Source organism: Bradyrhizobium sp. UBA2491, from assembly GCF_002341725.1.
Lineage (GTDB): Bacteria > Pseudomonadota > Alphaproteobacteria > Rhizobiales > Xanthobacteraceae > Bradyrhizobium.
Genome location: NZ_DDOP01000035.1, coordinates 55,635 through 106,103 on the forward strand (window position 1 = coordinate 55,635; position 50,469 = coordinate 106,103).

Here is a 50,469-nt window from a genome sequence, read left to right on the forward strand (position 1 = left end):
ATCGCCGGCTGGATGCGGGAAAACGTGCCGGCGGCGCGGATCGCCTGCCGGGTCGATGCGCTTCCGGCGCTGCGCGACGCGGCAACCGCCGGGCTCGGCCTTGCCGTGCTCCCCTGTTATGTCGGCGACACGGCGCCGGAGTTGCGCCGGGTGACGCCGAAGACGCTGGCGGATTTGCGATCAGCGCTCTGGCTGTTGACGCATGACGATCTCAAGCGCACCGCGCGCATCCGCGCCACGCTTGATTTCCTTGCCAAGGCGCTCGCGTCGGAGCGCGCGCTGTTCGAGGGACGGCGCGTCGACCGCGCGCGGCGATAGCACAGGCGCGGGCGGTCGATGATGCTCGCGAAACGCGCCGGCCAGCGTCTTCAACGCCGCGCGCGACCTCGTGTCCGACAGCGTCGACAGCAGCACGATCTGCGCCGGCGGCAGCGCGGGGAGGCCGAATTTCTCCGACACTTCGATGGTGCCGGGCGGTGCGACCCGGCGCGAGAACACCGAGATCGCAAGCCCGGCCGAAACCGCTTCCGCAACGGCAAATGCGCCGCAACCGAGGAAGGATTCGGTCCACCGCAATCCCGCCGCGTCGAGCGCGCGGGTGGCGGTGTTCAGGATGCCGCAGGCAGGCGAGGACGCCGCCAATCGGAACGGCTCGCCGGCGTGGTGCACGAAGTCCGGCGTGGCAAACCATCCGAAATGATCGGGGCCGAGAACTTCGCCGTCGCGCCGGTCGTCGTCGCGAAAGATGATCGCGGCATCGATCGTCCCGCGATCGAACGCATCCATCAGGTCACGTGCATCGGCAAGCCGTACCTCGATCGTGAGGGTCGGATCATGGGCATTGAGCCGCGTCAGCAGGGTCGGTAGCTCGGGGGCGCCGACATGGCTGGCGATCCCCAGCGCAAAGCGGCGGCGCGCTGACGACAGTCCGGCGACGGCACGGTCATGCGCGGCGAGCAGTTCGCGTGCCGGGGCGAGAAACTCGGCGCCTTGCGCGGAGAGGCGGACCAGCCGCGGCGTCCGTTCGATCAGCCTGTGGCCGACCTGGCGCTCCAGCCGCTTCAGCTTGACGCTGATCGCGCCCTGCGTGGTGCCGAGCGCATCTGCGGCGCGGGTAAAGCTGCTGAGCTCGGCAATGGTCACGAAGGTCTTCACGGCGTCGATGTCGAGCGTGGTCATGTCAGTCATCCGGAATTGTTGTCTCTGAAATATCTAGTCATCCAATTCACCAATGCTCAAGCCGCAACTAGCTTGTGTTGTGAAGCACCGTGGCCACCCGATTCCCGTCGCCGCGGCCTCAATAGATTGTGAGTCGCGCCGTCCGACGCTGCTGCCAGCACCCTGGCAACAGCGTGCGGTATGCCGTTGGCTTGCCACAACAAAGGGCCTGATCATGTCGACTGAACTGAGCCGGCGCGGCGCTATCGTGCTGTCCGCCGTGTGCCTTGCCTGCCTGATGTTCGGATTGGAGATTTCCAGCATCCCCGCGATCCTGCCGACGCTGGAACGGGTGCTGCATGCCGACTTCAAGTCGCTGCAATGGATCATGAATGCCTACACCATCGCGGTCACCACGGTGCTGATGGCGGTCGGCACGGTGGCGGACCGCTATGGACGCAAGCGCATCTTCCTGGTCGCGATCGCGGCGTTCGGCGTCACGTCGCTGATCTGTGGCGTGGCCTCGAGCGTCGAGATGCTGATCGCCGCGCGATTCCTCCAGGGCCTGAGCGGCGGTGCGTTGTTGATCTGCCAGATCGCCGTGCTGTCGCACGAATTCCAGGGCGGCCGCCTGCGCGCCGTCGCCTGGGGCTGGTGGGGCGTCATCTTCGGCATCGGCCTCGGCTTCGGGCCGATCATCGGCGGTGCCATGGTCGCGGTGCTGAGCTGGGAGTGGGTGTTCCTGGTCCACGTGCTGTTCGCGGCGGTTGCCTTCGTGCTGACGATCGGCGGCGTACATGAATCCAGCGATCCGAAGGCGAGCACCCTCGACGTCGCCGGCATCGTGACGATGTCGGTCGCGGTGTTCTGTCTCGCCTTCTACATCACACAGGGGCCTGATCTCGGTTTCATGAGCCCGAAGGGACTCGCGATTCTCGGTGTCTCCGCCGTGAGCTTCGTAGCATTCCTGATTGCCGAGAAAGTCAGCCGGCGTCCGATGTTCGACTTCTCCGTGTTCCGGATTCCGGCGTTCTCCGGTTCGATCGTCGGCTCCGCCGCGATGAACCTCAGCTATTGGCCCTTCATGATCTATCTGCCGATCTGGTTTCACGCCGGGCTCGGCTATGACAGCGTGTCCGCAGGACTTGCCTTGCTCGCCTACACGCTGCCGACGCTGGTGATGCCGCCCTTCGCCGAGCGCCTCGCGCTGCGCTATCAGCCGGGCCTGATCATCCCGGCAGGGCTGTTCACCATCGGCACCGGCTTCATGCTGATGAAGTTCGGCAGCGCCGCGGCGCAGCCCAACTGGCTGACCATGCTGCCGGGCTGCCTGCTGGCCGGAATTGGCCTCGGCATCACCAACACACCGGTCACCAACACGACGACCGGCTCGGTCTCGAGCGACCGCGCCGGCATGGCATCCGGCATCGACATGAGCGCGCGGATGGTCTCGCTGTCCGTCAACATCGCGCTGATGGGGTTCATTCTGGCGAGCGGCGTGCTCGCGCATCTCAGAGCGGTGCTGCCGGCTCTGGATGGCGGGCAGCTGCGCGTCATTGCCGAACGGATCGCGTCCGGCGACGCTGCATCTGCGCCGGAGCTCTCCGGTCCGGTGGTGCATCAGGCACTCGCAAGCGGCTTTGGCTGGGTGATGCTCTACGGCGGCATCGGTGTGTGGATCATGGCCGCGATCAGCTTCCTGATCTTCAACGCGCGGCAGGTCCGGCAGGCGGAGGTCCAATGCACCAAGTGACGAGACGTCGCCGCGCCCGCCCCGGAGGACATGCAGTGCGCAAGGGGCGGGCAGGCGGAGCTGATCGGTCACTTCACGAGGGTCAGCAGCGGCTTGTTCTTCTCGACGACATAGGTCGCGAGTTCGCTGGCTGTCACGTCGCCGACATTCTTGGCCGCGTGGATCGTACCGGCGGGGATGAACAGCACGTCGCCGGCCTTCAGCGTCGCCGGCGGCTTGCCCTCGACGTCGTATTCCAGCGTGCCGGCGAGCACATAGATGATTTCCTCGCCCGGATGGGTGTGCTGGCCGAACGCCTTGCCGGGCGCGATATCGACCCGCACCTGGACGGCTTCACGTCCGGGGGCGCTGAGATCGTGACGTTGCAGATCGGTTCGCGTGATGCCGTCCGGCTGCTGCGCGTGCGCGGTCGGGATCGTCAGGAAACTTCCGGCGATCAGGGCCGCCCTTGCGAGCAGGCGCGTCGCCATCATCAGCTTGCTGGTCATCTTGAACTCCTCGATGTTGATGTGTTGGGGGACCGACCGCGAACCGGCGAAGGGCCGGTCCGCGTCGGAGATCGTCATGGGATCGTCTCAGACCAGCGTGGTCGTGACGTCGATGTTGCCGTGTACCGCCTTGGAGTAGGGGCAGATGCCGTGCGCGGCTTCGATCAGCTGCTGGGCGACCTCACGCTCGACGCCGGGGACGCGGACGTTGAGGCGCGCGCTGAGGAAGAAGGCGCCGCCGGCCTGATTGAGATCGATCTCGGCGTCGACCTCGGGCTCGCTCGCAAGCTTGACCTTGCGCTGTCCGGCGGCGAGTTGGATCGCGCCGATGTAGCAAGCCGACCAGGCCGCCGCGAACAGGTTTTCGGCGGCAGGGTGCGGTTGCGGCAGCTTGACGTCGAGGAAGCCGTCGCGTGAGACGGCGGCGCCGTTCGGGCCGGCGGTGACGTGGGTCTTTCCGGTGACGAGAACCTTTGCATTGGCGGTCATGGCGAGCTCCTGTTGGGTGAAGATATATCGTATCCGATCTAATCGGATGCGATGTGAAATAAGGCGATGATCCCGAGATGTCAAGCTCTTCCGATTTAATCGGATGCGATTTATATTGCCCGAGACTTCACGAAATCCGGAGATTGCCCGTGACCCGCTCCTCCAAGGCCGAAACCAAGGGCCGAAAACTCTCGAATTTCCTGTGCTTTGCGGTCTATTCCGCCAATCTGGCGTTCGGCCGCGCCTACAAGCCGATCCTCGACGGTTTGGGCCTGACCTACACCCAGTACATCGCCATGATCGCGCTGTCGGAGACCGACGATCAGACCGTCAGCGAGCTCGGCGAGAAGCTGTTCCTGGAATCCAACACCCTGACGCCGATCCTCAAGAAGCTGGAGCAGAGCGGCTACATCAGCCGCGTCCGCGATCCAGCCGACGAGCGGCAGGTGCGGGTCAACCTGACGCCGGCCGGGCGGCGGCTGCTCGACAAGGAGATCAGCATGTCGGTGATCGAAGCCGCGGGGCTCGGAGACGAGTTTCCGATCGTGCAGAAGAGCGTGGTCAGGCTGCGTGACAATCTGCTGCAGAACACGCGCGGCGAGCCGAAGAAGGGCTGATGCCATAGCGGCGGTGCGTGCGCGCGTCACGGCGCCCCGCGCCAAATTGTAACCGGTCGTATCCGCACGCCGTCCGTCCGCATTTTCGCCACTGGACCACTCGCAACTCCGCTCCGTCTTGCGACGACGCGGGGAGAGCTCGATTTGCACGGGACGTTACGCACCAGGATGATCGCCGTGATCGGCTTGGCTTGTGCGGCCTTGCGGTTTGCAGCGGCGCAGCCGGCTGCACCGGATCAGGCTCCGCCGCCATCACGTTCCGGTGGAGAGCATTCACCGGCAACCGCGGCCGAGATCTGGGACGGCAATCACGACGGCATCTACACCTGCGACGAGTGGAAGGCTTACCTCGGACGGCTGTTCGATCGTGCCGACCGCAATCACGATGGACAGCTCACGCCTGCGGAGTTCGAGGCCGTTCGGCGTGCGGGCAGCGCGCTCGCCGACGCAGACTTCGGCTATTTCGACGAGAACCAGGACGGCAAGATCACCCGCCGAGAGTTCGTCGAGAAACCGAACGAGTTCATTCTGCAATACGACAAGAACGGCGACTGCCGCGTCACGCCGGACGAACTGAAAGCGACCGGGACTGACCAGAAGCGGCCGGGCGGCAGGGGCAAGCGATCCTGAAGCCGGTTCCGAAGTGCACGCTAGCCGGACACGAGCGCGGGACGTGCGGGGCGAGGCGGGCTTGCTGCACTTCGATCCGATCCAGGGGGCGCCGTCCCTGGCAATTTGATCCGGACAAGAAGGCCGTGCGGTGCATTGTCGTGCAGCGAGAGCTCGCCGCCATGCCCGTACACCATGGCCTGGGCGATCGAAAGACCGAGCCCGAAGCCGCTCTTCTCGTTCATGGTGCGGGCCTCGTCGCCCCGGACGAACGGCTTCAACATATCGGCACGAAGGTGCTCCGGAATCCCCGGACCGTCATCGGCCACGTCGATGATGGCCTGATCGGTGGACGCCGTCAGCCGGATATCGACCTCGCTGCCGAACCGCAAGGCGTTTTCGACCAGGTTGGTCACGGTGCGGCTGATCTCGCTCGGGCGGATCAACAGCGAGGCCCTGATCGGGCCGTGGTAGCGCACCACATGACCGCAATCGGAGAATTGCTCGCAGATCGTCTGCAACAGGGCGGCGACGTTCACGAGGGTCGGCTTCGCCGCGCTGCCGCCGCTCAGGAACGACAGCACCGATTCCAGCATCGCCTGCATCTGGTCGAGGTCATGCAGGGTCTCCGCGCGATGGGCATCGTTCTCGATGTATTCGGATCGGAGCCGCAGCCTCGTGATCGGCGTCCGCAGGTCGTGACTGATGGCGGCCAGCATCCGCGTCCGGTCGTTCATCAGCGCGGTGATGCGCTCGCGCATGTGATTGAGCGCGACCGCCGCGGCGCGGATTTCTTCCGGGCCGGTCTCCGGAAGCGGAGCGGCCGCCTGGCTGATGCTGAAGTTCTCGGCGGCGCGGGCAAATGCCGAGAGCGGAGCACTGAGCGCGCGGCCGGCCCACACGCCGAGCAGCGTGACGCTGACGAACAGGAACAGCACCGTGCTGACCCAGAATCCGCCGAAGAACGGCGGCAGCTTGGTCGAGCCGGTCGTCGCTTCGACCACGGCTCCGTCCGGTAGCCGAATCGTGGCCGGCGCCGTCCTGGCGGAAGACGCCGGATCGATGCTGCCACTCGTCGCTACCGAGACATCGCCGGTCAGGCGAGGGCCTGCTTCACGCAGCGCAATGTTGAGGCGAGGGAAGGTTTGCCGCGCAACTTGCAGCACCATCGCGCGATCGTCACCTGAGCTCTCACCGAGAAGTTTCGCGATCATCTCGAACTGGTGGATGGGCCGGTCCGGAAACGTCCGCGGCTTCTGGCCGACGATATAAAGGCCGATCAGCGCGTGGATCAGCAGCAGCGAAAGCAGGATCAGTGCGGCGATCTGGCCGCTGATGCGCCTGAAGCTGAACAGCGCGGCGGTCCTGCGGGTCCAGCTCATGCGTCCTCCACATGCGGCGTGAAGATGTAACCGCCGGTGCGCACCGTTCGGATCACCGACGGCCGCTCTCCGGTATCGAGCTTGCGGCGGAGCCGGCTGACCAGCACGTCGATGCTGCGCCCGAACGGACTGGCCGGCCGGCTGCGGGTCATGGTCAGGAGACCGTCGCGGGTCAGGATCCGGCCGGGCCGCTCGCAGAATACCTGAAGCAGGTCGAACTCCGCGCTGGTCAGCGGCACCTGGGCGCCCTCGGGATCGCGCAGCTCGCGCAGGCGGAGATCGATGGTCCAATCCTGGAAGCGCAGGCGAGCGGCGCTCTGGCCGGCGTGTCCGGCAAAGCCGGCCTGGGCCTGGCGGCGCAGCACGGCGTTGATCCGTGCCAGCAGCTCGCGCGGATTGAACGGCTTGGCGAGATAGTCGTCCGCGCCCATCTCGAGCCCGAGGATGCGGTCGAGGTCGTCGCCCTTCGCCGTGAGCATGATGATGGGGATCGTCGAGTCGCCGCGCAGGCGGCGACACAGGGTCAGTCCGTCCTCTCCTGGCAGCATCAGGTCGAGAACGACCAGATCGAGCGAGTGCCCGGCAAGGTAACGATCCATTTCTCTGCCGTTCGAGGCGGTCGCGACCAGACAGGATTGATCGCGGAGATAACGGGCAATCAGGTCCCTGGTTTGCAGGTCGTCTTCGACGATCAGGATCTTTGGCGTTTGTGCGAGCATGGTCCGCGACTGGGCCTCATCATAAGGTCATTTGCGCGCGTTGGCGCGCGCAGCCTCCCATCGACCAGCATACGCGTTGCTTGTGGGCGGCATTGCGCCTTTTCGTAAGCATAGTGTTTCTGAAGTGTGAGCGGCGTCCGCAGCCGGAAACAAATCCGGAGGCGGCGGTGTCGCGTTGCGCTCACAGTCTCAAATCACTGGAAATAATCCCGCAATCCTGCAGCCACACCATGGCCATCGCCGTCCCGTCACAACGGGCGACTTGTTTGCGAGGTGTGGAATGAAGACGTGGCGGAGCCTGGTTGCGGCGATGGTGCTCTCGGGCCTTTTGATTCCGGGGACGTCGGTGACGCGGCTGTTGTTGGCGCCGGCGGCGGCGCAGTCCGTCGATGCGATCGCAATCGAAGGCAACCGGAGAATCGAGGCCGAGACCATCCGCTCCTACTTCCGGCCCGGACCCGGCGGCCATCTCGACCAGGCCGCCATCGACGACGCCCTCAAGGAGCTGATCGGGACCGGCTTGTTCCAGGACGTCAAGATCAGTCATGCCGGAGGCCGGGTCGTCGTTTCGGTGGTCGAGAATCCGGTGATCGATCGCGTCGCGTTCGAGGGCAACAAGAAGATCAAGGACGAGCAGCTTTCGGCCGAGGTGCAGTCGAAGTCACGGGGCACGCTGTCGCGGCCGATGGTGCAGTCCGATGCGCTGCGGATCGCCGAGATCTACCGTCACTCCGGCCGTTACGATGTGCATGTCACGCCTGAGATCATCGAGCGCTCGAACAACCGCGTCGATCTGGTCTTTACCATCGACGAAGGCGCGAAGACCGGGATCAAGACCGTCGAGTTCATGGGGAACAACAGTTTCTCGACGTCGCGTCTGAAGGATGTGATCAAGACCCATGAGACGAACTTCCTGAGCTTCCTCGGCGACGCCAACATCTACGACCCCGACCGCGTCGAAGCCGACCGTGACCTGATCCGCCGCTTCTACCTGAAGCATGGCTACGCCGACGTGCAGGTCGTGGCCGCGCTCGCCGAATACGACCCGGAACACAAGGGGTTTCAAGTCACCTTCAAGATCGAGGAGGGGCAACAGTACCGGGTCGCGACGGTGAGTTTCCGGTCGAACATTGCAGGTTTCGATCCGGCGACGCTGCGTTCCCTGTCACGCGTCAGCGAGGGGGCGCTCTACAACGCCGAGGCGATCGAGAAGTCGGTCGAGGACATGCAGATCGAAGCGTCGCGGCGCGGCTACGCGTTCGCGGTGGTGCATCCATCCGGCGAGCGGAACTACGAGGCCCACACCGTGGGGATCGTCTTTCACGTCGAGGAGGGGCCGCGCACCTATATCGAGCGTATCGATATTCGCGGCAATGGCCGTACCCGCGATTACGTGATCCGGCGCGAGTTCGATCTCTCCGAGGGCGACGCCTACAACCGCGCGCTGGTCGATCGGGCCGAGCGGCGGCTCAAGAATCTGGACTACTTCAAGACGGTCAAGATCACCACCGAGCCCGGTTCATCGAGCGACCGCGTGATCCTGATCGTCGATCTGGAGGAGAAATCGACCGGCGACTTCTCGGTCTCTGGCGGCTATTCCACCACCGACGGCGCGCTCGCCGAGGTCAGCATTTCCGAACGCAATCTGCTCGGCCGAGGCCTGTTCGCCAAGGCAAGCGTCAGCTACGGCCAGTATTCGCGCGGCGTGTCGCTGTCCTTTGTCGAGCCGTATCTGCTGGATTATCGCGTGGCGCTCGGGCTCGACGCCTATTACAAGGAGCAATTGCCGAGCGACTACTCGACCTACGGCGTAAAGACCGTCGGCTTTTCACCGCGGCTCGGCCTGGCGTTGCGCGAGGATCTCACGCTCCAGCTTCGGTATTCGCTCTACCAGCAGCAAGTCACGCTCGCGAGCACCTTGGACAATTGCAACAACAATGCCTCCAACCCCACGCTCGCGTTCAATCCGACGCCGGCCTACATCAAGAGTGTGCTGGGCGGCGTCGATCCGACCAATTCGGTCTCGTCGGGGCTCTATGGGTATGGTTGCTACGGCGACGGCGAAGCGACGCTGCCGGTGCGCGAAGAGCTGGCGGGAGGTGCGACCTGGACCTCCATGGTCGGATACACGTTGAGCTACAATACCCTCGACAACAACAAGAATCCGACCGATGGCTTGCTGATCGATTTCAAGCAGGATTTTGCCGGCGTCGGCGGCGACGTCACCTATCTGAAGAGCGCGGTGGACGCCAAGTACTATACGCCGCTGGTCTCCGACCTCGTCGGACTGATCCATCTGCAAGGCGGTGTTCTGACCAAGGTCGGGGACAACAACATCCGCATGCTCGACCAATTCCAGATGGGGCCAAATCTGGTGCGGGGCTTTGCCACCAACGGAATCGGACCGCGCGACATCACCTATGCGAGCCTTGGCGCAACGGGAGATGCACTAGGCGGCACCAAATATTGGGGCGCATCGATGGAGCTGCAGATGCCGTTCTGGTTCCTGCCGTCGGAGGTCGGGCTCAAGGGGGCGGTCTACGCGGATGCCGGCTCGCTGTGGGATTACCAGGGCCCGACATCGTGGGCCGCGACCGGGGAGGTGAATACGGCTGCGTGCAAATGCGGCCTCCAATACGACGACGAGAACGTGGTGCGGACCTCGGTCGGTGTCGGCCTGATCTGGGCATCGCCGTTCGGGCCGCTGCGCTTCGACTACGCGGTGCCGATCACCAAGGGCAAATACGACGTCGTGCAAGAGTTCAGGTTCGGCGGCGGAACGTCATTCTGAGCCGGATGATCAGACCGTCGATGCGTTGTCGTCGCCAAGCATCGCCAGCACGAAATTGGCCCGCGCGGATGGCGAGCTCTTGGGCAGTACGACGGTGTCGTAGCCGAGCGCGGGGAGGGTCTCCATCAGGCGGCGGTACTCTGCCGTCGCTGCTTCGAAGCCGTGCCGTCGTTCGGAATCGGTGACGTAGATCTCGGGCCATGGCGGCGTCATGAATACGCGCCGGTGGTAGCGATGGGCGGAACAGATCGCGTGCAGCACAGGTTCGCCCGTCGACGCTTCCAGCGCCGAGGCGGCGTCGACGAGGCCGCGGTCGAAGAACACCCAGCCGGAGCGGGTTTCGGCCATCACCATATCCTCGAGCGCGAGGTCGATGGCGCGGCGCAGGAAGGCGGCCGCATCGGCCCAGGGCAGCGCGCGGCCGCCGGCCGCCAATTGGTCGGCGATGATGCGGCGGCCGGGTTCCTCGACGACCGGATAGCCGCGTCCACGCAATTCGGTGAGCAGGGTCGACTTTCCGCCGCCGGAGCAGCCGGAGATCAGGACGAAGCGATTGTTCAAGGGAAGATCCTTTCCTTGCAAGGCGTGGAGCAGGGCGCTCCGCGGTTGCGGAACGCCTGACGGCTTGTGCGTGTCTGGGGAAACTGTCCGGAGATTGTCTCGACGGATGCCAGCAGGATAGCGCTCGGATCGCGAGCGGGCAACCAGCGCTGGAGGTGCGGGCCGGAATCGAACCGGCTCATGGCGGTTTTGCAGAACGCAGCGTTCCCATTTCGCCACCGCACCCGAGCGAGGCGCGTACGCCTCGCTTTAGTCCTTGAACGGATCGAACTCGCCTTCACCCGCCATCGCCACGGCAAACGGCCGCAGCGTGTGCAGCACTTTCACCGTTCCGGCGTGCCGGGCAAGCACCTCCGGCAAGCGCCGATAGGCCATCGGGCTCTCGTCGAGATCGGCGCCGACCAACGTGACGCCGCGCTCGGTGAGCCAGCGGTCCATCTCCTCGCGCGTGAAGCGGCGCTTGGCTTCGTTGCGGCCGAACAGCCGCCCGGCGCCGTGCACCGTCGAATAGAGCGAAGCCTTGGCCTCCGGACTATCGACGCCCTCGAGAATGACGGCATCATCGCCCATCGACCCGCCGACAAACCCCCGCTGCCCGGGGAAAGCCGGCGTCGCGCCCTTGCGCACCACCCACAGATCCTTGCCGCCATGCGTCTCGCGCCAGGCGTAGTTGTGGTGGTTGTGCACGGAATCGGTGACCTTGCCGCCGATGATGCGGCGGACACGATCCACGACCCACTCGCGCCCCGCATAGGCATAGCGCCCGGCGAGCTGCATTGCGGCGATGTAGCGGCGCCCGAGTTCGGAATCCTCGTCGACGATGGCAGGCGGGACATTCATCCCGTCCTTGCCGCCGGCCGCCTTGAGGTAGCGGGTCGCGCTGATGTGCCCGAGCCCGCGGCTTCCGAAGTGAACGCCGATCCAGACGAAGCCGGCCTCGTCGCGCATCAGGTCGACATAGTGGTTGCCGGAGCCGACCGTGCCGAGCTGGCCGACGGCCTTCTGCCGGTATGCCTCCATGTCGCTTTCGCGCCAGGAGTCGCCATCGTCGAACAACGCGTGCTCGACCTGCTCGACGTTCTTCCGGCCGATGCCGAACGAGATCACCTTGGCGACGTCGCGAATGATCGTCGGGACGGTTTCGCTGATGTCGTCGAAGCGCACGTCGAGCCGCGCGGCCATGTTGCCGCAACCGATGTCGAAGCCGACGCCGGAGATCGAGATCTGCTTCTCATAGGCGATCACGCCGCCGACCGGCTGGGCATAGCCGAGATGGCCGTCCGCGCAGATCACGCCGGACACGACATTGCCGACCGCCATGCAGTTACGCATCTGCTTGATGGTCGCAGGGTCGTGCTCGCCGAACACCCGCAGCGGCGCGTTCTTGAAACGCTCTTCCTGCGGGCGCAGCATCGCGATCTCCGCCGAGGCCGCATCGGCCTCACGCGCAAGCTTCTCCTTGCGGGCGGCGTCGCGATACAGGCACCAGGCCGGCTGGCCACGGCCTTCGCCGACGCGGGAATCCGGATCGATGCCCGCGGCGAGGCAGAGTTCGCGGGCGCGCTCCTGGTGGGGATCGGGTCGTCGCATTGTATTGGCTCCTGCTGAATCTTGATCAGCCGCACGCACTCCCGCGCGGCGTTCGGGATCGTTCTTGGCCGAAGTTCGACCAGACCGCGCGCAGGCAACAAAAAACCCTCCGGAGCGGCTGGCTCGGGAGGGTCCGTGATGTACGGATTGTCGATCGCGCCTAAGCGAGACCGCCCCCATGAACCGGGCATGCATAGTTGATCGGCCGTAGACTGGCTGACGGTCGGCGGATCAGTGCGCATCCTTGCTGCGGTTTCATGTGCATCGGCTTGGCTCGCATTGGTTCGCGAACATGATGCTCGCGAGGGCCGCGGAAATACGCCTGCAACCTCTGCATGTCAAGCGACGGTCAGCGCGAGGCCGACGACGTCGATCACATAGGCTGCATCGGACCCGAAGATGGACGTCACATGACGTCAGGCTCGATCTCCTGCACGACGCTCTGATCCTGAGATTGAGGTAGCGCTGCCTGCTATCTGCTAGGCTCGCAAAAAAGTGAGCTGTCGCCGTCACAGGCTGTCGGTTCCGCTCCGGTCCGTTCGTCTTGCATCCAGAACGAACTGCATGGGAGGTCCGGAATGAGCAATTCGACCTATCGCTGGGTGATCGTCGCGGCCGGCGGCCTGCTTGGTTGCGTCGCGATCGGCGGCATGTTTTCGCTGCCGGTGTTCCTGCAACCGATGGCGCGGGAGACCGGCTGGTCGGTGACCGGCATCTCCAGCGCGATGACGATCGGCTTCCTCGCAATGGCCTTCACCAGCATGGCCTGGGGGACGCTGTCCGACCGGTTCGGTCCGCTCCCGGTGGTGCTGACCGGGTCGGTCGTCCTGGCGGCGAGCCTTGCGCTGGCGAGCCAGGCAACCTCGCTGCTGGCATTCCAGTTCGTGTTCGGCGCGCTGGTCGGCGCGGCGACGGCGGCGATCTTCGCGCCGATGATGGCCTGCGTCACCGGCTGGTTCGACACCCATCGCAGCCTTGCCGTCTCGCTGGTCTCGGCCGGCATGGGCATGGCGCCGATGACGATGTCGCCGCTTGCCGCCTGGCTGATCTCGCACCATGACTGGCGGACCGCGATGCTGATCGTCTCGGCCGTGGTCGGCGCGATCATGATCCCGATCTCGTTCCTGGTGCGCCGCCCGCCGGCGCTACAAGGCGATCATGTTGAAGCAGCCGCCACCAGCGGGGAGCCGCAGATGTCGCTGGCGCAGGCGCTGCGCTCGCCGCAATTCCTCATCCTGATCGCCACCAATTTCTTCTGCTGCGCCACCCATTCGGGCCCGATCATCCACACCGTCAGCTACGCGGTCACCTGCGGCATTCCGATGGTCGCCGCGGTGACGATCTACAGCGTGGAAGGGCTGGCAGGCATGGGCGGCCGCATCGCCTTCGGCCTGCTCGGCGACCGCTTTGGCGCCAAGCGCGTGCTGGTGCTCGGGCTGCTGGCGCAGGCCTTCGGTGCGCTCGGCTATGTGTTCGCGCACCAGCTTGCCGCGTTCTACGCGGTCGCGGCGACCTTCGGCTTCATCTATGCCGGGACCATGCCGCTCTATTCCGTTTTGATCCGCGAGAATTTTCCGCTGCGGATGATGGGCACCGTGATCGGCGGCACCGCGATGGCCGGCAGCCTCGGCATGGCGACCGGGCCGCTGGCCGGGGGCCTGATCTACGACACCTTCGCGAGCTATACGTGGCTCTATGTCGGCTCCTGGGCGGTCGGCATCGGCGCGTTCCTGATCATGATGACGTTCCGCCCGATGCAGACGGCGCGGCCGGACGCGGTGCCCGCGCCGGCGTGAGCTTGCGCTGCGCGTGGAACGAATTGCTTTCGCCTCACGCGCGGGCGCGCTTCGGGCGCCGGATCGCGCGCACTTTGTTGTTGGTCGAGCCGCTGCCGCAGAAGAACCGGTCGCTGCCGTCGGATTCGAGCCCGGAGACGTTCACGCCTTGCGGCATCTCGATCCGCTCCATCACTTCGCCGGTCTGCGGATCGATCCGCCGCACGTCGCTCTGGTCCTCTTCCCAGGTGCCGTGCCAGAGTTCGCCATCGACCCAGGACACGCCGGTGACGAACCGGTTGCTGGCGATGGTGCGCAGAACCTTGCCGGTGTCCGGATCGACCTGGATGATGCTGCGGTCGCGATACTGGCCGACCCACAGCGAGCCTTCCGCCCAGGCGAGGCCGGAGTCGCGGCCGCCGCCGGGCGAGGGGATGGTCGACACCACGCGTCCGGTGTCCGGCTCGATCTTCAGGATACGGTCCTCGGCGATCTGATAGAGATGCTTGCCGTCGAAGGCGGTGCCCGCATGGGCCGCGATGTCGAGGGTGCGGGTGGTCTTGCCGCTGTCGGGATCGAACGCAACCAGCCGGCCACCGGCCGCGAACCAGACCTGCTCGCCGTCGAAGCTGACGCCGCCCACGCTCTCGACGCCGTCGAAGGCGTATTCCCGGATGATCTCGGCTTCAAACTTCTTCATGCTGCGCTCCTGTGATTTCGGCCCTGATGCTAGCCATTCGGCAGCGGGGCAGGGAGTAACAACGTCGTCGTGAATCCCGGCACCGGCGGCGTCATCCAGCGCCGGGCGCGGGCGCGGCCAACCGGCTGCACCTTGCCGCTGGCGGCGAGCGCGTCGAGCGCGCGCTGCACGGTGCGCTGGCTCGCGCCGAGCGCGACCGACAGCGCCGAGCTCGACCAGGCCTCGCCGTCGGCGAGGAACGCCAGCACCGCTGCATGTTCTTCCTCCACCGGCAGCGCCAGCACGGCGACGTCGTGCCGGCCGTGCGGCTTCAGCACGAATCCGTCCGCGGTGGCGTTGAGATCGGCGAGCGGCCGCAGGGCGCGGCGCAGCCGACCGATCTCGACCCGCAGCCGGGCGCGGTGCGATTCATCGGCATGCTTGCCGCGAAACGCCCGGGCGATCAGCGTGCCGCGCGAGACGTCCTGCGGCCAGGCCTCGGCGAGCGCGCGTGCGAGCGTGAACAGCACCGGACGGCGCGTCAACGACACCGTGGCGCCGGCATCGCGCACGACATAGCGGCAGGCGTCGACGACCAGCGCCTTCGACGCCATCAGGGTCTCGACCTCCTCGAGCAGCAGCGGCCGCTCGCTGCCGCGCGCGATCAGGCGCGCCGCGGGTGTCGTGAGCAGCTGTGCAGTACTCTCTACTTCAGCATTGAGTTCGGCGATCCCGGCGTTGCGTGCGGCATCCTTTGCCCTTGCCAGCGCTTCGCGTGCCGGCTTCGTGCGCAGCCGCCGCATCGCGATGCCGGCGACGACCAACTCATGGCCAACCCGCAGCGCCGGCGGGAACGGTGCCGGATCGAGGTCGTCAAGCATGCGCTCGGCGGCGTCGAGGCTGCCGATCAAGAGCAGGCGGCGGATCTCGAGGTAGCCAGCATGCGCGGCGTTGAGCGCATCGCCGCGTGCCGCGAGCGTCGCGCGCGCCGCGGCGAGGCTCTTGCCGGGAAACGACAGGTCGCGCGACACCAGCGCGATCTCGGCTTCCGCCACCACGCAGCGTGCCCGGGCGATCGCCTCGCGCGGGCCGAAGGCACGGCCTGCGCGCCGCAACAGCTCCTTGGCGCGGGCGAAATCGCCGAGCCGGGCCATCGCGATGCCGCGCAGCGCCAGCGCCGGCGCGTCGTCGCGCAGGGCCACCCGTTTCAGTGCGCCGAGGGGATCACCCGCCGCGAGCGCGCGCGCCGCGGCGATAATCAACGAGTCCATTCGAATCCCGACACACTTGTCACTCTCGCCCTCCGAGGTCCGCTTCTAACCTACCACATGACGACATGGGTTATCTCCAGAGAGATCGAACGATGACTGGAATCGAGACACATCAGGATTGGTTGAAGGGCCGCTTTGGTGGCCGTGGTGCCACCGCCGAGCGCTGGCTGTCGCTGGCGGCGGCGCCGACCTTCGCAGTGATGACGCTGGCGGTCGCGCTGGCGCCGGCCGACTTGATCTGCGGCGCCATGCAGGGAGCGCTTTCATTGCAGGGGATGGTCCCGATGTACGCGCTGATGAGCGCATTTCACCTGGCGCCGTGGTTGCGCCTGTTCCGATGACCCGTTCATCCCTCCGGCAAGGTGAAGACCGCGCAGGGTCGCGCGATGCCGCGCAGCTCATGGGTGCCGAGCGCGACCAGCGGCGTCTCGGTCTCCGCGGCGACGGCACCCGAAACCAGCACGGTCTGTTGCAGCGGCTTGCACAGGCCTTCGAGCCGGCTGACCAGATTGACCGCAGCACCAATCGCGGTGAAGTCGAGGCGGTCGGCGGCGCCGATGTTGCCCCAGTGTACCTCGCCGAGATGCAGCGCCGCACCGAATGGCAGCGGCGGCAAACCCTGCCTGCGCCGCTCGGTATCAAGATGTGCCATGCCGACGCGCGCCGCCGACACCGCGCGCAAAGCCGCCTCGCACGCGCTACGCGCGCCGGTCGTGACCGGAAAGATCGCGAGCAGGCCGTCGCCGATGAATTTCAGCACCTCGCCGCCGAAGGCATGGATCGCACCGGCGATGCGGTCGAACCAGGCGTCGAGCGCGGCGATCACCTCGGCGGGCGGATGGCTTTCGGAGAGCGCGGTGAAGCCGCGGAGATCGGCAAACAGCAACGCCGCTTCGATGCTCTCGCCGGTGTTGCGCCGCAATGGCGATGTCAGGACGCGCGCCGCGCTGCGCCGTCCGAGATAGGCTTCCAACGCCGCCGTCAATGTCGCGCGCGCGGCGAGCGCCGCGAGTGGTGCGGCGGTGAAGCGCGCCGCCTCGCGCAAGCGATAGGCCTCGGCAGGCGTGAAGGCACGCGTTCCGATCCATCCGAGGGTTGGGCCATCGGGACGTGTTCCAATCGTGTCCTGGTGGATTGGGCCGGGCCCCAGCGTGCCGAGCCAGCGCCGGCCGGCATCGGCGGAGCCCACCATGTCCGGCATCGCAAACGGTTGTTCCGGTGCAAAGCCGAGCGCCTCGATGACCTCGCCATTGTCGGCACGCCACAACCAGGTGCGCCGTGCGATCAGGGGATGTGGAACCTCGAGCGTCAGCACGCCGCCGGCAAGCGGCAGGCCATCCGTGATAAGGTGGCGACCAAGCTCCGCCAGCAACCGGTTGGCGCCCGCGGTCTCGGCCGCGGCGTCGACCAGCCAGCTCAGTGTCGAGGACAGTTGCATTACGCCATCATGGGTTCTGGCGCCGTTCTTATCACGAATTATCCCTGAAGACCCGTCGCCAATAGAGGATGCATCGATGACCGAAGCCTTCATCGTCCAACGCGAGATGCAGATCGCAGCCCCGCCCGCGACCGTGTTCGCGTTCCTGACCGACCCGCAGAAGATCGTGAGCTGGATGGGGCTCGAGGCCGAGACCGAACTGCATCCGGGCGGGCTCTATCTGCTCAAGGGCGTCGCCGACGATCGCTCGAGGGCTGCGCGCGGCGCGTTCCGCGAGGTCGTGCCGGTGCATCGTCTTGCCTACAGTTTTGGCTGGGAGGGTGGCGCGGAAGTCCCGCCGGGATCGAGCCTGATCGAGATCGACCTGATGGCGCAGGACAACGGCACGCTGTTGCGGATGACCCATAGCGGCCTGCCCAATGCCGAGCAGTGCGCGAGCCACAGCAAGGGCTGGGCGCACTACCTTGCCAGGCTCGCGCTCGTGGTCGCGGGCAAAGCTCCTGGCCCCGATCACGGTCCACACGAAGGATGACCGTTCTTGCTCACGTCGGCCATTTCGAGCCGAGGATGATCGAACAGAAGTTCGTCCTCGTATAGTTCATGTCCTTCAGGGCCAGCACGTCGGCCTTGACGTTGCCGAAAGTGGACAGCGGTTTCTTGATCGTGCCGCCGGCGAAATGATCGATAATGTTCTCCTTGAAGTTCGCCTCGCGTGGATGGTGTGCGCAGACATGATCGCGGTGCTCGTGCGCGAAATCGTCATAGGCGATGCCGAGCACGTCCATCTCGACGCCGGCGGTGACCAGCGCGATGGTCGGGCGCATATGCTCGGGGACGCCGGGCGTGGTGTGCAGCGCGATCGAGGTCCAGACGTCCTCGATATCCCGCTCCGGTACGCCGTAACCCCTGAGGAAGTCGCGCGCGGCGTTGGCGCCGTCGACCTCGAAACGCAGGTCGGGACTCGCATGCGCGTCGGTGAGGCCCATGTCGTGGAACATGGCGCCGATATAGAGCAGCTCGGGATCGAATTTCAGCTTGCGGCGGTTGCCGGTCAGCGCGCCCCAGAAGAACACGCGACGGCTGTGGTTGTAGAGCAGGTCGTCCTCGGTATCGCGCACCAACTGGGTGGCGGCGCGGGCCATGGCGCTGTCGGGTACGCGGATGCCGGCGATGATCTCGGTCATTTCAAGACGCTCCTCGATGTGGCAAGACGATGCCGTGGCGTGCGAACACGCGGGCGCCGGCGCTCGTCTCTGCGATGTCTGCGGATCGCCTTGTGGCGTGTTCCGTAGCGTCCTTGTCGCCGGTCCTGGCCTGATCTTGCAACGATCGCGCGCCGCCGGATCGGGCCAAGGAGACGTCGTTTCGCGCCAGCGGGGCGGGGAGACAGTATGGCGGTTCAGAAGGTCGCGATCGCGATACACGAAGGGGTTCAGGCGCTCGACATCGCCGGACCGGTCGACGTGTTCGCGGAGACCAATGGCTTTGTCGCTGATGGCGATGGCTATGAGACCGTGCTGGTCGGCGCCAGCCGCGAACCGCTGCGCGCGTCGAACGGCATGAGGATCTCCGCCGATCTTCGTTTCGACGAGGCGGACGAGAAATTCGATATCCTGCTGGTTGCCGGCGGCCCGGCTTTGCCCGACGCCGCGCCCGATCCCGAACTGACGCAGTGGCTACGCCGGGCGCCGGAGCGTGCCGGACTGTATGGCTCGATCTGCACCGGCGCCTTCGCGCTCGGCCATGCCGGGCTGCTCGACGGCCACAAGGTGACGACGCATTGGCAGAACGCGCAACGGCTCGCGGCGCGCTTTCCGGCCGCCGAGGTGATCCCTGACCGGATCTACATCCGCGACGGCAGGCTGATGACTTCCGCAGGCGTCACCGCGGGCATCGATCTCGGGCTTGCGCTGGTCGGCGAGCGGCACGGGCCGCAGGTTGCGGTCGCGGTGGCCAAGCGGCTGGTCGTGGTGGCGCAGCGGCAGGGCGGGCAGTCGCAGTTCAGCCCCTTTCTCACCGCGCCGGTCGATGAGGATTCGCCGATTGCCCGCGCGCAAGCGCTTATCATGCAGCATGTCGGTGAGCGCCATACGCTGCAATCGCTCGCCGAGGCCATCGGCATGAGCGTGCGCAATTTCGGCCGCGCCTTCGCGCAGGAGACCGGCATCACGCCGCACGAGTTCGTCGAACGCGCCCGCGTCGACGCCGCGCGGCGGCTGCTCGAGGGCTCCGACAGGCCGCTGAAGGCGGTGGCCTTCGACTGCGGCTTCGGCTCGGCCGACCGGATGCGCATCGTGTTCACCGAACGGCTCGGGGTGTCGCCTGCGCAGTACCGGTCGAGTTTTCGCAAACTGTGACGCCGTTCATGAAGCGGAGGGGTGATCGCAGATAAGATCAACCTGTCCGAATTGATTTTCAATCATGCAACTCTTTCGCGAGGCCGCCATGGACGCGTTGACGCTCTTCATCATCCGTCATGCCGAGAAGCCGGGCGAGTCCTGGCCGGGGCCCGGCTTCACCGCGAACGGCGTGGCCGATACCGAGTCGCTGGTGCTGCGCGGGTGGCAGCGCGCCGGCGCTTGGGCGGCGCTGTTCGGTACCGATCTCACCGGCGGCGACTATGCCAAGCCTGACGCGATCTATGCCGCGACACCGGGGACGGAGCCCAATCAGCCACCGTCGAGCCGTCCGGCCGAGACGATCTCGGCGCTGTCAGCGCGCCGCGGCCTCACACCCAACCAGGGCTTCGGCAAGGGCGACGAGCCGGCCTTGATGAAGGCGGTGCTGGCGTCGAAGGGCGTCGCGCTGCTGTGCTGGGAGCACAAGGCAATCATCTCCGACATCCTGCCGCTGATCCCGGTCAGCAAGGGCAAGCCGCCGACCAAATGGGAGGGCAGCCGCTTCGACGTCGTGCTGCGCTTCGAGCGTGCCAAGGGCGACGACAAGTTCGCCTTCAAGGAGCTGTTTCCAAAATTGCTGTCGGGTGATTCCGACCAGCCGCTGGGCGGCTGAAGCGTCGCTCAATCGAGTCCAAGCGCCTTGCGCGATTTTCGCGTCAGCTTCGCGGCGATGAGGCGATGCGCCTGGTCGAGATAGGCCCTGAGCTCGGCGTCGGGCAGGGCGTCATTGCCGACCAGCTGCACCCATTTGGCGCGCGCCAGATAGGGCGCCGGCCGTGCGAGCTGCTGCTCGATCAAGAGCTGAAAGGCCATGTTCGAGGTCTTGAACATGAAGCCGCCGGACCGCTCGATGAAGCCGCCGGCCAGCGCGAACATCTTGCCGCCGACCTTGAACACCGACGTGCCTTCCCATTGCACCACCTTGGTGGCGGCGGGCAGGCGCAGGCAGTGGGCTTCGAAGGTCTTTGGGCGCATGAATCGCAGGCAGGAGAACTGCCAAAGCCATAAGCCAGCCGCCCGAAGGTCGACAAGCCCGGTGTGAGCCGGGGCGACCCCAGGATCGAGCCCGGTCGCTGGCTCGCGCCTGGTCCTCACGAAATCGTGGGTTGTCGTCTGATCCATCTATAGATATATCGTAAGATATGTTTTCAGTAAGGAAATCAACGATGAGAAAATCGATGTTTCGCGACCGGGACGATCACGGCTTCCGGTTTGGGTTCTTCGCCATGGGACGGCACGGCAGGGGCGGCCATCGCTTCGGCCGCGGCGGCCATGGCTTCTTCGGGCGGGGCGGCGGCGGCGACTTTCCGGGATCGCGGCGGCTCTCGTCGCAGGATCTGCAACTCGTCATCCTGGCGCTGCTCGGCGAGCAGCCGGCGCACGGCTACGAGCTGATCAAGAAGATCGAGGAGCGATCGGACGGCTTCTACAGCCCGAGCCCGGGCGTGATCTATCCGGCGCTGACCTTCCTCGAGGAGATCGGCCATGCCAGCGTTACCCAGGACGCGGCCCGCAAGCTCTACAGCATTACCGAGCAGGGCAAGGCGCATCTCGCGGAGAACCGCGCTACCGCGGACACCATTCTCGAGGCGCTGTCACGGATCGGCCGTCGCATGGAAGAGGTGCGTGAAGCCTTCGCCGGCGTCAGTGATCTCGACAGCGAGGCGTCCGACGATGTGCATCGCGCCCGTCACGCGCTGAAGAGCGCGCTGCGCCAGAAGCGCGGCTGCGATGCCGCCGAGGCGCGGCGGATCGCGAAAATCCTGGACCGCGCCGCGGCCGAAATCCTCCAGCAATGACGCGGCCGCAAGGGAGACCCTTCATGTACAACGCCGAACCGCACAGCGCGATCGCCGATGGTCGCGTCACCGCCGTCATCGAGCGCCTTCAGGCCACGCGCCGGGCGCCGATGAGGGGCAACCCGATGCAGAGCGGCAGCCGCGATCCGCACGACTATGCGGAGCAGGGATTTTCAATTCACCCGGAGCAGGGCGAATTGATCTATCTCCTGTGCCGCGGCCTGCGCGCCAGGCGCGTCGCCGAGTTCGCGACCTCGGTCGGCATGTCGACGCTGTATTTCGCGGCCGCGATGCGCGACAATGGCGGCGGCACCGTGATCGGCTCGGAGATCGTGCCGGCCAAGGTCGCGACCGCGAAGCGCCATCTCGCGGAGGCTGGCCTTGCCGACTACGCCGAGATCCGCGAGGGCGATGCGCGCAAGACGCTGCGCGATCTCGGCGGCCCCGTCGACTTCATCCTGATCGACGGCTGGCCGGGCGACAAGGGACCGACGCTGGCGCGCCAGGTGATCGAGATCGTCGCGCCGCAATTGCGGGTCGGCGGCTATGTCATGAACGACAATGCCGAGGCGGATTTTCTGGAGTTCGTGCGTGATCCCAAGAATGGCTTCGTGTCGATCACGCTGCCACTCAAGGGTGGCACCGAACTCTGCCTGAAGGTTGCATAGGGGGCGGTTCTTCTCGAAGACAAGTCCTGCTGGCGTGATTGTGAGCCGTCGTGGCATCACGCCAAGCTGGATTTTGTCGGCGCTTCTTGCTCTGCTCTCTGAAAAATCAGGAGCGAAGCGCCGCATGTCCGATATCTCGCCACATCATCCGCTCGACCGTCCGATCTGGAGCGCGCTGACCACACGACAGCGTGACCTCGCGGAGGGCGGTGCCGAGGCCCGCCGCTTTCCGCTCGCGATCGCACCTTTTGCCGATATCGCCGACATGTCGCCGCGGAGCTTTGCCGCGCTGGGCACGCTGCTGTCGGGACCTGATATCGCGGTGCTGTTCACGCCGGACCCTGTCGCTGTGCCGCCGGAGTTCAAGGTGCTGCTGGCCGAGACCGGCGAGCAGATGATCGGAACGCCTGCCAATTATACCGCGTCCGACGCCGAGATCGTCAGGCTCGGCGTCGCCGACGTTCCGGCGATGATGGCGTTGACCGAACTGACCAAGCCCGGACCGTTCAGCGCAAGGACGCATGAGCTCGGCAACTTCTTCGGCATCCGCGTCGGCGGCGAACTGGTCGCAATGACGGGCGAACGGATGAAGCCGGGGAACTATACCGAGATGACCGCGGTCTGCGTGCATCCGGACCATCGCGGCCGCGGTTATGCGCAGGCGCTGCTATCGGCGGTCGGCCGCCAGATCGTGGCGCGCGGCGAAATTCCGTTCCTGCATGTCTTCACCAGCAACGTCTCGGCGATCGCGCTGTACCGCCGCCAGGGCATGGAGATCCGCCGCCGTCTGCACATCACGGTGTTGCAGAATCAAGGGTAGGGCTGGGCTGGAGGGGAACTGTCTACTTAAGTAAATGGGGACGAAACAGTTCAGTTCAAGAATTGTCAGGTGCGCCTCCCACCGCGTATGTCCCGCCTCCCTCAAACGCTGGGGATGGAGCGGGGAGCACAGCGATGGCGGTTGCGACTTCAGGCGGATTTGCCCACGAGCGGTTTTCGGCGGCGCGCGAGGCGTTCGAGGCCAATTTCACCGAGGGGGAGGAACTCGGCGCATCGTTCTGCGCCACGATCGACGGCGAGACCGTGGTCGACCTGTGGGGCGGCTTCGCCGACGAGGCGTGCCGGCGGCCCTGGACACGCGAGACCATCGTCAACGTCTATTCGATCACCAAGACCATGACCGCGCTGACTGCGTTGTGGCTCGCCGACCGCGGCGAGCTCGATTTCGCCGCACCCGTTGCGCGCTACTGGCCGGAATTTGCGGCGAACGGCAAGGCCGCCATCACGGTGGCGCAGCTGATGAGCCATTCGGCCGGCCTCTCGGGCTGGCATCCCGCGATCAGCGGCGAGGATTTCTACGACTGGGAGAAGGCGACCTCGACACTGGCCGCGCAGGCGCCGCTGTGGGCGCCGGGCACCGCGTCCGGCTATCATGTCTACACCTTCGGCTTCCTGATCGGCGAGGTTGTGAGACGGATCACCGGCAAGACGCTCGGCATGGTGTTTCGTGAGGCGATCGCATCGCCCTTGCGCGCGGATTTCTGGATCGGGCTGCCGGCATCGGAAGACCATCGCGTTGCCGACCTCGTGCCGTTCCTGCCGTCATCGGCCGGGACCGGCATCGAGATGACGACCATCCAGAAGATCACCTTCAGCGACACCCGGACCGACGTGCCGTCGACCAAAACCCGTGCCTGGCGCGGTGCGGAAATTCCGGCGGTGAATGGTCACGGCAACGCCCGATCGATCGCTGCGATCCAGACCATCCTGGCAACCGGCGGTGTCGCGAACGGTCAGCGATTCATGTCCGAGGCTGGCTGTCGCAAGGCGTTGGAGGTGCAGGTCGATGGACCGGACCTCGTGATGCGCGGCATCTCCGTTCGCTTCGGTCTCGGCTATGGGCTGCCGAGCCCGATCCTCAGCCTGGTGCCGCCTAATCCGAACACGCTGTTCTGGTCGGGCGGCGGCGGGTCGTTCGTGCTGGTCGATACCGATGCGCGCATGACGTTTGCCTATGCGATGAACCGGATGCAGCGCGGACTGGTCGGCGATGCCCGCTCGTTCCGGATCATCCGTGCGATGTGGCGGGCGCTCGGGATGACGCCCTGACCGGTGATGTCGTGCGCTCAGGCCAGCCTGTTGCCGGCGAGATGCACCGTGCGCTTGTCGCAACTCGGATCGATCGCGACCGCGTTGGCCGCGATGTGCCCGCGTGCGGCGACGTTATTGCTGATCTCGACATTCCTGGCGCGGCCGACATAGATCGCGCTGTTCGGCTTGATCCGATAGTAATCGCCGGCACCGAACGTATTGCCGCGAATGAAGGTCTGGCCGATCACATTGCCGGCGATTTTGACGCCGTCGGCATTGCTGACGAAGATCGCGTAGATGTAGGAATCGTCGATGTGGTTGCCTTCGATGATCACGCGCCGGTTTTCGAAATTGCCCTGGAATCCGTTGGCGCCCTGCGGCGGCACCATGCCGACATAAATCGTGCCGAGCGTCTCGCTGCCGCTGGTCAGTTCGTTGGCGCCGTTGACGCAATGACTGAAGCGGTTGTTGCGGAACACGAGGTTGTCGGCAAATCCGGATTCCGACCAGAAGCCGATGTCGCTGCCCGCCTGCAACGCCACCCCGGTCGAGAAGGTGAACTGGCAATTCTCGACGATGGCGTTCGGCGCCTTCATCAGCACGCGGCCGCAGGCGTGGAAATTGCAGCGCAGCACGGTGGCGCCGGATCCGATATGCGTCAGCGAGGTGACGGCATCGCCGACCTTGAGCGGCAGGTCCTGCTGCAACACGACGTCGTAGATCAGATCCGGCTGCGTGGTCGGGCTCTTGTTCTTCCAGAGCTGGGCGATCTTCGCCTTCAGCTCCGGCGCGTGACGCTTGGCGAACTGGGCGACCTTGCCGCGCCCGAGCGAGCGGAACGTTGCGTGATCGCAGCTCTCGATGTCGTCGCCGGCCGCAAGGCCGACGTCCCATTTGGGGCTGAGCAGAAACCGCCGCGGCGCGGGTTTTGCCACGACATAATAGTAGAAGCCGTGCACGTTGATGGCGTCGTCGGAGGTGTTGGCGAAACTGCAATCCTCGATGGTCGGACCGTGCGCGACTGCGGTGAAGTGCGAGCCGTCGGAATTGGTCGAGATCAGGCGGTCGGTCGTCGCGCCCTTCGGCCGCGGTCCCGGAACCACCGAGACCTTTTGCAGCATCATCGTGCCTTCGCCGCCGTTCTCGATGATGCCCATGCCTGGCGAAGCGAGTAACTTCAGGTCGATCAGGCTGGTGGCGACACTGGTGTCCACCGCGATGGCGTGTGCGCCGCCATTGGCGACGGTAACGACGTCGCCGACCGCGACCGGCAGCTGGCTCGGGAAGCGGTCGTTCGCGCTCCAATGTAACTGCACCTTGATCAGGCCTTCGCTGAGGCGCGTGGCGTGGGCCGGCGAGAGAAAGTCGCGTGCGCCGGTCTTCAGCGCCCGGTTGTGGCGGTCCATCACCTTGAAGAAACCATCGGTGAAGGCGGCCAGCAGCGCAGCATCATCGGGATAGCCGGGATCGACCCTCACCGTGATCTCGACCGCCTTCTTGTCGAAGGCGGTGATCGTTCCCTGGGTGAAGGGCAGCGGGTCGTAGTCGATGGTGAGATCACGGACGGTGAGGCGGTTGCAGCCGGAGACCACCAGCGTTCCGGTGCGGGTGGTGTTGATCAGCTGCGCGCCGTTGCCGTTGAGCTCGAAGCCGTACAACTGCCGGAACGCCAGCGGCCGCTTGATCCGGTAGCTGGTGTTCTTCTCGAGGTTGAGGACGATGTGAGCTGGTCCGGCCTTGGCGGCCTCGGCCGCCGCCTTGGCGATTGCGGCCAGCGCCTTGGCGAACGCCGCGTCGGCATCGCCGCCGGACGTCGCCGTGAAAGTTGCCATGTCGAAACTGGCCGCGCTGGGAACCGATACCTGCTCGGCGCGGCCTTCGGTGGGGAGCAGCGGGCTCGCCACGAAAAGCGAGGCAAGCGTCAGCGCTCGCCGGCGGCTGATCGGCATGGGCACGGCTCCTTGCGCGACCGGGATTGGTCGCGCGCATGATCGGTCGGTGGAGATGAATTGGAGCCAAACGGCGAAGACATGGCGACGGGGCTCTCGACGTTGTGAACGACGTCGCCGCCGAAGCTGTCGGATTTGGATATCTTGCCGCGGTTGAGGGATTTTCCTCATTCGTGATGTGTCGATCCGTGGCTATCTTCGTTGGACCGCAACACGATGAGAGAGGATATCTCGATGTCCGAGCAATCCCAGGACAAGCATCCCGTAGCTGATCCGGCCGAGAACAACGCCTTCTTTCCGTCGCCTTATTCGCTTGGACAATTCACCTCGGCCAAGTCGGATCTCTCCGGCGCGGACTATCCCAATGCCTACAAGGGCGGCCGTTGGAAGATTCTGATGATCGCCGCGGATGAGCGCTATCTGCTGTTGCAGAACGGCACGATGTTCTCCACCGGGAACCATCCCGTCGAGACCTTGCTGCCGATGTACCACCTCGACAAGGCCGGCTTCGAGTTCGACATCGCGACGGTGTCGGGCAACCCGGTCAAGTTCGAGCTCTGGGCGTTCCCGAACCAGGATGACGCGGTCAAGAGCATCTACCAGAAGTATCTCGGCAGGCTGAAGCAGCCGCTCAAACTCTCCGACGTGATCGAAAGCAAGCTCGGCAAGGACTCCGATTATATCGCGCTGTTCATTCCCGGCGGCCATGGTGCGCTGATCGGTCTCCCCGAAAGCCTGGACGTGAAAGCCGCCCTGAAGTGGGCGCTCGACAACGACAAGCATATCGTCTCGCTTTGCCACGGTCCGGCGGCGCTGCTGGCCTCCGCGGTCGGCGAAGCCGAGGCCGACTATCCGTTCAAGGGCTACAAGATCTGCGCATTTCCTGACGCTATCGATCGGACCACGCCTGACATCGGCTACATGCCGGGTGCGCTGACCTGGGCGTTCGGCGAACGGCTGCAGGCGCTCGGCGTCGAGATTCTCAACAAGGATATCACCGGCAAGACGTATCAGGATCGCAAGTTGATCACCGGTGACAGCCCGTTCGCCGCCAACAATGTCGGCAAGGCGGCCGCGAAGGCCTTGCTCGATGCGCTCGCCGAGCGCTGAGGGCAAGGCCGAAGTTGCAGACGGCGCGGCGAACTGCCACGCCGCCTGCCATCGGACAGCGCCGCGCGGCTTGCAGGTCCGCGTCGCTTGAGGGAAAGTCCTCAATGCGTCCGGGCGTGCTCAATAGCGGTTCCCGGGACATGATGGCATCAACATGGACCGCTACATCGAAGCCGTGGTCGCAATCGAGGACAGCGAAAGCTTGCCCGCGATTCAGGCGGCCGTGCGGTCGGCGGGCGTGCCGCTCGGTTACGACCGGTTCGTGATGTTCTCGGCATCCCCGGCGCGCGATGACCTGGTCGACAAGATCTACTGGGTCGAAGGTGACTGGTTCGGCAAAGGCGTGACGATCGATGCCGAAACCTATGTCAGGCATTGTCCGGTGACGCGCAATTTCCTCAACGTGGATCAGTCCTTCTTCTGGACCAAGGTGATGTCGGCGCGCGGCGAGAAGTATCGCGTGGTCCGCACGCCGCGCGGACCTGGCTTTCACGGATTACAGGTCCCGGTGTTCGGGCGAACCGGCCTTGAAGGTGCGATGAGCCTTGCCGGGACTCGGATCGAGGCGTCGGCGCAGACCCGCGTGGTGCTGACGATGGTCGGCGTCGCGGCGTTTCGTGCTGCCCGCCGGCTGATGCAGGCGCATGCGCCGAACGGTCCGTCGAGCCTGTCACCGCGCGAGCGCGAAGTGCTGCGTTGGACCGCGGCGGGACGACGACAGGCCGACATCGCGGCGTCGCTGGGGCTATCGATGCGAACGGTGGAAAACCACCTCCGCCGCGCACGATTTCGTCTCGGCGTCGCGACCACGGCGCAGGCGATCCGGCTCGCGATTCGCAGCGGCGAGATCGAGGACTGAACGGGAACCCTGCGACCGCAAGGGGGAGACGGCGGTGCAGCGGCCTTCCTCAGCGTGTCCCTGCCGCCTTCGCCTTGGTTTCCAGCTTGTCGCCTTGTGCGGCAATCCGTGTCAATGCGTCGGCAAACGCGCGTGCGGCCGGGCCAAGCGGGTCGTCGAGCCGGCGGGCCAGATAGGCTTCCATCGCAACCGCGGCGTTGCGGCCGAGCGCGCCGGTCTCGACCCGCACCAGGTGGCGTTCCCTCAGGTCGCGCGCCACCTGCCAGAGCGGCAGGCGGCCCCAGCCGAGCCCGGCCAGGATCATGGCGTGCTTGGTGTCCTGATTACTGACCCTGCAAATCTGCGGCGAGAGCACGCCGAAGCTGCGGCCCTCCGACAGCGGCGTCGGATCCGACAGCACGATCTGCAAATGATCGGCAAGATCGGCGACGGTCTTGCGGCCGCGGCGTGCGAGCGGATGGCGTGCGGAGGTGACGGCGACCATCTGCACGGCGCAGATCGCATCGAGCGCGAGGCGGGGATCGCGGAAATCCTCGCCGACCGTCACGGCGAGCGCACTGCGCCGCTCGGTGAGCGCGGCGATCGGGCCGCCCATCGGTTCGACCGCGAGCCGCACGCTGACCGACGGATAAGCCGCCCGCATCTCGGTCAGCGCTGCGCCGACCGCGGCGATCGGAAACAGCGTGTCGACGACGAGCGAGAGCTCCGACTCCACCCCGTCGCCGAGGCCATGGGCCCGTGCCCGCATCGCATCGACCCGGAGCAGGAGGTCGCGCGCGTTGCCGAGCAGCGCCTTGCCTTCGGCCGTCAGCACCGGACGATGGCTGCTGCGGTCGAACAGCATGATGCCGAGCTCGGCCTCGAGGTTGGCGATGGCATGGCTGACCGCGGATTGCACCCGCGCCAGCCTGGTCGCGGCGGCGCGAAAGCTGCCGCTCTCGGCGATGGTGACGAAGACGCGGATCTGATCGAGCGTGAGGTTATCGAGCATGATCTATGAAATCGATCAAGGAGATGCAAAACATATCACTCCTGTCGATGGCCGCGAAACGCTATTTCTGCTGGCCTCGAGGCGAGGTGGACGCATGACGATCGAGACGGCCGTGGCGCGGCAGAGCGAGGCGAAGCGATGGGCGACGGTCGCGATCGTGATGGGCTGCGGGATCGGCGCCGCCCTCCAGGTCGGCAAGGTGCCGATCGCAGCAGCGATGCTGCAACGGAGCCTCGGCATCGACCTCGCGGCGGTGGGAACGGTCGCCGGGATTTTCGCGGTGCTGGGTCTGTTCGGCAGCGTCCCCGCCGGCGTGGTGATCGCCGCGGTGGGCGCGCGCAGGGTGCTGCTGTGCGGCCTCGCGGCGATCGCGCTGGGCGCGGCGTCCGGCGCACTCGCGCCGCAGCTCGCGGTGCTGCTGGCGTCGCGCATGCTGGAGGGGCTCGGCTTCCTGCTGGTGATGGTCGCATGCCCGGCGCTGCTCGACCGCGTCGTCGGTAACGGTGCGCGCGACGTCACCATGGCGGTGTGGAGCTGCGTGATGCCGTTCGGGATCGCGCTGGCCCTGGTCGCAGGGCCGATCTTCGATGGCTGGCGCACGATCTGGTGGGCCAGCGCGCTGCTCGTCGCCGTGCTGTTCGTCCTCGCCATTATCATCGTGCCGGGTGTTCCGTCGCGCACCGGCCCGACGCGCGCCGGCTTGATGCAGCAGGCCGCCGCGCTGGCGCGGCGCCGTACACCGGCGCTCTTGATGCTGCTGTTTGCGCTCTACAGCCTGATGTTCTTCGCCCTGTTCAGCTTCCTGCCGATCCTGCTGACCGCGCGCCTCGGCGTGTCCAGCCAGGGCGCCGGCGGGCTCAGCGCGTTGGCGGCCGCCGGCAACGTCCTCGGCAATCTCGCGGCCGGCAATTTGCTGGCGCGCGGCGTGAGCCGGCCTCTGCTGATCGCAGTGGCAGCCCTGGTGATGGGCGCATCCGCGCTCGGAATCTTCCTGCCCGTGCTCGGCGGCTGGGGTGCGTTCGTTCTGTGCTTGCTGTTCTCCGCGACCGGCGGGCTGATCCCGGCGACCTTGCTCGCGACCGCGCCGGCGGCAGCAGGCTCGGCGACGATGGTTCCGGTCATGATGGGACTGTTGATGACGGGCAGCAATTTCGGCCAGGTGACCGGGCCGATCGCGGTCGGTGCGGTGGTCTCGGCGTGGGGCTGGGGCGCGGCCAGCGTCATGGTGGTGGCCGCGGCGATGCTGGCCTGCTTGGCGGCGTGGCTGCTTGCGCGCAATCACGTCAGCGTCAGCCAGGCGAGGGGCGAGGCTTGACGCGGCGCGCGCCGGGGTCGAAGGAGTGAGGGTCTCTCACGCCAACGACAACAGGAAAGCTTCATGACACGCGTGCGCTGTATCACCGAAATGGGCATGGGCGTCGACGTCCATGGCCGTGACGCCACCAAGGCCGCCAAGCGCGCGGTTTCCGATGCGATCCGCCATTCCAGCCTCGGCTTCTTCCGCATGCTCGGCAAGACCGCCAACGACATGTTCGTCGACGTCACGATCGCCGTGCCCAATCCCGAAGACGTCGATATAGCGGCCGTTGCCAAGGAACTGCCCTATGGCACCAAGACGGTGAAGGCGATCGCAGGCGGGCTCGAAATTCCGTCCGATCTCGGCAACGACCCGATCCTGATCGCGAATGCCGCCGTCATCGTCAGCTTCGACGACGGCAAGAACGGCTGATCGGCCAGCTGCGCGTATCGGGCTCGCCGGCAGGCCCGCAACAATCAATGAGAAGGTGGAAATCATCGTGACCCAGGACAGCACGATCAAAGACAGCGCGATCAAGGACAGCAGCGACTATTGGAAGCGAGCCCGCGTCGAGTTGCGTGCGGCCGGCTTCGAGCCCGACCGCGCCATCGCGACCAACGCCGTGGTCACGATTGCGAGCGCCTACACCAATGCGCATCGCTGCAACAACCGGGTGCGGACCATCACCGATCTCCTCGTCGAGCTGCTCGCCGAGCGCGGCGGGCAGGGGCTGATCGTCGGTGCGCCGGCGGTGTCGGATGCGCTGACCCAGGGATCGCCGACGGCTGGCTATAGTCTGGTGTCGCGGGACGTCGTCGCCGATTGCTTCGAGATCGGCCACTATGCGCATCACGGCGATGCGATGATCGTGATCTCCGGTTGCGACAAGACCGGTGCCGCGGCGCTGATGCCGCTGGCGCGCACCAATGCGTTCGGCCTCGTGCTCTATCCCGGCACCAGCTCGCCGGGGCGGGTGTCGTTCGGCGCCTGGGCTGCCAAGGGCGAGAACCTCACCATCATGGATTATGCCGAGGGCCGGGCCGCGCACGAGGCCGGCCGGATCTCGGCGGACGAGATGCTCGAGCTCGAGCGCAATGTGATGCCGGGCAGCGGCACCTGCGGCGCGATGTTCACCGCCAACACCATGAGCACGATCGCGGAGGCGATCGGCATGATGCTGCCGCGCGGCGCCTCACATCCTGCCGATTACGGCGCCGGCAAGGATATCCACGCCGACGTGCGTGCCCAGGCCGGCGCCTCGGTCGATGCGCTGTACCGGCTGATCGAAGCAGGCATCCGTCCGCGCGACATCATGACCGAGCGCGCCTTCGAGAATGCGATCGCAACGGTTTATGCGATGGGCGGTTCGACCAACATGTACCTGCATCTGCTCGCGGTGGCGCGCGAGGCACAGGTGCCGATCACGATCGAGCGCGTGCAGGCGGTCGGCGAGCGGATTCCGCTGTTGGCCAATTTGCAGCCGCATGGTCCGTTCGCGATGGGCAGCCTGCATGCGATCGGCGGCGTGCCTGTGGTGATGAAGGAGTTGCTGCGCAACGGTCTGCTGCATGGCGACGTCATGACGGTGACCGGCAAGACGCTGGCGGAGAATCTCGCCGCAGTGCCGACGCTCGACGAGATGGCAGGTCAGGACATCGTCTCGCCGGTGTCGAACCCGATCGCGCCGCCGAACCGGCATATCAGCGTGCTCAAGGGCAATATCGCCCCCGAGAGCTGCCTCTTGAAGCTATCGGGCAAGACGCTGGAGAAGGGCACCTTCCGCGGCACCGCGCGGGTGTTCGACTCCGAGCCCGATACCATGGCGGCGATCCGTGCTGGCTCGATCAAGCCCGGCACCGTCATCGTGGTGCGCAATGTCGGCCCGGTCGGCGGGCCAGGCATGCCGGAAATGGTGATGCTGACGATCCAGTTGCAGGGCCGCGGCCTCGGTGAGGACGTTGCGCTGATCACCGACGGTCGCTTCTCCGGCGTCTCGCATGGCATCCTGATCGGACATATCTCGCCGGAGGCGGCGCGTGGCGGCCCTATCGCGGCGGTGCGCGATGGTGACACCATCGTGATCGACCCGGTGGCACGGACCCTGAATGTGGAGCTGTCCGCCGATGAGATCGCGAGCCGCATGGCCGCCTGGCGCGCGCTCCCGCAGGCCATACGGCCGGGGTCGGTGCACGACAAGTACACCAGGCTGGTGTCGTCGGCCCATTACGGCTGCGTGCTCTGATAGACCGATGCGGGGATCGGCGAGGGCGGCAGATACGTTATTCGCCGCCCTTGAAATAGTCCGGCTTGCCGGTCGTCCAGGTCTCGCCCCAATGCTGGCCGCCGCCGTCGACGGTCAGCGTCTCGCCGGTGACGAATTTGCCGGAAGGTGCCGCGAGGTAGCCGGCCGCTTCCGCGATGTCCCACGGCGTGCCGGGGTGCATCATCGGGTTGGAGCGCGGATAGGCGGCGCGCGCCGTCTCGCTGTAGACGTTCCAGCCCTCGGTCTCGATCGCGCCGGGCGCGATGCAGTTGATCCGGATGTTCAGCGGCGCCCATTCGACCGCGAGCGCGCGCGACAGCCCGATCACGCCGGCGCGCGCCGCGATGCTGTGGGCGATGCCGTAGAGCCCGTGCGTCGTGACCACGACGATATTGATGATGCTGCCGGGATGCTCGCGGTCGCGCCAGCGCTGCGCGGCGGCCTGCATCATGTACCAGGTGCCGTTCAGGTTGGTGTTGATGACCGCGTTCCAGCCCTTGATCGAGACATCGATCGCGGCCTGCGGGAACTGGCCGCCGGCGCTGTTGACGAGATGATCGATCCGGCCATGCGCGGCCCATAGCGTGTCGAACATCGCGTTGACCGCGTCCGGGTCCTTGATATCAGCGACATGCGCCGACGCCTTCAGGCCGCGATGTCCGAGACGCTCGACCAGCGCAGCGAGCTTGTCGGCATTGCGTCCCGCGACGACGACGTGGGCGCCGAGCCGGGCGAGCAGCCAGGCGATGGCGCGGCCGATACCGCCAGCGCCGCCCGACACGACGACCACCTGACCGGCAAGCGCATCCGTCGCGAACACGGTCGGATGTGTCGCGAGTTCGTCGTCGGAGAGGCCGAGCTTTGTCTGTTGATCATCCATGGCCGGTTCGAGACCTTGCGGCTTTCACTGAGCTCCGTACATTAGCCGTCGAACCGTAACCCTGCAAAAGAATGTCTGATATGACCGACCTGTCAGCTTTTCCGATCACAAAACGTTGGCCCGCCCAGCATCCGGACCGCTTGCAGCTCTATTCGCTGCCGACGCCGAACGGTGTGAAGGTCTCGATCATGCTCGAGGAGATCGGGCTGCCCTACGAGGTCCATCTGGTCGACTTCAACAAGGACGACCAGAAGACGGCGGAGTTCCTGTCGCTCAATCCGAACGGCAAGATCCCGGCAATCCTCGACCCCAACGGCCCCGGCGGCAAGCCGCTGCCGTTGTTCGAATCCGGCGCCATCCTGCAATATCTCGCCGAGAAGACCGGCAAGCTGTTGCCAGCGGACGCGGCGCGCCGCTACCAGGCCATCCAATGGGTGCATTTCCAGATGGGCGGCATCGGACCGATGTTCGGCCAGGTCGGGTTCTTCCACAAATTCGCGGGCAAGGACTATGAGGACAAGCGGCCGCTGCAGCGCTACGTCGCCGAGTCCAAACGCCTGCTCGGCGTGATGGAGACGCACCTTGCCGGACGGCAATGGTTCATGGACGACGAATACAGCATTGCCGACATCTCAATGCTCGGCTGGGTGCGCAACCTGGTCGGCTTCTACGGCGCGCGCGAGCTTGTCGAGTTCGACCAGTTCACCCACGTCGCGGCCTGGCTAGAGCGCGGCCTCAAGCGGCCGGCCGTGGAGCGCGGGTTGAATATCCCCAAGCGGCCCTAGCTGGCTGACTTGAGCAACTCGTAGACGACGGGATTGTCGGCGCAGGCGCCAAAGCCGCATTCGAGCAGGGTGGAGAGCACGTTCAGCGCCGTCAGCCCGATCACCAGCCAGACGGCGCCTTGCGCGAATTTGCCGGGCGAGGCGCCCGGCATGGCGCGGTGATCGAACTGGCGGTCGAACAGCAGCATGGCGGCAAGCAGAACGATCGCCGCGATGAATCCGATCAGCGCCCAGGTATAGTAGTGATAGCCGAGCAGCGCCGAACCGTAGCCGGCATCGCCGGGGAGAATGTGCAGCAGGACCTGCCGCGTGGACACGGTGGCACCCAGCACGGCCGTCAGCAGCGACAAGGCATAATGGCTCGGACGCGGCCCGAAACGGATGTTCAGGATCGGTCCGATCGCCAGCAGGGCAAACAGAGTGCGCTGCAACAGGCATAGCGGGCAGGGCAGTTCATGCAGCAGCAGTTGCGCGGCAAAGGCGGCGGCCAGCAGCAGCGCGAGGCCATAAAGCGCGAGCGCATTGAGGGTGACGGCCTGCGTATCGTTCATCGCCGCCTCAGAATGACAGCGTCAGGCGGTCGGTGGCGTGGTGCAGCAAGGTCGCGGCGCAAGCGACCAGGATCACCGCGAACAGTCCAATCGCCAGGGGACGCGGGCCACGCCAGGCCACCAGCATGGCGATGGTGATGGCGAGAAACAGTGTGGTGAATTCCATCCTCAGCCTCCGGATGCGAGCCTGTCGCAATCTATGACAGATTCGTGAGCCGCCGCCCGCGAACGCGAGCCCGGCTGTTGGTCCGCTTGCCAAGTTTGCGATTGGGCCAGGATTGCGATTGGGCATTGTCGCGTGCGCGCTGGTCCGCCAAGATAGCACCCCCAGTTGAGTCAAATCCTAGCCTCCGGGACATCTCATGACCACAGACGCGATCAAGCCCGCCGTCCATCGCCAACATCAGCCCTGGTACAAGATCCTTTACGTCCAGGTGCTGATCGCAATCGTGCTGGGCGTCCTGATCGGGCATTTCTATCCCGATCTCGGCAAGGCGCTGAAGCCGCTCGGCGATGGCTTCATCGCGCTGATCAAGATGATGATCGCGCCGGTGATCTTCTGCACCGTGGTGCACGGCATCTCCTCGATGGGCGACCTCAAGCGTGTCGGCCGGGTCGGGTTGAAGACGCTGATCTATTTTGAGTTGGTGTCGACGGTCGCGCTCGCATTCGGCCTGATCGTGGGCGAACTGTTGCAGCCGGGCCGCGGCTTCAACATCGATCCGTCCACGATCGATCCGAAGTCGGTCTCGACCTACGTCACCCAGGCGAAAGCGGAGGGCATCGTTGCCCATCTGATGGCAATCATTCCGGACAGCTATCTCGGCGCGGTGGCGCGCGGCGATCTGTTGCAGGTGCTGCTGATCTCGATCCTCTCGGGTTTTGCCATCGCGCTGATGGGTAAGGTCGGCGAGCCGATTGCCGCGGCGATCGATCTGGCCGCCAAGATGTTCTTCGGCATCATCCGCATCATCGTTCGCGTCGCGCCGCTCGGGGCGTTCGGCGCGATGGCCTTCACGGTCGGCGCCTACGGCCTCGGGTCGCTCGCCAATTTGGCGGCATTGATCGCCACCTTCTATCTGACCAGCATCCTGTTCGTGCTGATCGTGCTCGGCGCGATCGCGCGACTGGCCGGCTTCTCGATCATCCGCTTCATCGCCTACATCAAGGACGAGCTCCTGATCGTGCTCGGAACCTCGTCGTCGGAAACGGTGCTGCCGCAGATGATCCAGAAGATGGAGCATCTCGGCGCCTCGCGCTCGGTGGTCGGCCTCGTCATCCCGACCGGCTACAGCTTCAATCTCGACGGCACCAACATCTACATGACCTTGGCGACGCTGTTCCTGGCGCAGGCCACCAACACGCATCTGACGATCTGGCAGGAGCTCGGCATTCTCGGCATCGCCATGATCACCTCAAAGGGCGCATCAGGTGTCACCGGGGCCGGCTTCATCACGCTGGCGGCGACGCTGTCGATCGTGCCTGACATTCCGATCCAGTCGATCGCCATCCTGGTCGGTATCGACAAGTTCATGAGCGAGTGTCGCGCGCTGACCAACCTGGTCGGCAACGGCGTTGCCTGCGTGGTGATCAGCCTGTCCGAGGGCGAGCTCGACAAGGATGCGCTGCACGAAACCATGGCGCATCCGATCCAGCTCGGCGAAGCGCTGGAGCCGGGTGCGACGGGCTAGCAATACGACGTGATGGGGCCGTCGCAAGGCGTGCCGTCGAAATATCGAAAACAACCCCATGCAAAGCAGCCCGGCGGCGGCCAGCGTGCGATCGGGCAACTTGACACGTCGGGCAACTCAGCGGTATTTTCTAATATTCCGAAACCGGGCGAATGTCGCTCGTGCCCCGGGGCGGCATCAGTCCGGGACGCCGGCCGCCTTGAGGGTTTCACGATAGGTCGCGGACATCGATTGCACCGGGAACGGAATCCGCGACAGGAACCTGGAGATCGTAAACTCCGGATCGACCTTGAGCAGCTCGCGCGCGATCTGGGTCGCGCGCGCGGTCTCGCCGGTCTTCACCAGCGCCACGATCAGGACGCGCAGCGCCACCGCGAAGCGGCGGTTCTGCGCCAGCGCCTTGTCGGCCCAGGTCACCGCTTCGGAAAAATGTCCGTCGAGCACCGCGCAGATCGCCAGCGCCGCGGAGGCGAACCAGCCGCGCGGGTCGCGCGGATTGAGCCGTTGCGCGCGCTCGATCATGGCGCGGCCGGCGCGCTGATCGCCGCACATCGCCTCGATCCAGCCGCTGAGCACCAGCGCCATCGCCGAGTTCGGGTTGATCGCAAGCGAACGGCCGAACAATTCGCGCGCGGGCTCGATCTCGTCGGCCATGTTCCAGATCGCGAACGCCGCCATCCACAACACCTGCGGGTCGCTTGGTGTCAATTCGACCGCGCGCCAGGCCTGCGCCACTGCGCGTTCCCGATAGGCGTCGTCAGGCTTCAGCCAGCCCTGGACATGGCGCATCGCGTGGCAATAGGCCGATGCCGCCAGCGCCGGCGCGTAGGCGGGATCGAGCGCCAGCGCCCGGTCGAGGCAATCGAGCGCGGCCACTATGCTCTCGGGCGTGAACTCGTACCTCAGGCTATACGCGCGCAGCAGCCAGTCATAGGCGTCGAGCTTGCCGGGCGGTGCGGCCCGTACCCGCTCGGCTTCCGCGACCAGCAAGGTCGGCTCGATGGCGCCGACCACGTTCTCGGTGATGCGGTCCTGCAAATCGAACACATCGTCGGCCGCGCCGTCGAACCGGTCCGCCCAGAGGTGCGCACCAGAACTGGCGTCTATCAACTGTCCGGTGATGCGTAAGCGGTCGCCGCCGCGGCGGACGCTGCCCTCGAGCACATAGCCGACGCCGAGGTCACGCCCGACCTGGCGGATATCGACGGCCTTGCCCTTGTAGGTGAAGGCGGAGTTGCGCGCGATCACGGTGAGGCGGCTGCAACGCGCCAGCGCGGTGGTGATGTCTTCGGCGATGCCGTCGGCGAAATAATCCTGCTCGGGGTCGCCGCTCATATTGGTGAAGGGCAGCACCGCGATCGACGGACCCTCGCTCGGCCGCGATGGACTGGTGTCGTCCACAAGCGGACGCTCGGGCACCGTGGCTTCCCTGACATCGCCGACGAAGCGAAGGCCCTTGCGGGGCAGGGTGCGGATCAGCCTCTGCTGCTCGCCATTGTCGCCAATTGCGGTCCGCGCTGCGTTGACCCGGCTGCTCAGCGTCGCCTCCGAGACGATCCTGCCGTGCCAGACGGCAGCGAGCACCTCGTCGCGGCTGACCACGCGGTCGCGGGCACGGATGAGGAATTCGAGAAGGTCGAAGACCTGCGGCTCGACGGCGACCAGCACATCGCCACGCCGCAGCTCCCGGCGCTCAGAGTCGAGGGTCAAGTCGTTGAAATGGTAAGTCAAACCGAAGAGTCCGGCGGCCGGTGGCTGAATCCGCGGCGGAACCTAGCACAGGCGGCGCGGAGCCAAAATCACGACGGTCTGAAGGACAAATCCACGTCCTCTGAAAGCGAACGGAGGCGGGCTCTGCAATATTGGATCCCGACACCAGACTTCAGGAGATCGCCATGTCGCAGTCCTTCAGCCAGCACCGCCGCCACTTCCTTGGCTTCGCCGGGGGCATCCTCGCCGCCTCCGGGTTCGGCTTGATCGGATCGGCCAGCGCGCAGTCCAAGGAGCAGTCCAAGGCGGCAGCGCCCGCGGTCAAGGTCGGCGCTCACACAACGATCGGACCGGTGAAGCAGATCAACACCGGCGTGCTCGACACCGGCTATGTCGAGATGGGGCCGGCCACCGGTCCCGCCGTCATCCTGCTGCACGGCTGGCCTTACGATATCCACAGCTATGCCGACGTTGCGCCGGCGCTGGCGGAGGCCGGTTATCGCGTGATCGTGCCGCATCTGCGCGGCTACGGCAGCACGCGCTTCCTTTCCAACGATACGATGCGCAGCGGCCAGCCGGTCGCGGTCTCGGCCGACATCATTGCGCTGATGGATGCGCTGAAGATCGAGAAGGCCGTGCTCGGCGGCTATGATTGGGGTGCGCGTACTGCCAACATCATGGCGGCACTTTGGCCCGAGCGCTGCAAGGCGATGGTGTCGGTCAGCGGCTATCTGATCGGCAGCCAGGCGGCCGGCAAGGTGCCGCTGCCGCCGAAGGCTGAGCTGCAATGGTGGTACCAGTTCTATTTCGCGACCGAGCGCGGCCGCGAGGGCTACGCCAAGAACCGGCACGACTTCAACAAGCTGATCTGGCAAATTGCTTCGCCGCAGTGGAAGTTCGACGATGCCACCTACGACCGCAGCGCTGCTGCCTTCGAGAACCCCGACCATGTCGATATCGTGATCCACAATTACCGCTGGCGGCTCGGCATCGCCGAGGGCGAGGCGAAGTACGACGCTTTCGAGAAGACGCTGGCCCAGGCGCCTGTGATCGCGATCCCGACCATCACGATGGAAGGCGATGCCAACGGCGCGCCGCATCCGGAACCCGCGGCCTATGCCAGAAAGTTCTCCGGGCACTACGAGCATCGCCAGTTAACCGGCGGCATCGGCCACAATCTGCCGCAGGAAGCGCCGCAGGCCTTCGTCCAGGCCATCATCGACGTCAGCAAGGCCTGAGGCGGACGCCGGCAACGCCGATGTGGAGATCGGCGTATCCTGATCTGGTGCTGCGCGTGCTGCGGGGCTAGTTTCCCCCGCAGCAATCGCATGTGGGGAACGGCTTTGACCATCACCATCTACGGCATCAAGAACTGCGACACGATGAAGAAGGCGCGCGCCTGGCTCGACGATCACGGCGTCGCCTACGACTTCCACGACTACAAGACGGCCGGCATCGCCAAGGACAAGCTCAAGCAGTGGAGCGAGGAGGTGGGCTGGGAGACGTTGCTCAACCGCGCCGGCACCACCTTCAAGAAGCTGCCCGATGCCGACAAGGAAGGCCTGAACGAGCGCAAGGCGCTGGCGCTGATGGCCGAGCAGCCCTCGATGATCAAGCGTCCGGTGCTCGACCTCGGGCCGAAGCGCGTCGTCGGCTTCAAGCCGGATAGCTACACCAAGGAAGTGCCGGCGAAAGCGCGCAAGAAGGGCTAGGACGTGCGCGGCGTTTTCCCGCGGCCGAAAGCCCGGGCCAGCCGGGCCACGGCCGAGGGGATCACGTGGCAGGGATATCCGCTGAAGCCGAGCATCAGCGCGGATCGTGGCGTCGCGGCGACATAGGCAGTGCTCAATGCACGGACGATCACGTCGTGATTACGTGCGGCGCGTGCGATGCCCACGTCCGAATGGCCGGCGCGCAGATGTGCGACGAGATGCATTCCCTGATCCGGGGGATCGACAGTGATCTCCTCGCCCAGACGGCGTCGCAGTGAATCGACAAGCACGTCGCGCTGGTCCTTGTACTGCCGGCGCATCCTGCGGATATGCGACGCGAAATGTCCTTGCTCGATGAAGTCCGTGACCACCGCCTGAGCCAGGCTCGAAGGCTGCCGGTCGACGAGATACCGTGCGGTCGTGAACGCCTTCAGCAACGCAGGTGGCACGACGGCGTAACCGAGCCGCAGGCCGGGGAACAGCGCCTTGTTCAGCGTGCCGATGTAGATCACGCGCTCGCTCTCATCGAGGCCTTGGAGCGACGCCAGCGCCCGCCCGGCATAGCGGAACTCGCTTGCATAGTCGTCCTCGACGATCCAGGCGCCGGTGTCGCGGGCCCAATTGAGAAGCTCGAGACGTCGCGCCATCGCCAGCACGACGCCAGTCGGGAATTGATGGGAAGGGGTCACGAAGACGGCGCGAGCCCTGGGCGCCGTTCTGATGCCCGCGGCGACGTCGATGCCCTGGGCATCGACCGGAACAGGGTGGGCCGTCGCCCCGGCGGCGATCAGCGCCTGTCGCGTCAATGAATAGCCGGGGTCTTCGATCCACGCCTGCATATCCGGTTGGCGCAGGACCCGGATCACAAGATCGATCGCATGCTGCGTTCCGGAGGTCACCACGATCTGCTCCGGATCGCAGCGAACGGCGCGCGCGGCGCGCAAGTAATCGCAGACTGCCTTGCGCAGCTCGGGCAGGCCCCGCGGATCGGAATAGCCGAAGTGATCGGGGCCGAGCGAACGAAATACCTGTGCGCTCGACTTTCGCCACAGCTCCGTGGTCCTGCCATCGACGAGTGTGCGGCCGAGGTTGAAGGGACGGTCGTCGCTCTGCACGGTGACGTCGACGAAGTCGCTGAACACAGGCGTCTGGGCTGTAGCCGATCGAGCCCGCGCTGCGGACCGCCTGGCGTGCGCAGGGCTCCGCCCTTCGACCGGCTCCGGAAGGTCGATCGACACGTAACTGCCGGACCCGATCTTGCCGGTGGCGTATCCTTCCGCCAGCAGCTGCTCATAGGCTGCGACCACGGCGGATCGCGAGACCGAGAGTTGCGATGCAAGCTCACGCGTCGACGGCAGCTTGGCGCCGGGCCTCAAGCTCTGCGAAAGAATCGCCGATCGGATCTGCAGATAGAGCTGTCGGAACAACGGCGCCTCACCGCGACGGTTCAGCTGCCACGCATATAGACTTCCCCAGCTCCGACGCCGCTCCTTCACGCCGTTGCTCCTCGTTCGCAAGTGTTGCTCACCGGCAGATCGCGTTTTGAAAAATGGTATGTCGTATTCGTATGAAGTGGACCTTTTGACCGGACCATTCGAGGTTATGCTCAATCCGTGGGACGAGTTCAAGGGACAGCAAATGAGCGCACCGATCTCGCTGCGACGCGCCGACAGGGCGGCCACGACAGAACAGGTGTTGCGGGTGCTTGAGCGCGGATTTGCCGGCCGGCTCGCGACTGTGGGGGAGGATGGCTACCCGTACTGTTTGCCCATGTTGTACATCTGGTCGGACAATCGGGTGCTGCTCCACGGGACCAGCGCGCGCGGTCACCTTCGAACCAATATCGAACGCGAACCGCGGGTGTGCTTTGAGGTCGACGAGCCGGGTGACGTGTTTGACTATGGCCGCTTCGAGTGCGACTCGGGTCTGGCCTATCGGAGCGTCATTGTGTTCGGCACGGTTCGCATCATGCAGGACCGTGTGTTCAAGCAGCACTTCTGCGAGTTGCTGATGATCAAGTACGGCAAACCCGGCTCGGTGCGGCCCAAGAACTTCTTCCCGCGGCTCGACCTGATTACCGTTTATGCCCTGACGGTCGAACGGATGACAGGCAAGGGCCAGGTTCTTCCCGATCTCTCCGAACAGTGGCCGGCGCAGGACCGGACCAAGACGCCCCACGCGCAACCATAGCGCCGGAGCTGGTTTCGGCGGATTTGCGACGGGGAGCTAGATCAGCTCGACCGAATCCTGGCTCGCCGCATGATCCGCCGGCACGAACCTGCGGTCGATCACGGCGCGGACGGTGACGACCGGGACCGCCTTCGCCTTCACGCCCATCAGATTGTGCAGCCGGAAGCCGCCCTCGATGCTGATCGCCTTGTACGAGCCGATGATGTGCTCGACGGTGTCGCCGCGCCCGAACGGCAACAGCAGCCGTTCATAGGAGACGTCCTTGCCGTCGGCGTCCGCGACCGTCGCGACCGTATAGGTCGGACGCTTGCGCGCCAGGCAGGTGCGATAGGACAGGATGAGACCTGCATAGCGCTCCGCCCCGATCGCATCGTCCAGATAGCGGTTGGTGCGCTGCCGCGGATCGACATGCTCGTTGCCGTAAGCCGTCGTCAGCCGCGCGCCTTCCTGCGTGATGATGAAGCGGGCGGCGTCGCCGCTACCCTCGACGTCGAAGCCCATCATGTCGGCGCGCTCGTCGGCGCTGCCGTCGCTGTGGAAGTCGCTCGGCATGGGAAGCGTGTCCGGCTTGCGCACGGCGCGCAGCCAGGCGTTCAGCAGCACCCGCTGCGTGATCGATTTGACCACCGATGGATCGGCACTTCTGAAATGCATCGGTCAGCCGAATTCAAGCACATCCCCGAGCGGGATGCGGCCGGGGGCTCGGTGGAACAGGTCGCGATCGATGATGGCGCACAGCTTGAAGTTCGGCGGCACGTCGTTGCCGCGCATCAGATTGCGGATTTCGAAACTGCCGTTCTCGCTGATCGTCTTCAGCGAGGCGATCAGGTGCGTGACGGGGCCGCCGTCGGAGAATGGCAGCAGCAGCCGTTCATAGGCCACGACATGACCGTAAATGTCGTCGATATCGGCGATGGTGTAGGCGGGGAGGCGCCGGGCGACGCATTCGTGATAGACCGGCATCACGACCGGCGCGAGCCGCGCGCCGAGATAGTCGTCGAGCAGGCGGCCCTTGCCGCTGTGCCCGTAGGCGGTGGCCATCCGCGTGCCGTCGCTCTCGATCGTCAGCCGCGGCGGCTGCGCGGTTGCGTCGACGGTGAAGAACACCGTGTCCGGCAAATCTTCCTCGATCCGCGCGGGACGAAACTCATCGATCCGCGGGATGGTCTGGGTCCGGGCATAAAGCCGCAGCCACGTGTTCAGGAAATCACGTTGCCGGATCGACTTGACGACCGTGGAATTGGTGCTCTCGAAATGCAAGGCACTCGCCATTGGTACTGCAATGGCCAGAGTTTCGGTGACAGGCGGAAATATTTGATGAAAGCGGATGTCCGGAGGAAAACACCGTTAACGACCGCTTTCCCCGGCGCAAAGCCCGTCCAAATACCATTCGACTAAGGATCAACCGGAACCGGTGGTGACGATATCGCACTGCACAGCTTTCCACCTTGCGTAACCGCCACAGATGACGGCATATTCCGGCCCGGAGGCGACGGGCCCGGGACGGTTTCCAAGACGGATCGGACGACCTGTCGGACATGAAAAAATCTGGCCACGCGGGCGACGGGCTTCGCGGCGATGGCGTATGGGGGAATCTATTTGGCCGATGAGTTCATTCTCGAAACCAGCGGATTGACCAAGGAATTCGCCGGTTTCTTTGCCGTTCGCGACGTCGCGCTGAAGGTGCGTCGCGGCAGTATCCATGCGTTGATCGGGCCGAACGGCGCCGGCAAGACGACCTGTTTCAATCTGCTGACCAAATTCCTGAAGCCGACGGGCGGCCAGATTCGCTACAAGGGCCAGGACATCACCGCGATGCCGCCGGCCGACGTGGCGCGGCTCGGGCTGGTCCGCTCGTTTCAGATTTCGGCGGTGTTTCCGCATCTGACCGCGCTGGAAAACGTCCGCGTCGCGCTGCAGCGGCAGCACGGTTCGTCATTCGATTTCTGGCGTTCCAAGACCGTGCTCGACCGCTTCAATCCGCGCGCCCACGAACTCCTGAACGACGTCGGTTTGAGCGAGTTCGCCAATACGCCGGCGGTCGAGATGCCGTACGGCCGCAAACGCGCACTTGAAATTGCAACGACGCTGGCACTCGACCCCGAGATGATGCTGCTCGATGAGCCGATGGCCGGCATGGGCCACGAGGACATCGACAAGATCGCGGCGCTGATCAAGCGGATTTCGGCCAAATACACCATCCTGATGGTCGAACATAACCTCTCGGTGGTGGCCAATCTCTCCGACATCATCACCGTGCTGACGCGCGGGCAGGTGCTGGCGGAGGGCAATTACGCCGACCTCTCCAAGGACGAGCGCGTCAAGGAAGCCTATCTGGGAGCGGGTCATGGCTGAGGCAAAACTGGCGGAGAAGCCCGTGGCCGCGGCCGGAGCCGAGGTGCTCACGGTCAAGGATCTACAGGCCTGGTACGGCGAATCCCACATCCTGCACGGCATCAATTTCAACGTCAGGGCAGGCGAGGTGGTGACGCTGCTCGGCCGCAACGGCGCCGGCAAGACCACCACGCTGAAGTCGATCATGGGCGTGATCGGCAAGCGCTCCGGATCGATCCGCTTCGACGACAAGGAGATCATCCGCGCCACCTCCGACAAGATCGCGCGGATGGGGATCGCGTTCTGTCCCGAAGAGCGCGGCATCTTCTCGAGTCTCGACGTGCGCGAGAATCTGATGCTGCCGCCGGTGGTGCGCCCGGGCGGCCTGCCGCTCGACCAGATCTTCACGCTGTTTCCGAACCTCAAGGAGCGTCTCAACAGCCAGGGCACCAAGCTCTCGGGCGGCGAACAGCAGATGCTGGCGATTGCGCGCATCCTGCGCACGGGCGCGCGCTTCCTGATGCTGGACGAGCCGACCGAAGGGTTGGCGCCGGTCATCATTCAGCAGATCGGGCACACCATTGCGCGCCTGAAGTCGCAGGGCTTTACCATCCTGTTGGTCGAACAGAATTTTCGTTTCGCATCGACGGTTGCCGACCGTTACTACATCGTCGAGCACGGCAAGGTGATCGACGGCTTCTCCAATACCGAACTGTCGGCCAATATGGACAAGCTTCATACCTATCTCGGCGTCTGAGATCGCCAGAGTCAGAAAATTTAGGACGAGGAAATACCAGATGAAGAACAGGATCTCCGCGCTTCTGCTTGGCACTGCGATGGCGCTCAGCATCGCCAGCATTGCCTCCGCCGACGACAAGGTCGTCAAGATCGGCGTCTTGTCGGATCAGTCCGGCCTCTATGCGGACCTCGGTGGTCCCGGCTCGACGCTGGCGGCGCAGATGGCGATCGAGGACAGTGGCCTCAAGGCCAAAGGCTGGACCATCGACCTGATCTCCGGCGATCACCAGAACAAGCCCGATATCGGCACCACGATCGCCCGCCAGTGGTTCGACGTCGACAAGGTCGATACCATCGTCGACGTGCCGAATTCCGGCGTCGCGCTTGCGGTCAACAACGTCGTGAAGGAGAAGAACGGCGTCTACATCAATTCGGGCGCCGCGACCTCGGACCTCACCAATGCACAGTGCACGCCGAACACGGTGCACTGGACCTACGACACCTACATGCTGGCGCACTCGACCGGGCAGGCGCTGGTGAAGGCCGGCGGCGACACCTGGTTCTTCCTGACCGCGGACTACGCGTTCGGCGCCGCGCTGGAGCGCGACACCACGGCTGTCATCACCGCCAATGGCGGCAAGGTGCTGGGCAGCGTCAAGCATCCGCTCAACACCGCAGACTTCTCGTCCTTCCTGCTCCAGGCGCAGGCCTCCAAGGCCAAGATCATCGGTCTTGCCAATGCCGGCGGCGACACCACCAACTCGATCAAGCAGGCGGCCGAGTTCGGCATCGTCAAGGGCGGCCAGAAGCTCGCGGCGCTGCTGCTGTTCTTGACCGACGTCAAGGCGATCGGCCTCGAGACCGCGCAGGGCCTCAACTTCACCGAGACGTTCTACTGGGACCTCAACGACAAGACCCGCGCCTTCTCCAAGCGCTTCTCGGAGCGGATGAAGAACGGTGCGATGCCGACCATGGTGCAGGCCGGCGTCTATGCGGGCCTGCTGCATTACTTCAAGGCGCTGGAAGCGCTCGGCGGCAATCCGCATGACGGCGCCAAGGTGGTCGCCAAGATGAAGACCATCCCGACCGACGATCCGCTGTTCGGCAAGGGCAAGGTCGAGGCCAACGGTCGCGTCACCCACGACGCCTATCTGTTCGAAGTGAAGAAGCCCTCGGAGTCCAAGGGTCCCTGGGACTTCTACAAGCTGGTCGGCACCGTGCCGGGCAACCAGGCCTTCACGCCGCTCGACAAGAGCACCTGCGCGCTCCTGAAGAAGTGACGATCATGCCCGCCGGCCATGCGCGTGGCCGGCGGGCTTCATCTATCTAGCGAAAGCTCATTCGATGCAGGCTCTCTACGCACAGCTTCTGGTGGGACTGATCAACGGCTCGTTCTACGCGCTGCTCAGTCTGGGGCTCGCCGTCATCTTCGGCATGCTCAACATCATCAATTTCGCGCACGGCGCGCTCTATATGATGGGCGCCTTCGTGGCGTATTTCCTGCTCAATCTGGGCGGCATCAACTATTGGTGGGCGCTGCTCATCGCGCCCGTCCTGGTCGGCATCTTCGGCATGATCCTGGAGCGGACCATGCTGCAATGGCTCGCCGGCCTCGACCATCTCTACGGACTGCTCTTGACCTTCGGCATCGCGCTGATCGTGCAGGGCGTGTTCCAGAACTACTTCGGCTCCTCCGGCCTGCCGTACTCGATCCCGGATCAGCTCAAGGGCGGCGTCAATCTCGGCTTCATGTTCCTGCCGATCTATCGCGGCTGGGTCGTCATCTTCTCGCTGGTGGTGTGTCTTGCCACCTGGTTCCTGATCGAGAAGACGCAGCTCGGCGCGTATTTGCGCGCCGCCACCGAGAATCCGACGCTGGTGCGGGCCTTCGGCATCAACGTGCCGCGCATGATCACGCTGACCTACGGGCTCGGCGTCGGCCTTGCCGCGCTCGCCGGCGTGCTGTCGGCGCCGATCAACCAGGTCCGCCCGCTGATGGGCGCCGATCTCATCATCGTGGTGTTCGCGGTGGTCGTGATCGGCGGCATGGGCTCGATCATGGGCTCGATCATCACCGGCTTCGCGCTCGGCGTGATCGAGGGACTGACCAAGTATTTTTATCCCGAAGCCTCCAACACCGTGGTGTTTGTCCTGATGGTGGTGGTGTTGCTGGTGAAGCCAACGGGACTGACGGGACGGGCGGCCTGATATGTCAGCATTGACCGACGATACACTTCCGATGACGCCGCGCGCGATGCGCGACGAGATGATCGTATTCGCCGTGATGGCGGTGCTGCTGGCGATGGTGCCGTTCACCGGGATCTATCCGTTCTTCGTGATGCAGGCATTGTGCTTTGCGCTGCTCGCCTGCGCCTTCAACCTGCTGATCGGCTATGGCGGCCTGCTGTCGTTCGGCCACGCCATGTTCCTCGGCACCGCGGGCTACGTCTCGGCGCATGCGCTGAAGGTGTGGGGGCTGCCGCCCGAGCTCGGCATCCTGGCCGGCGTCGCCGCGGCCGCGCTGCTCGGCCTCGTCACCGGCTACATCTCGATCAAGCGGCAGGGCATCTACTTCTCGATGATCACGCTGGCGCTGTCGCAACTGCTGTACTTCATCTATCTGCAAGCGCCGTTCACCCATGGCGAAGACGGCATCCAGGGCATTCCGCAGGGACGCCTGTTCGGCATCTTCGACCTCTCGAAGCCGATGGTGCTGTATTACGTCGTGCTGGTCGGCTTCCTGGCCGGCTTCCTGTTGATCTACCGCACCATCAACTCGCCGTTCGGCGAGGTGCTGAAGTCGATCCGCGAGAACGAACCGCGCGCGATCTCGCTCGGCTACAAGACCGACCAGTACAAGCTGCTCGCCTTCATCCTGTCGGGCACGCTGGCCGGCTTCGCCGGCTCGCTGAAGGTGTTCGTGGCACAGAACGCCTCGCTGACCGACGTGCACTGGTCGATGTCCGGTGAAATCGTGCTGATGACGCTGGTCGGCGGTCTCGGCACCATCTTCGGCCCGGTGGTCGGCGCCTTCGTCATCATCGCCATGCAGCAATATCTCGCCGGCTTCGGCCAGTGGGTGACGGTGATCCAGGGCGTGATCTTCGTGGCCTGCGTGCTGCTGTTCCGGCGCGGCCTGGTTGGCGAACTGGCCCACATCCTCAGGCGCTCGCTGTAGGGGCAAGGCGGCCGGCGATTCCTCGCCGATAGCAGTGGACGACCGCCCGTTCGGGCGGTCGGGCCCGGTGCATTTGGCGTCAGATGTTCTATGACAGTTTTGTGACAGTCGCTAACAGGCTGTCCCGGAACGATGGAACTGAGACATGCTGCGCTGGTTTCGCGCCTTCCTGCCCAAGGAAGAGCGATTTTTCGACCTGTTCGCCCGCCACGCCCAAACCTCCGTGCAGTGTGCCAAGGCGCTACAGGACATGCTGAAGGGCGGCGAGGAGACCCCGGTCTTCTGCCAGCGCGTCAATCAGTTCGAGAACGACGCCGACAGCGTCACCCGCGAGGTCCTGACCGCGGTTCGCCGCACCTTCATCACCCCGTTCGACCGCAGCGACATCAAGAACCTGATCACCGCGATGGACGACGCGGTCGACCAGATGCAATCGACCGCCAAGGCGGTGATGCTGTTCGAGGTTCGCGAGTTCGAGCCGCCGATGCGGGAGATGGGCGCGCTGATCGTCGAATGCGCCGGCCTGGTCGGCCGCGCGCTGCCTCTGTTGCAGTCGATCGGACAGAACGTCTCGCTGCTGACCCAGATCACCGAGGAATTGACCAAGCTCGAGGGCCGGGTCGACGATCTCCAGGACATCGGGCTCAAGGAGCTGTACCTGAAGCACCGCGACGCTAACACGATGGACTTCATCGTCGGCGCGGAGATCTACGATCACCTCGAGAAGGTGGCCGATCGCTTCGACGACGTCGCCAACGAGATCAACTCCATCGTGATCGAGCAGGTCTGAGCATGATCCGGAAAAGTGTGCAGCGGTTTTTCGATCTGATCATGCTCAAAAAAGAACAATAAAGCGGGGCCATCACGTGGACGCCACGCTGGGTCTTCCGGTTCTCACCATCCTGATCGCGGTCGCGCTGCTGTTCGACTTCCTGAACGGGCTGCACGACGCCGCCAACTCGATCGCGACCATCGTCTCGACCCGCGTGCTGCGGCCGCAATATGCGGTGTTCTGGGCGGCTTTCTTCAATTTCATCGCCTTCGCGGTGTTCGGCCTGCATGTCGCCAACACCATCGGCACCGGGATCATCGAGCCGGCGGTGGTGGACGCGACCGTGATCTTCGCCGCACTGGTCGGCGCGATCGTCTGGAACGTGATCACCTGGGCGCTGGGGATTCCGTCGTCGAGCTCGCATGCGCTGATCGGTGGCCTGGTCGGCGCCGGGATGGCCAAGGCGGGCATTTCGGCGGCGGTGTGGAGCGGGCTGACCAAGACCCTGCTCGCGATCGTGCTGTCGCCGCTGGTCGGCTTCCTGCTGGCGCTGGTGCTGGTCGCGATCGTGTCCTGGCTGTCGGTGCGCTCGACGCCGTTCGCGGTCGATCGCGCCTTCCGCATCCTGCAATTCGCCTCGGCCTCGCTCTATTCGCTCGGCCATGGCGGCAACGACGCGCAGAAGACCATGGGCATCATCGCGGTGCTGCTCTACTCGCAGGGGCATCTCGGCGACACCTTCGAGATTCCGTTCTGGGTCGTGCTGGCCTGCCAGAGCGCGATGGCGCTCGGCACCCTGATGGGGGGCTGGCGGATCGTCCGCACCATGGGGTTGCGCATCACCAAGCTGACGCCGATGCAGGGGTTTTGCGCCGAGACCGGCGGCGCCGCGACGCTGTTCATCGCGACCTATCTCGGGGTTCCCGTGTCGACCACCCACACCATCACCGGCGCCATCGTCGGCGTCGGCGCGGCACGGCGGCTCTCCGCCGTGCGCTGGAACGTGGCAAGCTCGATCGTCTACGCCTGGGTGATCACGATCCCGGCGTCGGCGGCGGTCGCCGCCGCGACCTATTGGATCGTGCAGGTCTTGAAGTGACTAGAGCCTTTCCCGTTCCGATAGGATCGGAACGGGGCTCTAGGTTCTTGTCTTGACGCGTTTTCTTCACGCGAACCGGTATC

The 50,469-nt window shown here is 65.2% G+C and carries 51 protein-coding genes, 1 tRNA gene and 1 pseudogene (1 of these 53 cut by a window edge); 31 read left to right on the forward strand and 22 right to left on the reverse strand.

Features of this window, described 5'->3' with window-relative positions; genetic code table 11:
• Positions 1–318 carry the 3' portion of a LysR family transcriptional regulator gene (locus B2W55_RS10165; protein WP_024581378.1) on the forward strand. It extends 594 nt beyond the left edge of the window, so the window shows 318 of its 912 coding nt (coding positions 595–912); its start codon lies off the left edge, out of view; the stop codon is at positions 316–318.
• Between the two features lie 12 nt (positions 319–330).
• On the opposite strand, the pseudogene B2W55_RS10170 reads toward B2W55_RS10165, so the two are convergent.
• Positions 331–1,179, reverse strand: a pseudogene (locus B2W55_RS10170) (LysR family transcriptional regulator); the annotation flags it as partial.
• 214 nt (positions 1,180–1,393) lie between these two features.
• On the opposite strand from B2W55_RS10170, the gene B2W55_RS10175 reads away from it, so the two are divergent.
• The gene (locus B2W55_RS10175) at positions 1,394–2,911 is read left to right on the forward strand and encodes an MFS transporter (protein WP_035635849.1); all 1,518 of its coding nucleotides are present in this window, start codon (positions 1,394–1,396) and stop codon (positions 2,909–2,911) included.
• 68 nt (positions 2,912–2,979) lie between these two features.
• On the opposite strand, the gene B2W55_RS10180 is transcribed toward B2W55_RS10175, so the two are convergent.
• A complete protein-coding gene (locus tag B2W55_RS10180; RefSeq protein ID WP_035635909.1) occupies positions 2,980–3,384 on the reverse strand; it encodes a cupin domain-containing protein in 405 nt (134 codons plus the stop codon).
• Positions 3,385–3,486: 102 nt separating this feature from the next.
• Positions 3,487–3,888 (reverse strand): Ohr family peroxiredoxin, encoded by a 402-nt coding sequence (locus B2W55_RS10185; RefSeq protein ID WP_024581382.1) that lies wholly within the window; start codon positions 3,886–3,888, stop codon positions 3,487–3,489.
• A 149-nt stretch (positions 3,889–4,037) separates the two neighbouring features.
• On the opposite strand from B2W55_RS10185, the gene B2W55_RS10190 reads away from it, so the two are divergent.
• Together B2W55_RS10190 and B2W55_RS10195 are read left to right on the forward strand one after the other, a co-directional pair.
• A complete protein-coding gene (locus B2W55_RS10190; protein ID WP_024581383.1) occupies positions 4,038–4,505 on the forward strand; it encodes a MarR family winged helix-turn-helix transcriptional regulator in 468 nt (155 codons plus the stop codon).
• 177 nt (positions 4,506–4,682) lie between these two features.
• Positions 4,683–5,135, forward strand: coding sequence for an EF-hand domain-containing protein (locus tag B2W55_RS10195; protein WP_160306714.1), 453 nt, complete (start codon positions 4,683–4,685; stop codon positions 5,133–5,135).
• A 20-nt stretch (positions 5,136–5,155) separates the two neighbouring features.
• Here B2W55_RS10195 and B2W55_RS10200 read toward each other — a convergent pair whose 3' ends face one another.
• Positions 5,156–6,496: an ATP-binding protein gene (locus tag B2W55_RS10200; RefSeq protein WP_024581385.1), complete on the reverse strand. Its 1,341-nt coding sequence runs from the start codon at positions 6,494–6,496 to the stop codon at positions 5,156–5,158.
• A complete protein-coding gene (locus B2W55_RS10205) occupies positions 6,493–7,215 on the reverse strand; it encodes a response regulator (protein ID WP_024581386.1) in 723 nt (240 codons plus the stop codon). Before B2W55_RS10205 ends, B2W55_RS10200 begins: the two co-directional genes overlap by 4 nt.
• A gap of 310 nt (positions 7,216–7,525) precedes the next feature.
• Between B2W55_RS10205 and bamA the strand changes: the two genes are divergently transcribed.
• Complete coding sequence (bamA, locus tag B2W55_RS10210; RefSeq protein WP_371412493.1) at positions 7,526–10,006, forward strand: outer membrane protein assembly factor BamA; 2,481 nt, start codon at positions 7,526–7,528, stop codon at positions 10,004–10,006.
• Between the two features lie 9 nt (positions 10,007–10,015).
• Here the strand turns inward: bamA and B2W55_RS10215 are convergent, their stop codons facing one another.
• From B2W55_RS10215 to B2W55_RS10225, 3 genes are all read right to left on the reverse strand, one after another.
• The gene (locus B2W55_RS10215) at positions 10,016–10,567 is read right to left on the reverse strand and encodes an AAA family ATPase (RefSeq protein ID WP_024581388.1); all 552 of its coding nucleotides are present in this window, start codon (positions 10,565–10,567) and stop codon (positions 10,016–10,018) included.
• A gap of 150 nt (positions 10,568–10,717) precedes the next feature.
• A tRNA-Cys gene (locus tag B2W55_RS10220) sits at positions 10,718–10,792 on the reverse strand.
• A 24-nt stretch (positions 10,793–10,816) separates the two neighbouring features.
• Positions 10,817–12,157 carry an RtcB family protein gene (locus B2W55_RS10225; protein ID WP_024581389.1) on the reverse strand — a complete coding sequence of 447 codons (1,341 nt, stop codon included), beginning with the start codon at positions 12,155–12,157 and terminating at the stop codon, positions 10,817–10,819.
• A gap of 578 nt (positions 12,158–12,735) precedes the next feature.
• Here B2W55_RS10225 and B2W55_RS10230 point away from each other — a divergent pair.
• Entirely contained in the window at positions 12,736–13,953 is a 1,218-nt protein-coding gene (locus tag B2W55_RS10230) for an MFS transporter (protein WP_024581390.1), read from the forward strand.
• Between the two features lie 34 nt (positions 13,954–13,987).
• On the opposite strand, the gene B2W55_RS10235 is transcribed toward B2W55_RS10230, so the two are convergent.
• Entirely contained in the window at positions 13,988–14,632 is a 645-nt protein-coding gene (locus B2W55_RS10235) for a glutaminyl-peptide cyclotransferase (protein WP_024581391.1), read from the reverse strand.
• Positions 14,633–14,661: 29 nt separating this feature from the next.
• Positions 14,662–15,882, reverse strand: a complete 1,221-nt coding sequence (locus B2W55_RS10240) for a hypothetical protein (protein ID WP_024581392.1) — start codon at positions 15,880–15,882, stop codon at positions 14,662–14,664.
• A gap of 92 nt (positions 15,883–15,974) precedes the next feature.
• Here B2W55_RS10240 and B2W55_RS10245 point away from each other — a divergent pair, with 92 nt between their 5' ends.
• Positions 15,975–16,223: a hypothetical protein gene (locus tag B2W55_RS10245; protein WP_024581393.1), complete on the forward strand. Its 249-nt coding sequence runs from the start codon at positions 15,975–15,977 to the stop codon at positions 16,221–16,223.
• Between the two features lie 5 nt (positions 16,224–16,228).
• Here B2W55_RS10245 and B2W55_RS10250 read toward each other — a convergent pair whose 3' ends face one another.
• Complete coding sequence (locus tag B2W55_RS10250; protein ID WP_024581394.1) at positions 16,229–17,320, reverse strand: adenylate/guanylate cyclase domain-containing protein; 1,092 nt, start codon at positions 17,318–17,320, stop codon at positions 16,229–16,231.
• Positions 17,321–17,396: 76 nt separating this feature from the next.
• Here B2W55_RS10250 and B2W55_RS10255 point away from each other — a divergent pair, with 76 nt between their 5' ends.
• Positions 17,397–17,852: an SRPBCC family protein gene (locus tag B2W55_RS10255; protein ID WP_024581395.1), complete on the forward strand. Its 456-nt coding sequence runs from the start codon at positions 17,397–17,399 to the stop codon at positions 17,850–17,852.
• Positions 17,853–17,862: 10 nt separating this feature from the next.
• Here the strand turns inward: B2W55_RS10255 and B2W55_RS10260 are convergent, their stop codons facing one another.
• Positions 17,863–18,504 (reverse strand): HD domain-containing protein, encoded by a 642-nt coding sequence (locus tag B2W55_RS10260; protein WP_024581396.1) that lies wholly within the window; start codon positions 18,502–18,504, stop codon positions 17,863–17,865.
• 207 nt (positions 18,505–18,711) lie between these two features.
• On the opposite strand from B2W55_RS10260, the gene B2W55_RS10265 reads away from it, so the two are divergent.
• Positions 18,712–19,677: a GlxA family transcriptional regulator gene (locus B2W55_RS10265; protein ID WP_024581397.1), complete on the forward strand. Its 966-nt coding sequence runs from the start codon at positions 18,712–18,714 to the stop codon at positions 19,675–19,677.
• Positions 19,678–19,765: 88 nt separating this feature from the next.
• A complete protein-coding gene (locus B2W55_RS10270; protein WP_024581398.1) occupies positions 19,766–20,332 on the forward strand; it encodes a hypothetical protein in 567 nt (188 codons plus the stop codon).
• A gap of 8 nt (positions 20,333–20,340) precedes the next feature.
• Here B2W55_RS10270 and B2W55_RS10275 read toward each other — a convergent pair whose 3' ends face one another.
• Positions 20,341–20,694, reverse strand: coding sequence for an MmcQ/YjbR family DNA-binding protein (locus B2W55_RS10275; RefSeq protein ID WP_024581399.1), 354 nt, complete (start codon positions 20,692–20,694; stop codon positions 20,341–20,343).
• A gap of 191 nt (positions 20,695–20,885) precedes the next feature.
• Here B2W55_RS10275 and B2W55_RS10280 point away from each other — a divergent pair, with 191 nt between their 5' ends.
• From B2W55_RS10280 to B2W55_RS10295, 4 genes are all read left to right on the forward strand, one after another.
• Entirely contained in the window at positions 20,886–21,518 is a 633-nt protein-coding gene (locus B2W55_RS10280) for a PadR family transcriptional regulator (protein WP_244442212.1), read from the forward strand.
• A gap of 23 nt (positions 21,519–21,541) precedes the next feature.
• The gene (locus tag B2W55_RS10285; RefSeq protein WP_024581401.1) at positions 21,542–22,186 is read left to right on the forward strand and encodes an O-methyltransferase; all 645 of its coding nucleotides are present in this window, start codon (positions 21,542–21,544) and stop codon (positions 22,184–22,186) included.
• 124 nt (positions 22,187–22,310) lie between these two features.
• Entirely contained in the window at positions 22,311–23,006 is a 696-nt protein-coding gene (locus tag B2W55_RS10290; protein WP_024581402.1) for a GNAT family N-acetyltransferase, read from the forward strand.
• 134 nt (positions 23,007–23,140) lie between these two features.
• Positions 23,141–24,295 carry an EstA family serine hydrolase gene (locus tag B2W55_RS10295; protein WP_024581403.1) on the forward strand — a complete coding sequence of 385 codons (1,155 nt, stop codon included), beginning with the start codon at positions 23,141–23,143 and terminating at the stop codon, positions 24,293–24,295.
• Positions 24,296–24,312: 17 nt separating this feature from the next.
• On the opposite strand, the gene B2W55_RS10300 is transcribed toward B2W55_RS10295, so the two are convergent.
• On the reverse strand, positions 24,313–26,226 hold the full coding sequence (locus B2W55_RS10300; RefSeq protein WP_024581404.1) for a right-handed parallel beta-helix repeat-containing protein: 1,914 nt from the start codon (positions 26,224–26,226) through the stop codon (positions 24,313–24,315).
• A gap of 234 nt (positions 26,227–26,460) precedes the next feature.
• Here B2W55_RS10300 and hchA point away from each other — a divergent pair, with 234 nt between their 5' ends.
• Both hchA and B2W55_RS10310 read left to right on the forward strand, forming a co-directional pair.
• A complete protein-coding gene (gene hchA / locus B2W55_RS10305) occupies positions 26,461–27,336 on the forward strand; it encodes a glyoxalase III HchA (protein ID WP_024581405.1) in 876 nt (291 codons plus the stop codon).
• 154 nt (positions 27,337–27,490) lie between these two features.
• Positions 27,491–28,195 carry a PA1136 family autoinducer-binding transcriptional regulator gene (locus B2W55_RS10310; RefSeq protein ID WP_029879131.1) on the forward strand — a complete coding sequence of 235 codons (705 nt, stop codon included), beginning with the start codon at positions 27,491–27,493 and terminating at the stop codon, positions 28,193–28,195.
• Positions 28,196–28,244: 49 nt separating this feature from the next.
• On the opposite strand, the gene B2W55_RS10315 is transcribed toward B2W55_RS10310, so the two are convergent.
• The gene (locus B2W55_RS10315) at positions 28,245–29,186 is read right to left on the reverse strand and encodes a LysR family transcriptional regulator (RefSeq protein ID WP_024581407.1); all 942 of its coding nucleotides are present in this window, start codon (positions 29,184–29,186) and stop codon (positions 28,245–28,247) included.
• A gap of 94 nt (positions 29,187–29,280) precedes the next feature.
• Here B2W55_RS10315 and B2W55_RS10320 point away from each other — a divergent pair, with 94 nt between their 5' ends.
• The 3 genes from B2W55_RS10320 to B2W55_RS10330 all read left to right on the forward strand — a co-directional run bounded on the left by B2W55_RS10320 (position 29,281) and on the right by B2W55_RS10330 (position 32,725).
• Positions 29,281–30,501: an MFS transporter gene (locus B2W55_RS10320; RefSeq protein ID WP_024581408.1), complete on the forward strand. Its 1,221-nt coding sequence runs from the start codon at positions 29,281–29,283 to the stop codon at positions 30,499–30,501.
• A 63-nt stretch (positions 30,502–30,564) separates the two neighbouring features.
• Positions 30,565–30,915: a Lin0512 family protein gene (locus B2W55_RS10325; RefSeq protein ID WP_024581409.1), complete on the forward strand. Its 351-nt coding sequence runs from the start codon at positions 30,565–30,567 to the stop codon at positions 30,913–30,915.
• Positions 30,916–30,982: 67 nt separating this feature from the next.
• Positions 30,983–32,725, forward strand: coding sequence for a dihydroxy-acid dehydratase (locus B2W55_RS10330; RefSeq protein WP_160306716.1), 1,743 nt, complete (start codon positions 30,983–30,985; stop codon positions 32,723–32,725).
• Between the two features lie 37 nt (positions 32,726–32,762).
• Here B2W55_RS10330 and B2W55_RS10335 read toward each other — a convergent pair whose 3' ends face one another.
• Positions 32,763–33,626 carry an SDR family oxidoreductase gene (locus tag B2W55_RS10335; RefSeq protein WP_024581411.1) on the reverse strand — a complete coding sequence of 288 codons (864 nt, stop codon included), beginning with the start codon at positions 33,624–33,626 and terminating at the stop codon, positions 32,763–32,765.
• Positions 33,627–33,706: 80 nt separating this feature from the next.
• On the opposite strand from B2W55_RS10335, the gene B2W55_RS10340 reads away from it, so the two are divergent.
• Complete coding sequence (locus B2W55_RS10340; RefSeq protein ID WP_024581412.1) at positions 33,707–34,411, forward strand: glutathione S-transferase family protein; 705 nt, start codon at positions 33,707–33,709, stop codon at positions 34,409–34,411.
• On the opposite strand, the gene B2W55_RS10345 is transcribed toward B2W55_RS10340, so the two are convergent.
• Positions 34,408–34,962 carry a disulfide bond formation protein B gene (locus B2W55_RS10345; protein ID WP_024581413.1) on the reverse strand — a complete coding sequence of 185 codons (555 nt, stop codon included), beginning with the start codon at positions 34,960–34,962 and terminating at the stop codon, positions 34,408–34,410. The genes B2W55_RS10340 and B2W55_RS10345 overlap by 4 nt on opposite strands.
• A gap of 7 nt (positions 34,963–34,969) precedes the next feature.
• Positions 34,970–35,128, reverse strand: coding sequence for a DUF5993 family protein (locus B2W55_RS10350; protein WP_168200256.1), 159 nt, complete (start codon positions 35,126–35,128; stop codon positions 34,970–34,972).
• A 196-nt stretch (positions 35,129–35,324) separates the two neighbouring features.
• On the opposite strand from B2W55_RS10350, the gene B2W55_RS10355 reads away from it, so the two are divergent.
• A complete protein-coding gene (locus tag B2W55_RS10355) occupies positions 35,325–36,653 on the forward strand; it encodes a dicarboxylate/amino acid:cation symporter (protein ID WP_024581414.1) in 1,329 nt (442 codons plus the stop codon).
• 177 nt (positions 36,654–36,830) lie between these two features.
• On the opposite strand, the gene B2W55_RS10360 is transcribed toward B2W55_RS10355, so the two are convergent.
• Positions 36,831–38,384 (reverse strand): winged helix-turn-helix domain-containing protein, encoded by a 1,554-nt coding sequence (locus B2W55_RS10360; protein ID WP_024581415.1) that lies wholly within the window; start codon positions 38,382–38,384, stop codon positions 36,831–36,833.
• A gap of 164 nt (positions 38,385–38,548) precedes the next feature.
• Between B2W55_RS10360 and B2W55_RS10365 the strand changes: the two genes are divergently transcribed.
• On the forward strand, positions 38,549–39,601 hold the full coding sequence (locus tag B2W55_RS10365; protein ID WP_024581416.1) for an alpha/beta fold hydrolase: 1,053 nt from the start codon (positions 38,549–38,551) through the stop codon (positions 39,599–39,601).
• A gap of 105 nt (positions 39,602–39,706) precedes the next feature.
• Positions 39,707–40,075, forward strand: coding sequence for an ArsC family reductase (locus tag B2W55_RS10370; protein ID WP_024581417.1), 369 nt, complete (start codon positions 39,707–39,709; stop codon positions 40,073–40,075).
• Here the strand turns inward: B2W55_RS10370 and B2W55_RS10375 are convergent.
• Entirely contained in the window at positions 40,072–41,502 is a 1,431-nt protein-coding gene (locus B2W55_RS10375; protein WP_024581418.1) for a PLP-dependent aminotransferase family protein, read from the reverse strand. The two genes, B2W55_RS10370 and B2W55_RS10375, sit on opposite strands and share 4 nt — an antisense overlap.
• A gap of 127 nt (positions 41,503–41,629) precedes the next feature.
• Here B2W55_RS10375 and B2W55_RS10380 point away from each other — a divergent pair, with 127 nt between their 5' ends.
• Complete coding sequence (locus tag B2W55_RS10380; RefSeq protein ID WP_024581419.1) at positions 41,630–42,265, forward strand: pyridoxamine 5'-phosphate oxidase family protein; 636 nt, start codon at positions 41,630–41,632, stop codon at positions 42,263–42,265.
• 36 nt (positions 42,266–42,301) lie between these two features.
• On the opposite strand, the gene B2W55_RS10385 is transcribed toward B2W55_RS10380, so the two are convergent.
• Positions 42,302–42,919 carry a hypothetical protein gene (locus B2W55_RS10385; protein WP_024581420.1) on the reverse strand — a complete coding sequence of 206 codons (618 nt, stop codon included), beginning with the start codon at positions 42,917–42,919 and terminating at the stop codon, positions 42,302–42,304.
• Between the two features lie 3 nt (positions 42,920–42,922).
• Positions 42,923–43,537 carry a PAS domain-containing protein gene (locus B2W55_RS10390; protein WP_043855539.1) on the reverse strand — a complete coding sequence of 205 codons (615 nt, stop codon included), beginning with the start codon at positions 43,535–43,537 and terminating at the stop codon, positions 42,923–42,925.
• A 327-nt stretch (positions 43,538–43,864) separates the two neighbouring features.
• On the opposite strand from B2W55_RS10390, the gene B2W55_RS10395 reads away from it, so the two are divergent.
• The 7 genes from B2W55_RS10395 to B2W55_RS10425 all read left to right on the forward strand — a co-directional run bounded on the left by B2W55_RS10395 (position 43,865) and on the right by B2W55_RS10425 (position 50,386).
• A complete protein-coding gene (locus tag B2W55_RS10395) occupies positions 43,865–44,620 on the forward strand; it encodes an ABC transporter ATP-binding protein (protein ID WP_024581422.1) in 756 nt (251 codons plus the stop codon).
• On the forward strand, positions 44,613–45,356 hold the full coding sequence (locus tag B2W55_RS10400) for an ABC transporter ATP-binding protein (RefSeq protein WP_024581423.1): 744 nt from the start codon (positions 44,613–44,615) through the stop codon (positions 45,354–45,356). The genes B2W55_RS10395 and B2W55_RS10400 overlap by 8 nt, the downstream gene beginning before the upstream one ends.
• Before the next feature lie 40 nt (positions 45,357–45,396).
• Positions 45,397–46,617, forward strand: a complete 1,221-nt coding sequence (locus B2W55_RS10405) for an ABC transporter substrate-binding protein (protein ID WP_024581424.1) — start codon at positions 45,397–45,399, stop codon at positions 46,615–46,617.
• A 64-nt stretch (positions 46,618–46,681) separates the two neighbouring features.
• Complete coding sequence (locus B2W55_RS10410) at positions 46,682–47,545, forward strand: branched-chain amino acid ABC transporter permease (RefSeq protein ID WP_024581425.1); 864 nt, start codon at positions 46,682–46,684, stop codon at positions 47,543–47,545.
• Position 47,546: 1 nt separating this feature from the next.
• Positions 47,547–48,515, forward strand: coding sequence for a branched-chain amino acid ABC transporter permease (locus tag B2W55_RS10415; RefSeq protein ID WP_024581426.1), 969 nt, complete (start codon positions 47,547–47,549; stop codon positions 48,513–48,515).
• A gap of 145 nt (positions 48,516–48,660) precedes the next feature.
• Positions 48,661–49,305 (forward strand): DUF47 domain-containing protein, encoded by a 645-nt coding sequence (locus B2W55_RS10420; protein ID WP_024581427.1) that lies wholly within the window; start codon positions 48,661–48,663, stop codon positions 49,303–49,305.
• 76 nt (positions 49,306–49,381) lie between these two features.
• Positions 49,382–50,386, forward strand: a complete 1,005-nt coding sequence (locus B2W55_RS10425) for an inorganic phosphate transporter (protein ID WP_024581428.1) — start codon at positions 49,382–49,384, stop codon at positions 50,384–50,386.
• Positions 50,387–50,469 lie beyond the last annotated feature (83 nt).

What these genes read in the sequence shown, in the direction of transcription:
- B2W55_RS10415 (WP_024581426.1), top strand. Translation starts at nt 47,547, where the DNA reads ATGTCAGCATTGACCGACGATACACTTCCGATGACGCCGCGCGCGATG.
- B2W55_RS10345 (WP_024581413.1), bottom strand. Translation starts at nt 34,962, where the DNA reads ATGAACGATACGCAGGCCGTCACCCTCAATGCGCTCGCGCTTTATGGC.
- B2W55_RS10390 (WP_043855539.1), bottom strand. Translation starts at nt 43,537, where the DNA reads ATGGCGAGTGCCTTGCATTTCGAGAGCACCAATTCCACGGTCGTCAAG.
- B2W55_RS10290 (WP_024581402.1), top strand. Translation starts at nt 22,311, where the DNA reads ATGTCCGATATCTCGCCACATCATCCGCTCGACCGTCCGATCTGGAGC.
- B2W55_RS10365 (WP_024581416.1), top strand. Translation starts at nt 38,549, where the DNA reads ATGTCGCAGTCCTTCAGCCAGCACCGCCGCCACTTCCTTGGCTTCGCC.
- B2W55_RS10280 (WP_244442212.1), top strand. Translation starts at nt 20,886, where the DNA reads ATGAGAAAATCGATGTTTCGCGACCGGGACGATCACGGCTTCCGGTTT.
- B2W55_RS10225 (WP_024581389.1), bottom strand. Translation starts at nt 12,157, where the DNA reads ATGCGACGACCCGATCCCCACCAGGAGCGCGCCCGCGAACTCTGCCTC.
- B2W55_RS10285 (WP_024581401.1), top strand. Translation starts at nt 21,542, where the DNA reads ATGTACAACGCCGAACCGCACAGCGCGATCGCCGATGGTCGCGTCACC.
- B2W55_RS10275 (WP_024581399.1), bottom strand. Translation starts at nt 20,694, where the DNA reads ATGCGCCCAAAGACCTTCGAAGCCCACTGCCTGCGCCTGCCCGCCGCC.
- B2W55_RS10310 (WP_029879131.1), top strand. Translation starts at nt 27,491, where the DNA reads ATGGACCGCTACATCGAAGCCGTGGTCGCAATCGAGGACAGCGAAAGC.
- bamA (WP_371412493.1), top strand. Translation starts at nt 7,526, where the DNA reads ATGGTGCTCTCGGGCCTTTTGATTCCGGGGACGTCGGTGACGCGGCTG.
- B2W55_RS10420 (WP_024581427.1), top strand. Translation starts at nt 48,661, where the DNA reads ATGCTGCGCTGGTTTCGCGCCTTCCTGCCCAAGGAAGAGCGATTTTTC.
- B2W55_RS10410 (WP_024581425.1), top strand. Translation starts at nt 46,682, where the DNA reads ATGCAGGCTCTCTACGCACAGCTTCTGGTGGGACTGATCAACGGCTCG.
- B2W55_RS10260 (WP_024581396.1), bottom strand. Translation starts at nt 18,504, where the DNA reads ATGACCGAGATCATCGCCGGCATCCGCGTACCCGACAGCGCCATGGCC.
- B2W55_RS10325 (WP_024581409.1), top strand. Translation starts at nt 30,565, where the DNA reads ATGACACGCGTGCGCTGTATCACCGAAATGGGCATGGGCGTCGACGTC.
- B2W55_RS10350 (WP_168200256.1), bottom strand. Translation starts at nt 35,128, where the DNA reads ATGGAATTCACCACACTGTTTCTCGCCATCACCATCGCCATGCTGGTG.
- B2W55_RS10400 (WP_024581423.1), top strand. Translation starts at nt 44,613, where the DNA reads ATGGCTGAGGCAAAACTGGCGGAGAAGCCCGTGGCCGCGGCCGGAGCC.
- B2W55_RS10235 (WP_024581391.1), bottom strand. Translation starts at nt 14,632, where the DNA reads ATGAAGAAGTTTGAAGCCGAGATCATCCGGGAATACGCCTTCGACGGC.
- B2W55_RS10200 (WP_024581385.1), bottom strand. Translation starts at nt 6,496, where the DNA reads ATGAGCTGGACCCGCAGGACCGCCGCGCTGTTCAGCTTCAGGCGCATC.
- B2W55_RS10270 (WP_024581398.1), top strand. Translation starts at nt 19,766, where the DNA reads ATGGACGCGTTGACGCTCTTCATCATCCGTCATGCCGAGAAGCCGGGC.
- B2W55_RS10295 (WP_024581403.1), top strand. Translation starts at nt 23,141, where the DNA reads ATGGCGGTTGCGACTTCAGGCGGATTTGCCCACGAGCGGTTTTCGGCG.
- B2W55_RS10355 (WP_024581414.1), top strand. Translation starts at nt 35,325, where the DNA reads ATGACCACAGACGCGATCAAGCCCGCCGTCCATCGCCAACATCAGCCC.
- B2W55_RS10265 (WP_024581397.1), top strand. Translation starts at nt 18,712, where the DNA reads ATGGCGGTTCAGAAGGTCGCGATCGCGATACACGAAGGGGTTCAGGCG.
- B2W55_RS10335 (WP_024581411.1), bottom strand. Translation starts at nt 33,626, where the DNA reads ATGGATGATCAACAGACAAAGCTCGGCCTCTCCGACGACGAACTCGCG.
- B2W55_RS10245 (WP_024581393.1), top strand. Translation starts at nt 15,975, where the DNA reads ATGACTGGAATCGAGACACATCAGGATTGGTTGAAGGGCCGCTTTGGT.
- B2W55_RS10315 (WP_024581407.1), bottom strand. Translation starts at nt 29,186, where the DNA reads ATGCTCGATAACCTCACGCTCGATCAGATCCGCGTCTTCGTCACCATC.
- B2W55_RS10320 (WP_024581408.1), top strand. Translation starts at nt 29,281, where the DNA reads ATGACGATCGAGACGGCCGTGGCGCGGCAGAGCGAGGCGAAGCGATGG.
- B2W55_RS10340 (WP_024581412.1), top strand. Translation starts at nt 33,707, where the DNA reads ATGACCGACCTGTCAGCTTTTCCGATCACAAAACGTTGGCCCGCCCAG.
- B2W55_RS10180 (WP_035635909.1), bottom strand. Translation starts at nt 3,384, where the DNA reads ATGATGGCGACGCGCCTGCTCGCAAGGGCGGCCCTGATCGCCGGAAGT.
- B2W55_RS10205 (WP_024581386.1), bottom strand. Translation starts at nt 7,215, where the DNA reads ATGCTCGCACAAACGCCAAAGATCCTGATCGTCGAAGACGACCTGCAA.
- B2W55_RS10175 (WP_035635849.1), top strand. Translation starts at nt 1,394, where the DNA reads ATGTCGACTGAACTGAGCCGGCGCGGCGCTATCGTGCTGTCCGCCGTG.
- B2W55_RS10240 (WP_024581392.1), bottom strand. Translation starts at nt 15,882, where the DNA reads ATGGACTCGTTGATTATCGCCGCGGCGCGCGCGCTCGCGGCGGGTGAT.
- B2W55_RS10255 (WP_024581395.1), top strand. Translation starts at nt 17,397, where the DNA reads ATGACCGAAGCCTTCATCGTCCAACGCGAGATGCAGATCGCAGCCCCG.
- B2W55_RS10230 (WP_024581390.1), top strand. Translation starts at nt 12,736, where the DNA reads ATGAGCAATTCGACCTATCGCTGGGTGATCGTCGCGGCCGGCGGCCTG.
- B2W55_RS10300 (WP_024581404.1), bottom strand. Translation starts at nt 26,226, where the DNA reads ATGCCGATCAGCCGCCGGCGAGCGCTGACGCTTGCCTCGCTTTTCGTG.
- B2W55_RS10185 (WP_024581382.1), bottom strand. Translation starts at nt 3,888, where the DNA reads ATGACCGCCAATGCAAAGGTTCTCGTCACCGGAAAGACCCACGTCACC.
- B2W55_RS10250 (WP_024581394.1), bottom strand. Translation starts at nt 17,320, where the DNA reads ATGCAACTGTCCTCGACACTGAGCTGGCTGGTCGACGCCGCGGCCGAG.
- B2W55_RS10405 (WP_024581424.1), top strand. Translation starts at nt 45,397, where the DNA reads ATGAAGAACAGGATCTCCGCGCTTCTGCTTGGCACTGCGATGGCGCTC.
- B2W55_RS10380 (WP_024581419.1), top strand. Translation starts at nt 41,630, where the DNA reads ATGTCGTATTCGTATGAAGTGGACCTTTTGACCGGACCATTCGAGGTT.
- B2W55_RS10385 (WP_024581420.1), bottom strand. Translation starts at nt 42,919, where the DNA reads ATGCATTTCAGAAGTGCCGATCCATCGGTGGTCAAATCGATCACGCAG.
- hchA (WP_024581405.1), top strand. Translation starts at nt 26,461, where the DNA reads ATGTCCGAGCAATCCCAGGACAAGCATCCCGTAGCTGATCCGGCCGAG.